Raw genomic sequence first — 41,883 nt, 5'->3', positions numbered from 1 at the left:
CTCCGGCGCACCATCCGCGATGACCCTTCCCCCGGCCAGCACGAAGATCGGGTCGCAGAGGTCGAGCACCATCGGAATGTTGTGCTCCACCACCAGGAACGTGACCCCTTGCCGGTTCACCGCACGGATGATCTCCATCATCCGGTCGACAAGGCCGGGGTTGATGCCCCCGGCCGGCTCGTCGAGCAGGATCATCGTGGGCGACAGCATGAGCACCTGGGCCAGCTCGACGAGCTTCTGCTGGCCGTAGGACAGGGTGCCGGCCCGCTGGTCGGCGAACCGGCCCAACCCGACGAACGACAGCAGCTCGCGGGCGCGGTCGGCCTCGGCGCCGTTGATCGCCCCGGCTGCCAGCACCCGCGGCGCGAACTCCGGCAGCGGGGCGACCACGTTCTCCAGCACGGTCATGGTCCTGAACAGCCGGGTCACCTGGAAGGTTCGGCCGAGCCCGCGATGCGCCCGATCCCACGGCGCCGACCGGTCGATGCGCTCGCCGCCGAGCCGGATCTGCCCGGAGTCGGCCCGCATGGTGCCGGTGACGAGGTTGAACAGCGTCGTCTTGCCCGACCCGTTGGGACCGATCAGCCCGGTGATCGCCCCCCTTGGCACGACCAGGTCGACCCCGTCGACGGCGCGCAGGCCGCCGAATGCCTTGCGCACGCCGCGAATCTCGAGCAGCGGCCCCGGCGCCGGGTCCGGCCGGGCGGTGACCGTGACCGGCGCGCCGGGCCCAACGGCGGTGTGGTCGATGTACTCCACGGCGGTGGCCCGGCGGCGGGCCAGCAGCCGGCCGAGCGTCGGCAGCAGACCGTCCGGCAGGAACAGCACGATGATCACCAGGGCCGGGCCGAACAGCAGCAGCCGGCTGCTCGATCCGCCGCCGTACACGGTCGCGGCCTCGCCGGCGAACGACACGATGAACGCGCCGATGACCGGACCCCACAGCGTGCCGCGGCCGCCGACCAGCGCGGCCAGCACCACCATGACGCTGGTGAGGATGTTGAACGCGCCCACCGGGTTCAGGAACGTCAGGAAGTAGGCGTACACGCCGCCCGCGACGCCGATGAAGAACGCGCTGGCCGCGTAGGCGAGCACCTTGTACAGCGTGGTGGGCACGCCGATCGCGGCCGCCTTTCCCTCGTCCTCACGGATCGCGACCAGCCCGGTGCCGAACTTGGTGCGGCGGATCCACGCGCTGAACCCGAACGTCAGCACCAGCAGGGCGAGGAAGATGAAGTAGAACGGGATGTTGCCGATGTCCGGGTCCCAGAACGGAAGCTCGAGCGTGATGCCGTCCGAGCCGTTGGTCACCCCCGGCAGGTTGACGGTGAGCACCTGGAAGATCAGCAGCAGCGCGATCGTGATGATGACGAACGCCGGGCCCTTGGCGCGCAGCACCACGCTGCCGACCAGCGCCGCGACCGCGACCGCGACGACCCCGCCGAGCGGCGCCAGCAGCAGTGGGTTGACCTCCCATCTGGTGGACAGGATCCCGGCGGTGTACGCGCCGATCCCGAGGAACACGCTGTGCCCCAAGGAGATGTAGCCGGCGAACCCGGAGATGATGTTCCAGCTGATCGCCTGGATGGCGAGTAGGAACGCCAGCAGCAGGACGGTCTGCTCGTAGGTCGCGCTCGGGTCGACCACGGGGAAGGCGATCAGGGCCAGGAAAACGGCCCCGATCAGTCCGAACAGGACGCGACGGTTCATGTCACCACCGCGTCCTCGCGCAGCTTGGTGCCGAACAGGCCGTGCGGGCGGACCAGCAGGACCAGCAGGATCACCGCGTAGAACACCAGCGTGGACCAGCGCAGCGACCCGTAGGTCGCGGTGATCGTCTCGGCGAGCCCGAGGACCACCGCGCCGACCGCCGCGCCCCGCAGCGATCCCATGCCGCCGAGCACGATGATGCCGAGCAGCCGGGCGATCCACTCGTAGTGCGACGCCGGGAAGAACGGGTAGAGCACGGACAGGATCGAACCGCCGGTGCCTGCGGTCGCCGTGCCGATCGCGAACGACAGCGCGGCGACCGAGCCCGAGCCGATGCCGACCAGCGCCGCCCCGGACGGGTTCTGCGCGCACGCCCGGATCGCCCGCCCGGTCCAGGTCTGGTTGAGCACCAGGTAGAGCAGGCCGAGCACGAGCACGGCGGCGAGGCAGCCGTAGACCTGCGCCTTCGGCAGCACCAACGGTCCGATGTGGAACGACTGGTTGAAGTAGACCGGGGTCGCGGACCGGAAGTAGTTCCCGGCAGTGATGTTGAGCAGCCCTTCGACGGTCAGCGCGACGCCGAACATCAGCAGCAGCGACATCGCCGGCGACGCGCCGCGCACCCGCACGATCACGAGCTTGTAGAGCAGCCAGCCGAGCCCGAACATCGCCGGCGTGGTCGCCACGGACAGCAGGATCGGGTCGAACCCGCTGAGCTGCCATGCCTTCCAGGTCACCATGGCGACCAGCACCAGCAGCGCGCCCTGGGCCACGTTGACGATGCCCATGATCCCGAACACCAGCGTCAGCCCGGACGCCATCAGCGCGTAGACCCCGCCGATCAGCAGGCCGAGGATGATCGTCTGGAGCAGCTGGATCATGGCTAGCGCCAGGCGGGTTTCGGGAAGACGATCTTGTCGGTGGTCGCTGCCTCCTTGGGGGCGACGATCTCGACCTTGCCGTTCTGCCACTGGCCGAGCATGAACGCGCTCTGCGGCTCCCCGGTCTCGGCCCAGCGCAGCGTGCCGAGGATCGTCTGCACCTGGTTGCCCCGCAACCAGTCCGCGAGCGCGACCTGATCGATCTTGCCCACCGCGCTGACCGCGGCCTGCAGCACCTGCGCGGCGGCGAACCCGTCGGCGGCGTCCTCGGTCGGCTCGGAGCCGTGGCGCTTGCGGTACTCCGCGGAGAACTCGGCGTTCAGCGGCGTCGAGGCGTTCTCGCTCCAGCTCGTGCTGTAGAAGACGCCCTCGGTGTTGCTCGCCCCGATGCCGTCGGTGTACTGCTTGCCGAAACCCGGCGCGTTGGTCTGGAAGAACACCTTCGGGGAGAAGCCGACCTGCTGGAGCGCGCGCGCCGCGCCGATGCCGTCCTCGAACTGCGCGCCGTGGCCGACGAGATCCGGCTTGGCCGCGGCCACCGCGCTGGCCACCGGCTGGAAGTTCGCCGTGTTCGCCGGATAGATCGTCGTGTACACGGTGCGCACGCCGGCCTGCTCGAGCTGTTGCTGCAGCGACTCGATGGCCGGGCGGGTGAACGGGTCGTCCTGGGTGAGGTACGCCGCGGTGGCCGGCTTGTCGGCCGCCGGCAGGCTCTTGATCCACTCGACGATCCCGTCGGCGTGGTGCGGCGCGGTCGCCGGCTGGGCGAAGAAGAGCATCTTGAAGCCGCGGCTGAACATGTTCGGCGCGCCGCCGGCCGGCTCCACGAACAGCATCCGGTTCTTTTCCGCAACGGCCGACGCGGCGAAGTTGAGCAGCGAGGAGAAGCTGCCCAGCAGCAGGTCCACCTTCTCCTGTGTGATCAGCTTGGTGTAGTCGGCGACGATCGTGTCCTGGTTGCTCGCGTCGTCGGTGATCCTGAGCTCGACCTGCCGGCCGAGCAGGCCGCCCTGCCCGTTGACCATGTCGCGCCAGATCTCGTACCCGCGCTTGGCTTCCTCGCCGGGTTGGGAGAACTGTCCGGTCAGCGGCAGCGAGGTGCCGATTACGATCGGGCCGGAGCCGTCGCCGCCTTCCGCGCCCCCGCCGCAGGCGGCCACCGCGGCGGTGAGGCAGGCGACCACCAGGATGGCCAACCGCGATCGGACCGGATTCGCTCGCATGCGCGTCCTCCTCACCGCCGGGCCGGCACTGGCCGCAAACGATTGCAAGAGGACTATCCTGGCGCCGCGCCGCTCGGTCTGTCAATGCCGCCACCCTGGCTTGACCGCACATGTGCGCTGGTCAAGGATGGTCAACAAACGATTGCAGGAAGTTGACCACATGCGGATCAGGGTGAACGGGCAGGAGGTCGACGTCGACGCCGACCGGGACACTGCCCTGCTCTACGTCCTGCGCAACGATCTCGGCCTCAAGGCCAGCCGGTTCGGCTGCGGCGTCGGGCTCTGCGGCGCCTGCTTCGTCCTGCTCGACGGCCAGCCGGTGGCCTCGTGCGACACCCCGCTGTGGGCCGTGGCGGGCAAGGACGTGACCACCGTCGAAGGACTGCGGGCGCACCCGCTGCTCGAGGCGTTGACCGAGGAGCAGGCCGCGCAGTGCGGCTACTGCATCTCCGGCATGATCATCAGCGCGGCGGCGCTGCTGGCACGCTCCCCCCGGCCGGAAGAACGGGAGGTGCGCGTGGCCCTCGAGCGCAACCTGTGCCGGTGCGGGGTGCACAACCGGATCGTGCGCGCGGTGCGGCGGGTGGGCGCATGAGCGAAGCTTGCGGAGCGAACCATTCGATACTCCTGCGTCTTCGAGGAACGAGAAGACGCAGGCTTGGCGGAGCTTGCGGAGCGAATCATCGAACGCTGCCCCATCGCCGAGGGACGAGGCGATGGGGTCACCATCACCGAGCTTGCGAGGTGATGGAATGACGGAACTGCCCCGCACGCTCGCGGCCAACCCCCGGCTGTCCACCTGGGTGAGCCTGGACGTGCCGGGCGTCGTGACGGTCCGGGTCGGCAAGGTCGAGCTGGGCCAGGGCATCCTCACCGCGCTGGCGCAGCTCGCGGCGGCCGAGCTGGACGTCGGGCCGGGCCGGGTGCTGATGGCCGCAGCCGACACCTCGAGCGGTCCCGACGAGGGCGCCACGACCGGCAGCCTGTCCGTCTCGGTCTCCGGGGCGGCGTTGCGGCAGGTGTGCGCCGAGGTCCGGGCCGTGCTGCTGAACGCGGCGGCGGCCAAGAGCGGCGTGGACCGCGACCGGCTGCGGGTCGCGGACGGGACGATCCACGACGAGACCGGCACGGTCGCCCTGACGTACTGGCAGCTCGCGGAGCCGGGGCTGCTCGAGCGCGACGCGGACGGCTCGGCGACGCCGAGGAGCCTCGGCCCGTTCCCCGTGCTCGGGATCAGCCCGCCGCGGCTCGACCTGCCGGACAAGATCGCCGGCCGGCCCCGGTTCATCCACGACCTCGTGCTTCCCGGTCAGCTGTTCGGCCGCGTGGTCCGCCCACCGTCGCCCGGCGCCAGGCTCGCCGATCTGTCCACTGTAGACCTCCCCGGCGTGGTGGTGGTTCGCGACGGCAGCTTCCTCGGCGCCGTGGCGCAGCGTGAGGAGGACGCGGTGCGCGCAGCGGCGGCACTGGCCGAGGCCGCCAGCTGGGTCGAGCGCGACTGCCTGCCGGACCTCGACGACCTGCCGGCCTGGCTGCGCACGGCCGATGCGGAGCCGATCGAGGTGGTCGCCGACCCGCCGGCCGAAGGCGTGGTGCGCGAGGTGTCCGCCAGCTACCACCGCCCCTACCTCGCGCACGCCTCGATCGCGCCGAGCTGCGGCGTGGCCGTCTGGCACGGCGACGAGCTCAGCGTGTGGAGCCACAGCCAGCACGTGCACGGCCTGCGCCGGGCCATCGCCGCGGCCATGGCCATCCCCGCCGAGCGCATCGTGGTGCGGCACGTCGAGGGGGCCGGCTGCTACGGGCACAACGCCGCCGACGACGCCGCCTTCGACGCGGTCCTGCTCGCCCGGTCGGTGCCCGGCCGCCCGGTGCAGGTGGTGTGGAGCCGGGCCGACGAGCTGGCCTGGGCGCCCCTCGGCCCGGCCATGGCCGTCGACGTCACCGCCGGCCTCGACGCCGCCGGCCGCATCGTCTCCTGGCGGCACGACGTGTTCAGCCCCGGCCACACCAGCCGGCCCGGCTACGGCGGCGGAAACCTCGGCCTGCTGGCCGCCACGCACCGGGCCGGCGGCCAACCGCTTGCCCCCGCCGTGGATCCGCCTCCGCCGGTCGGCGGCTCGACCCGCAACGCCGTGCCGTACTACGACATCCCGAGCCGCCGGGTTACCGGGCACCGCGTGCTCGACATGCCGATCCGGACGTCGGCCCTGCGCTCCCTCGGCGCCTACCTCAACGTGTTCGCCATCGAGTGCCTCGTCGACGAGCTCGCCGAGCTGGCCGGCCGCGACCCCGTCGAGTACCGCCTCGCCCACCTGACCGACGAGCGCGCCCGCGCCGTCATCGCGCGCGCCGCCGCGGCGTCCGGTTGGGACGGTCGGCGGCCCGGCGATTCCGTGGGGCACGGCATCGCCTTCGCCCGGTACAAGAACGCCGGCGGTTACTGCGCGGTGGTCGCCGAGGTGGAGGCCGTGCACTCGGTTCGGGTCCGCCGCCTCACGCTCGCCGTCGACGTCGGCCAGGTGATCACGCCGGACGGCGTGCGCAACCAGATCGAGGGCGGCGCGATCCAGTCGACCAGCTGGACCCTGTTCGAGCGGGTCGGGTTCGACCGCCGCGCGATCACCAGCACCGACTGGGAGAGCTACCCGATCCTGCGCTTCCCCGACGCCCCTACCGTCCACATCGAACTCATCGACCGCCCGGCCGAGCCCTCGCTCGGCGCGGGCGAGGCCGCCCAGGGGCCCACCGCCGCCGCCATCGCCAACGCCGTGCGCGACGCCCTCGGCGTCGGAGTCCGCACCCTTCCCCTCACGCCGGACAACATCGTCGCCGCGCTCAACGCGTGACCCTGGCCGGCGGGATGTGCGAGGTGAACGAGGTGCACAGGATGCCACGGCGCGGGCCGGCGGGGAACCAGGCGGCGAGCGAGGAGTCGGCCTCGACGTGGACGTCGACGCGGGCCGGGCGGAAGCGGGCCAGCCCGCGGGCCCGGACCGACCAGCGGTCGCCGTCGGGCCCGATCTGGACGACGGGCGTGATCGGCAGCAGCGGCCCCGGCAGCGCCGGTCCGTAGCCGCGCGGGGTGGCCCGGATCCGCCAGCCCAGCGCGTGCGCGGTCACCTCGGCGCCCTCGGCGGGTGCGCCGTCGAACTCGGCGAGGGTCTTGGGCAGCGCCCAGTTGGCCCGCCCGCCGACCACGCTGGCCGGGGAGTCGACGGCGATGAACGGCACGTGACCGAGGACCGTGGCCCCGTGACGCAGCACGACCATGGCCAGGATCTCGGAGTACGGCCCGACCGGGGTGTCGGTGTAGCCGACAAGCGCGCCGATCACCAGCAGCGGCCGGGCGCCGGCGCCCACGGCGGCGGGCAGCACGTCCCGCAGCGCGGCGCGGGCCCGCTGGTCAGGGCGGGCCCACCAGAAGACGGCCCCGGCCCGGACCCGCCACGGCGCGGCCGGCGCCTCGTCGGGCAGCAGGGCCAGCTGCTCGGCCGTCAACGTGGTCTCGGCAACCCCGGGAATGCGGGCGAGAGCGGTGTCCATGGACCTCCACCCTAGCGCCCCCGAAGCCGACCTCCCCTGGCCAAGCCGCGCAGCCCAGTACGGTGAATCGGCACGCCGCCGCCGGTGGGAGGACGACAGATGAGCAGCACGCCCGAGCTGGCCATACCGGAGTGTGTGGACAGTCCGGTGCGGCCGGCGGCGCCGTCGGGGCCGGTGGCGAGATGGCTGCTGCAGCACCGGGTGGCGCCGGTCGGGCCGGAGGCCGCGGAGGCGCACGCCGAGCCGCACGCCTGGTGGAAGATCATGTGCCTGACCGGGGTCGACTACTACTCCACGCTGTCGTACCTGCCGGGGATCGCCGCGCTGGCCGCGGGGGCGCTGTCCCCGCTGGCGACGCTGCTGATCGTGGCGCTGACGTTGCTCGGGATGCTGCCGATGTACCGGCGGGTGGCGGCCGAGAGCCCGCACGGGCAGGGCTCGGTGGCCATGCTGGAGACCCTGCTGCCGTTCTGGCGCGGGAAGATCTTCGTGTTGGTGCTGCTGGGTTTCGTGGCCACCTCATGGATCATCACGATCACGCTGTCGTCGGCGGACGCGTCGGTGCACCTGGTGGAGAACCCGGCGTTTCCCGGTTTCCTGCACGGTCAACAGGTCGCGATCACGGTCGTGCTGCTGCTGATCCTCGGCGGGGTGTTCCTGCTCGGGTTCAGCGAGGCGGTGGGGGTGGCGATCCCGCTGGTGGCCGCGTTCCTGCTGCTCAACGCGATCATCGTGGGCGCGGGCGTGGTGGAGGTGATCGGCGAGCCGGACGCGGTGTCCCGGTGGGTCGACCGGCTGACCGCGGGCGGCGGTGGGGTGCTCGACATCCTGGGGCCGGCCGTGATCGCGTTCCCGCTGCTGGTGCTCGGCCTTTCCGGCTTCGAGACCGGCGTGAGCATGATGCCGCTGGTGGCCGCGGACGGCGAGACCGCCGAGCGGCGGCTGGCCGACCGCATCCGCAACACCCGCACGATGCTGACCACCGCCGCGCTGATCATGTCGGTGTACCTGATCGCGACCAGCTTCGTCACCACCGTGCTCATCCCGGCCGAGCAGTTCGAGGAGGGCGGCGGCGCGAACGGCCGGGCCCTTGCCTACCTGGCCCACGAGCACCTCGGCAACGCCTTCGGCACGGTCTACGACATCAGCAGCATCCTGATCCTCTGGTTCGCCGGTGCCTCGGCGATGGCCGGGCTGATCAACATCGTGCCGCGGTACCTGCCCGGGTACGGCATGGCGCCGGAATGGGGCCGCGCGGTCCGCCCGGTCGTGCTGGTCTACACGCTGATCAGCGTCGGCATCACGATCGCGTTCGGCGCCGACGTCAACGCCCAGGCCGGCGCGTACGCCACCGGGATCCTGGCGATGATGACCTCGGCGGCGGTCGCGGTGACGATCTCGGCCGTGCGGCGCCGGTCCCGCGGTCAGGCGATCGGCTTCGCCGTCGTGACGCTGGTCTTCCTGTACGCGCTCGGCGCCAACGTCGTCGAGAAGCCGGACGGGATCGCGATCTCCGCGGCGTTCATCGCCGGGATCGTCCTGGTGTCGCTGATCTCCCGGGTGTCCCGCACCACCGAGCTGCGCGCCGACCGGATCGAGTTCGACGAGGCCGCCCGCCGGTTCGTCACCGACTCGCTGGCCCACGACGGGCGCCTGCACATCATCGCCAACAAGCGACAGGCCGGCGACGACGCCGAGTATCGGTCCAAAGAGGACGAACAGCGCGGGATGAACCCGGTGCCCGGTCCCGCCGACATCCTGTTCCTCGAGATCGACGTCGTCGACCCGTCGGAGTTCAGCAACGCGCTGCGGGTCCGAGGTGTCGAGATCGGCGGCCACCGCATCCTGCGCGCGCAGAGCCCGGCCGTTCCGAACGCGATCGCCGCCATCCTGCTGGCGCTGCGCGACAGCACCGGCGTGCGACCGCACTGCCACTTCGAATGGTCCGAGGGAAACCCGCTCGGCCACCTGCTCCGCTACCTCATCCTCGGCCAGGGCGACACGCCGCCCGTCGTCCGCGAGATCCTGCGCAAGGCCGAGGACGACCCCGCCCGGCGCCCCGGCATCCACGTCGGCGGCTGAGCCCGTGCGGCCGGGCGTGATCAGGTTGTGCCACCTATAGTCGTGGTGTGCTCAGGCGTCGCCGGGCGACCGAGGTACCCGACGTTGTCGGATTCGGCGCAAGTGAGGCGTGTGCGATGGTGCAGGCCGCCGGGCTGGTCCCGTCCGGCCCGGACCACACCCCCGCACCGGACACGGGCGTGATCACCGCGCAGCAACCGCCCTCCGGTGAGCGGACCGAACCGGGAACCCCCGTGTTCCTGTGGACCAGGGGCGGCCCCGGCTCGGCCGTGGAAGCCGGCCCGCCCCCGCTCGAACCGGCCGTCCCGGAGCCGGTCTAGCCGTACGGGGTTACCGCGCCGGACGGCGGGTACGTCCGGGGTGTGACGCGAACGGACCCCGAGGGACCCACCGACCTGTCGAAACGGTCGTGGTGGGAGGTGCTCAAGCGGACGGTCACCGAGTTCCGGCGGGACAACCTGACCGACTGGGCGGCGGCGCTGACCTACTACAGCGTGCTGTCCATCTTTCCGGCCGTGGTCGTCGTGACCGCGGTGCTCGGGATGCTCGGCCCGGCCGCGACCCAGACGCTGATCGACAACATCAACCAGGTGGTTCCCGGCCAGGGCAAGGAGATCCTGAGCAACGCGATCCGCGAGCTGCACCGCTCCCAGAGCCTCGCCGGTCCCCTGGCGATCGTCGGCCTGGCCGCCGCGCTGTGGTCCGCGTCGGCCTACGTGGCCGCGTTCATGCGCGCCGCCAACGCGATCTACGAGATGCCCGAAGGGCGGCCGGTGTGGAAGACCTGGCCGCTGCGGGTCCTGCTCACCCTCGCGGTAGTGATCATGCTGGCGCTGTGCGCGGTGGGCGTGGTCGCCACCGGCGGCCTCGCCGACCGCCTCGGTCACCTCCTCGGCATCGGCGGCACCGGCGTGCAGATCTGGGACATCGCCAAGTGGCCGGTGATCGCGTTGCTGGTCAGCCTCGCGTTCGCCCTGCTGTACTGGGCCGCGCCCAACGTCCGGCACCCCGGCTTCCGCTGGCTGAGCCCCGGCGGCATCCTCGCGGTGCTTCTCTGGGTGATCGCCTCCGCCGGTTTCGCCGTCTACGTGGCCAACTTCGGCTCCTACAACAAGACCTACGGCTCCCTCGCCGGCGTCATCGTGTTCCTGGTCTGGTTGTGGATCTCCAACATCGCCATCCTGCTCGGCGCCGAGCTGGACGCCGAGCTGGCCCGCGGCCAACGCATCGAAGCCGGCCACCCACCCGACCGCGAGCCCTTCCTTCCACCCCGCGACACCCGGTCCCTCGACGAGGACGACATCGAGCCGTGAATCGTCCTATGGCGAGGCATGCTCCACCGCCGAGTCATAGACCGGCTTCATCGTGTCCCACCTGTCGAGCCGGCGCCGAGGAGACCCATGGCGGGAGCGGCCACGGCGGTCAGCCGGTCGCGGGCGGCTTGTGCGCTGGTGCGGGGCTGGATGGACAGCAGGGCCATCGCGTAGGTGTGGCCGGTTCGGGTGTCGTGCACGACGCCGGCGCTGTGCAACAGGTGGCCGGCCGGGGCCCAGGGCACCCAGGCCTGCTTGGCGTAGCGCTGCGCGGACGGTCCCGGCCCGAGCAGGCCGTAGTACTGCGCGAACCCGTCGGTGGCGACGGGTTGGGCGGCGGCGAGCGCGGCGACGACGGCGTCGCGGTCCGCGGCGGCCATGTCGCGCAGGATGTGTTGGTAGATCCGGACGATGTCGCCGGCCGTGGTCGTGGTGTCGCCCCACTCACCGTGGTCGTCGGGTGGCCTGGTCGCGGTGAGCCCGAGCTGGCCGGCGACCCGCCGGACGGCGCCGAGGCCGTCGTACCTGCCCCACAGCGCGCTCATCGCGCCGTCGTCGCTGCTGCTCAGCGCGCGGTCGACGAGCTTGAGGTCGGCCTCGGCGATCTCACGTCCCTCGCTACGGCGGCGGTCGAACATGTCCACCACCACGATCAGCTTGCTCAGCGACGCCGCCATGAACTGCCGCCCGCCGAGCCGGCCCTCCACCAGTTCCCCGGTGTCCACGTCGAGCACCGCCACCCCAAGGGTCATCCCCGGCGGCATCGCCCCCTCGGCCGCGTCGACGACGTCCCGGACGGCCACCACGGGTGCGGGCTCCGACGTCGCCGAGACCGACGGAGCCGTGCTGTCCACTGTGGACTCACTGGTGGGCGCGGGTAACGGTGGGGGTCCGGGCGCCGGGGAGCCGCAGGCACTCACCACGACGAGCGCGCCGAACAGCAGCGGCCCCGGTCTTCGCGCAGGCACGCCTGATCGTATGACCGGTGCCGTGAACGCCGGGTGTGCTCGGTCCGTATACCTAGACGTGAGGCTTCCACCCGCATCGATCCTGGCCGCCCTGCTGGTGGTCGGTGGGTGCGCCGGGGACCCCGCGGCCGGGCACGACGGGCACGGTGCGCAGCCGCAGGGCGCCGCCGCGCCCGCCAAGGTGATGACCGTGCAGGAGCTGGCGGACACGGTGGGTTGCCGGGCGAAGGTCACCGTCAAGGGGGCCGACTTCCGGCAGGCGACCTGCAGCGCGCCCGGCGCCGACGTCGTCCTCCTCGACTTCGACACCGCCGAGGGTCAGCGGGCGTGGGTGGACGGCGCGAAGTCGTACGGCGGCGTCTACCTGGTCGGCAACCGGTGGGCGCTGTCCGGGATGTCCGCCGACTTCATGAGGTCCATGCAGGGCCTGCTCGGCGGCGCGATCGAGTTCGGCGAGGAGCACTAGCGGGCCCTGCCGGCACGTCGGCCGGCAGGGCCCATCGGCTCAACCTCGGTACGGCGACAGCCGGTCGCGCGGATCAAGGCCGGGCAGCGCGGGCCGCCCCGGCGGGCCGGCCTGCTGTTGCGCGGCCACGTCACCCGGTTCGACCGCCGGGCAGTGCGTGCCCCGCGCCGGGAGGGTCAGCGAGATCAGGTAACGGTCGACGGCACCGGTGGTGCAGTCGCTGCGCCCGTAGACCCCGTGGCCCCAGCCGTCGTAGGTGAGCAGCACCGCCTCCCGGCCGAGCTGCCTGGCCGCGTTGGTCGCCCAGTTGTACCCGGTCGCCGGGTCGTGCAGGGCGTTGAGCAGCAGCAACGGTGTGGCTGCGTCCCGGACCCGCAGCTTGTGCTGCGGGTTGGCGATCCGCTCAGGGGAACCGAGGCAGCCGACGGTGATCGGGGTCGCGGCCGACGAGAACCGCATATCCGGCGCGATCCGCTCCATCCGGCGCAGGTGCGCGGCGAACTCCCGGTAGTCGCGGATCGGCAGGCTCCAGTCGTTGCAGAAGATGGCCAGCGGCGGGAAGTTGACCAGCTCCGGCTCCTCGCCGGGCGGCGGAGGCGGTGGGAACGGCAACGGGTCGCCGGCGTGCAGCGCGGCGAGCACCTCGGCGAGCTGAGCCCACGCCGGGTCGTAGAACGCGCCGAAGACGAAGCCGATCAGCTCCTCGGGCCGCAGTGTCCGGTCGGGGTCGAACGGATCGGGAAGCTGGCCCCGCTCGGCCCGGTCGAGCAGGTCGTGCCACACCGCCCGCACGTCCCGGCCGTGCAGCGCACAGCTTTCGGTGCGGTCGCACCAGGCGACGAACTCGCGCCAGGCGTCCTCGGTGGTGGCCGCCTCGGTGTCGAGGAACGCGCGGGTGCCGAGGCTGTGATCCATGTTGGAGTCGGCGACGATCGCGCGTATCCGGTCCGGGAACAGCTCGGCGTACTGCTGGCCGTCGAGGCTGCCGTAGGAGATCCCGTAGTAGGTGAGCTTCCGGTCGCCGAGCGCGGCACGCAGCGCGTCCATGTCCCGCACCACGCTGATCATGTCCAGGTGATCGATCACCGGGCCGGTGTGCCGCCGGCAGTCCTCCCGCAACCGCCGGTTGTAGTCCAGCCGCTGATCGAACTCCCGCTGGCTCGTCATCAGGAACGACGGCTCGGCGAGGATGAGATCGAGCGTGCACATGACGGGTGCGCTGCGGCCGATGCCCCGCGGGTCGAAGCCGACCAGGTCGAAGTGCCGGCGCAGCTCGGGGCTGAAGTACTCGGCGCCGAAGATGGCGAAGGCCCGGCCGGAGCCGCCCGGACCGCCCGGGTTGATCAGCAGCGAGCCGATGCGTGCCGCCGGGTCGGTCGCCAGCCTCCTGGCCACCCCAAGGTCGATCTTCGGACCGCGCGGGTGGGCCCAGTCGAGCGGGACCCGCAGCGTGGCGCACTGCAGCGTCGGGTCGTCCGGAATCTCCTCGCACGGCCCCCAGCTCATCGCCTGCGCGGGTTCCGCGGCGGCCGGCAGACCGGCCATTGTGGACAGTGTGACCGCGGCGACGGCGGCGAAAACCGCGAGCGTTCTTCGCATGGTTCCTCCCAGTCCCTCCAGCCCGTCCAGATTGACGGTGGCGACAGGCTACGGACGGGGACCTATGCACCGTGTAAAGACGGTGTGAGAACGGCTACTGCGCCTTGAGCTCCCTGGTGATCTCCGCGACCGAGGACTTGGCGTCGCCGAACAGCATGGCGGTCTTCGGGTCGTAGTAGAGGTCGTTGTCCACGCCGGCGAAACCGGGGCTCATCGAGCGTTTCAGCACGATCACCGAGCGGCTCTGGTCGACGTCGAGGATGGGCATCCCGTAGATCGGCGAGTTGGGGTCGGAGCGCGCCGCCGGGTTGGTCACGTCGTTCGCGCCGATCACCAGCGACACGTCGGTGCGGGCGAACTCCCCGTTGATCGTGTCCATCTCCTTGAGCTGCTCGTACGGCACGTCGGCCTCGGCCAGCAGCACGTTCATGTGGCCCGGCATGCGGCCGGCCACCGGGTGGATGGCGTAGTAGACCGTGACGCCCTTGGCCTCAAGCAGGTTTGCCATCTCGCGCACCGAGTGCTGCGCCTGGGCCACCGCCATCCCGTAGCCCGGCACGATGATCACCTGCTTGGCGAAGGCCATCTGGATGGCCGCGTCCGCCGCGCTGGCCCGGCGAACCGGGCGGTCCCCGCCGGCGTGCGCCTTGGCCGCCGAGCCGTTGCCGCCGAACCCGCCCGCGACGATCGCCGGGATGGACCGGTTCATCGCCTTGGCCATCAGGTTGGTCAGGATCGAGCCGGACGCGCCGACGATCATGCCGGCCACGATCAGCGCGGTGTTGTCCAGCGCCAGCCCCATGGCCGCGGCACTCAGCCCGGTCGCCGCGTTCAGCAGGGAGATCACCACCGGCATGTCCGCCCCACCGATGGGCAGCACGACGAGCAGGCCGAGCACGGCCGAGGCCACCAGCAGGCCGATCATCAGCAGCTCGGACTCGCCGCCCAGGATGATCGTCAGCGCGCAGGCCAGCGCGAGCAGCAGCACCAGCAGGTTCAGCGGCTGCTGCAGCCGGCCGACGCTGATCGGCCGGCCGGGGATGATCTCCTGCAGCTTGCCGAACGCCACGTTGGAGCCCCAGAACGACACCGAACCGATCAGCGCGGCGAACAGCGACGCGATCGACACGTACGCCGGCTCGTGCTCGAAACCGTTGCTGTGCCGGAACTCCACCCACGCGATCAGTGCGATCGCGCCGCCGCCGACCCCGTTGAACAGCGCCACCATCTGCGGCATCGCGGTCATCCGGACCTTGCGCGCCGCGGGGATCCCGATCGCCGTGCCGATCGCCACGCCGAGCAGGATCAGCCACCAGTTGCCCAGCCCCGGCCGCAGCAGCGTCGCCCCGATCGCGACCGCCATGCCGACCGCGGCGATCAGGTTCCCGCGCACCGCGGTCTTCGGCCCGGTCAGCCCCATCAGCCCGTAGATGAACAGCGCGAAGGCCACGATGTACATCGACTGGATGAAGGTCTCGCCGTGCACCCAGCTCATGGCTTCTCCACCCGCTCGGAGCCGTTGGCACGCTTGGTCTTGAACATGCCCAGCATCCGGTCGGTCACCAGGAACCCGCCCACCACGTTGATCGTGCCGAACGCGATGGCCACCACCAGGAGGACCTTGTTCAGCACGCCCTCGGCGCCCGCACCGAGCACGATGAACCCGCCGAGCACCACGATCCCGTGGATGGCGTTCGTGCCGGACATCAGCGGCGTGTGCAAGGTGTTGGGCACCTTGGAGATCACCGCGAAACCGACGAAGCCGGCGAGCACCAGCACCGCCAGGTTCTCCACCAGCATTGACGTCTCCTCCCCGTCGAGGCACCCAGGGCGGAGATTACGGCATGGCCCGCGCCCGCGATCGCCAGAGGAGCCAGACGAAGCACGGCGTGCCGATCAGCGCGGCGAGCAGCCCGGCCGGCACCTGGACCGGCGCGATCACCGTGCGCCCGACCGTGTCGGCCGGCGACACCAGCAGCGCCCCGAGCGGTGCGGTCACCGGGAGCACCCGGGCGTGCCGGCCACCGGCGAGGCACGCGCCACGTGCGGGGCGGCCGGGCCAACGAACCCGATCACCCCGACGGCGCTGACCGCGTGGCGGTGAGGATTCCCGCCCCACCCGGCACGACCACCCGCGGGCGGTCGAGGGCCATCCCGAGCACCCGAGGCGTGTCGTCGTGGCTCAACACGGGCTGAGGTTGGCTACCCCATTCCTTGTCGTGGGAACGTGAGCCACGCCTCAGCCGACCGTCTCCTTGAGAAAGTCGATGATCAGCGGGTTCACCGCCGCCGGACGCTCCACACTGGGCAGATGCCCGGCCCACGGCAGCTCGACCCGCCGCGCCGGCAGCCCCGCCGGAACCCTCCGAAAGTCCGGCAGATCATGCGCCCCCGTGATCACCAGGCACGGCGCCCGAACCTCCGCCACGTCGAACTCGACCGCGACCCTCGCCACCTCCCCGGCGGCCAACTGCACCTCGAACGCGTGCCGCTGCATGCCCCGCACCCGCTCGCGAGCATCCTCGTCGGCCTCCGGTCCGAGAAAGGTGTCCACACTCAACTCCACGGCGCCCGCGACGTCGCCCGCCTCGAGCAGCTCGGCCTCCCGCTCATTGAACGCCACCAACTCCGCGGACCGCTCGCCTCCGCGCAAAGCCGGACACAGCAGCACGACCGTCGTGACCCGGTCCGGCCAGCGCGCGGCCACCTCCACGGCGACCCGCCCGCCGAACGAGGAACCCACGAGGGCGGCACGCCGATGTCGAGGGCGTCCAGAAGGTCGACCACGTCCTGGGCGTCGTTGTTCGGTTCGCTCGGGGCGGGGTCTGGCCGAACCCTCGGAAGTCGGCGCGGAGAGCTTGGAATCCGGAGGTGTGAAGGGGTGGGAGTTGGGGGTCCCACATGCGGCGATCGCAGATGGCGGAGTGGAGGAGGAAGGTGGTGGGACCCCCTCCGGAGAGGTCATGGGCGAGGGTCATCGGGGGACGGTAGCGGGTTCAGCCCGCGGGGGTCCTGCCCGGTTTGTTTCGGGAACGCGTGGGGGTCGGGGTTGGTGGGGCTGATCTTGGCGTTCCGTGGCTTCCAGCCTTACCCGGCTGCGTCGGAACGCCGGGTGGGGTCGCCTTGTGCTTGCTGGTCTTGGCGTTCCGCGGCACGGCTGTGGACAGGTGCCCCGTGTGCTGATTGCGGGGCAGCCCTGTCCACAGCCGTGCACCGGAGTCGGTTCCCTCAGCTAGTTGGGCCGGTCACTTAGCCATGACCGGGCAGGTGTTGGTGCGCCTTGGGTGGGCTGGTCGCGATCGTGGGTCGCGCGCCTGTGGACGGGGCACCTGTCCACACTCGCGGGGCCCGCCCTGCCCACAGGCGCGCTGACCTTTTAAAGACTTTCAATATCAAATATTTAGGGATCGAGGAGTGATTCAGGGGTGACCTCGTGGCGTTGGCCGACCGGGCTGATCCAGACGTAGCGGCCGGGTTCGGGTTGCTGTAGCGACCACTGGCAGAGGTGCTTCAATCGGTGATCGCGCCAGCACAGGGGGCCGAGGTTGTCGTCGACGGTGCAGCCGCCGTTGGCCCAGTTGATCGTGTGGTCGGTCTGGCAGTACTGGGCGGGGCGGGTACAGCCGGGGCCGACACAGGTGTGGTCGCGTACCTGCACGAACTCGGCCAATCCGTCGGGTGGGCGATAGGTGCGTCGATCCACCTCTTTGACCGTGCCGGTGACCGGATCGGTGAACACCCGCCGCCACAAGGCGTTGCCTGAGGCCAGCTCCTGGCAGGCTTGGGCGGTTACCGGGCCGTAGCCGGCGAGGATGCCGGGGTCGTTGCCGATGCCGGCCAGGGTGGTGGCCGGGACGTGCAGGTAGGCGTGCACCTGCACCCGCTCATTCAGCTTGCCCAGGATCAGGTCGAGGTGGATGTCGTGGCGCAACTGAGCCAGCGTGCGGTCGTCGCCGGCGGCTTTGATCCGCCGGGCCAGGGTGTCCAGCACCAGCCAGGCCAAGTAGATCTGGTCGCCGGGGCCGGTCAGGGTGAGTTCGGCGGCGCCGTCGTCGAGGGGTTCGTAGGTGCTGGTGCGGTCGACCGTGGCGCGCTGGCGGCGGCGTTCGGCGGCCTGGGGGTCGATGCGATCCCGGTGATACCGCGCGGCGGCGCGTACCTGGGCCAACGTGCGGGTCTGGGCCTTGGGCAACACCTTGGCCTCCACCGCCCGCGTATCCTCGATCGACATCAGGGCGGTCAACTCCACCAATGCCCGTGCCTTGGCCAGATCGACTTGGCCAGCGTGCAGGGCGTCCCATGTGGCGGGCAGGCGCTCGGTCAGGTCGGTGGCCAGGTGGAGTTGAGCGGCGGCGTAGTCACGGCTGATGTGCAGGGCCAGGCCGATTTCGTCGGCAGTGGAGCGTTCGGCGATGTCGCCTTCCTGGGCACGCAATTTCTGGTACTCGGCCAACAAGCGCAGACGTTCCGCCTCGATCGCCGAGCGTTGCCGGTCGAGGGCTTGCAATTGGTGGAGGAGTTGCTGTTCTTTGGACAGAATCCCCAGTGTTGTGCTCACATGTTCGACACTACCAGCGGGGCGGAAATGGCGGCATCACTCGTTGGTGTCGTCTTAGGACGTACACGCATTGTGCTCACCGGGCATGACTGAGCTTCCCCCCGGATCGTGGAGGACTTCGAGCGACAAAGGACAGTCTCACAGTCGAAACACGACCCGGTCCGACCCATCGACTGCACAATGCCAAGCCGGTCACAGAGGCTGGTGAAGTCGTAGGCGGTGTAGGTCGAGCCACGGTCGGAATGGAAGATCACCCCGGCCACCCGATCCTTCCCGCCACGAGCCGTGACGGCCATCGTGATGGTCTGACCAGCCAGTTCCGCGTCCGAGTGGGCGCTAGTGGCGTAGCCGAGCAACCGACGTGAGAACAGATCGATCGCCGTTGACAAGTACAGCTTGCCCTCGTCGGTCGGGATTTCAGTCATATCACCGACCCACTTCACATTCGGTGCCGGCGCGGTGAACTCGCGTTTCACCAGATCCGGGAACGGCACCGCTCGCTTGTCCGGTCTCGTGAGATTCTTCCGCCGTTTCTTCGGTCGCGCCACCAAACCCTGCCGGGCCATCGACTTCGCCACTGTTTTCTCACTCACCACCCAACCGGCAGCGCGTAAATCGATGAGAATCCACGGCGAACCGTGCAGACCGTGCGCAGCCGCGAACGCCTCGGCCACCGCCGCGTCGAACTCGGCACGACGCTGCGCGCTCGGTGCCGGCTGGTGCTGGCGATGGTTCCACTTGTAGAACCACGACTGCGACACACCCAGCGCCCGGCACGCCACCGTGTGCGGCACACGGTGGCAGGTCCTCTGGTCGGCGATGAACACGGCCAGGCTCACCGCATCGCCTCCTTCACCCACAGGACCACCGAGCGCTTGAGCACATCACGCTCCATCCGCAACTCGGTCACTTCCTGACGCAGCCGGGCCAACTCGGCCCGCTCGTCGCTGCCCAGGCGCTCGACCTCACCACGGCTGATCTTGTCCTGGTCGACCCAGTCCCCCAACGTGCCCGAGTTGATCCCCAGGTCAGCAGCGACCTGGGCGATCGACTTGTCCGTCTCACGAACGATCCGCACCAATCCCTCACGAAACTCCCGGTCAAACCGCCGCCGCTTCTCCGGCATGACACATCATCCTCATAGTCCATGCCTCCACGGTCCGGGAGGAACCTCAGACCATGAGAGATCGGTGCCAGCCGGACACATCCCGGCTGGCACCGACTTGAGAAATCGGGGTTAGACGGTTGGGCGGACGAGGATCAGGCCTTGTTCTATTCCGCTGATGGCTATTGTGCCGCTGGCGAAGAAGGGGTAGGTGTTCCAGGCGCCGTTGAAGCCGTTGTTGTTGTTGGCGGGGTAGATGTCGAAGAAGGCGATTTCGCGGAGCGTGTTCGACGCGATTTGGGACGCGTCGAGGATGCGGAGGCCGGCGCGGTAGTTGGCTTGGTAGACGCGGGTGCCGACGATGTACTGGTTGTGGTCGATGGCGCTGCCGAAGGTCGGATTGTAGGTGCCGGTGTGGACGGGGCGGTCGAGGTCCGACACGTTCCAGATGAGGGTGCGCGGGTTGTTGTCGAGCTCGTCGTCCATGACCAGGCGGGCGTGGTCGGGGGTGAGCCAGCCCTGGTGGGTGTAGCGGGCGTTCGTGTACGTGGTGCGGGAAAGCTGGCGGGGGGACGACTTGGTGGTGACGTCGACGATGGTGAGGGTGTCGACGTTGTAGTTGAAGCAGATCTCGCGGCCGCGGTAGGTGGTGTCGGGGCCACGGTAGATCACGCACTGGTTCTCGTGGACGTAGCCGTCGTTGGAGACGCAGCCGGCGTTGCGCGGGGCGGTCGGGGTTTGGACGTTCACCATGTGGACACCGCCGTTGCACGTGTTGGTGCCGACCGCGTAGATGAAGCCGGTTTCCTCGTTCACCGCGAGCGTGTGGGAGTTGCCGAAGCCGGTGTAGCGGGCGTTGGGGGTGAACGTCTGCGGGGTGGTGACGTTGCGCAGGCGGGTGAGGTCGAACACCTGCATGCCGTGGCCCGATATCCCGTCGGCGCCGATGAAGGCGTGGTTGCGGTAGACCTTGATGTCGCGCCAGCTGCTGCTGGTTCCGTTGTGGGACGGGAGGTTGCCGAGGTAGCGCGGGGCGGTGGGAGTGCTCACGTCGACGAAGGCGGCGCCGTTGGTGCGGCCGAAGATGATGTATTCCTTGCCGGTGGCGGTGTCGGTCCAGCCCCACATGCTGTTTCCGTTGCCGCCGCCGATGCTCGACAGGGGCAGCACGGCCAGCAGGTCGATGTTGCGGCACGGGTACTGGGCGGCCATGCCGTTCTGGCACGGGGTCAGGGCCTGGCCGACGATGGGCGCCTGCCGGACGGCGGGCTCGTGGTCGCGGTTGAACGCCGCGGCCTCGGCCTTGCCCTCCGGGGTGTCCGGATCATGGGCGGACGCCGGGGCGGCCACGATGGCCAGTGCGGTGAGCGCGAGCGCGGTCACGCCGATCCATCGTTTCGGGATGCGCATGGGTCTACCACTCCCCTTCCGTGGGCAGGCGAAAGCAGGGGTTCGCCCTTCGACCACGTTAAGCGGCCGGCCCGGCCGCGCGCCCATCCCAAGCGGTGATGTCACGGGTTGATGGGTGTTGTGCCGGGCCGGGGCGGTCGGTAAAGGTTGAGGTGGCGTAAGGGAGTTTGTCATGGCGCAGCCCGAGTTTCCCGTTTTCCCGTTCGACACCCCACCCCAGCTCGACCATGACCCCAAGCAGGCGTGGCTGCGCCGCTGGGATCCGGTGCCCAGGGTGCGGCTGGCGCCCGGCGGTGAGGCGTTTCTGGTCACCCGCTACGAGGACGTCAAGCGGGTCTATGCCGATCCGGTGTTCAGCCGGGCGGAGGCCAGCAAGCCGGGAACGCCGGCATTGCGCCCGCAGCGGCACAACCCGCACCTGCTGATCAGCATGGACCCGCCGGAGCACACCCGGGTCCGGCGGCTGGTCGCGCGCGCGTTCACCAAGCGCGGGGTCGAGCGGATGCGGCCGCGGATCCGGCACATCGCCGACGAGCTGATCGACGCGATGATGTCGCACGGGGCGCCGGTGGACTTCGTCAACGCGTTCGCCGCGCCGCTGCCGGCGATCGTGATCTCCGAGCTGGTGGGGGCGCCGAGCCGGGACCACGCGCGGCTGCGCGAGTGGATGGACACCGTGCTGTCCATCACCTCGCACACGCAGGAGCAGATCCGCTCGGCTGGCGAGCACATGGTGGCCTACCTGGGAAAGCTGATCGCCGCCAAGCGGGCCCAGCCGGCCGACGACCTGCTGACCGAGCTGATCCAGACCCGGGACGGCGGCGACTCGCTGTCCGAGCCGGAGCTGCTGTTCACCACCTACATCATGCTGATCGGCGGGTACGAGACCACGGCCGGGCTGCTGGCCAACTCGATCCTCACGCTGCACCGGCATCCCGACCAGTACGCGCTGCTGCGCGACAAACCCGAGCTGATCGCAACCGCCGTGGAGGAGATCCTGCGCTACGTGCCGATCGCCAAGGCCAGCATGGAGCGGGTGGCCACGGCCGACGTGGAGCTGTCCGGCGTGCACGTGCCGGCCGGCTCGGTGCTGATCCCGTTGCAGTACTCGGGAAATCGCGACGAGGCGCTGACCGCGGACCCCGACCGGTTCGACGTGACCCGCACGCCGGCGCCGCATCTGGCCTTCGGGCACGGGATCCACCACTGCCTCGGCGCCCAGCTCGCCCGGCTCGAGCTGGAGGTGGCCTACACCACCCTGTTCGATCGCCTGCCCGAGCTGCGGCCCGCCGAGCCGCGGTCGATCGTGTGGAAGCGCGGCATGATCACCCGCGGCCCGGTCGCATTGCCGGTGACCTGGTGAGCCTGTAACGAAACCCGGACACCCGGCGACCACCGATCGGTACAGTGAGCATCTGGTGACGACGATGCGACGGGGGTGTGGGTGAACCTGGGGCACGCCGGGCGTATGGCTGCCGTCATCTGTACTGCATTTGTCGCCCTGACCAGCACCGCGTTTCCGGCCGCCGCCGATACGGAGGACGACGCATTGCTGGTGTACTGCCTGTCCGGCGAGCAGCGCGCCGCCTTGACGGATGCCGCGGTCGCGCTCGGCCTGGCGGAAACCGATTCCGGCGGCGCATTCCTCGCGTTCAGCGGCGGGCAGACCGAACCGTTGGAGTGGCACCGCAACCGTCCCGATGATTTCAACCGCACCTGCGCGGCATTGTCGGAGGCGCAGCGGCCGATGCCGGACCGGACGTTGCCCACCCTGGTGCCGTTCCTCACCGGTGTGGTGGGCGCGCTCCTGGCGTTCGCGGCCGCGTCGGTGCGCGACCGGGTCACCCGCGGGCGGACCCTCGCCGACGAGCTGCGCGCGGCGTTCCGCGGGTTCGAGCACGCGGCCCGGACCTACCTCGACAGCTGGACACCCACCCGCCCGCAGGAGCGCGTGCTCGAGCTCGCCGAGCACCGGGTGGCGCTGCAGAACCAGTTGGCGCGCACCAAGGCCGCGCACCGGCGGTGGACGACCGTGGACGCGCTCGAGACCGAGGTGCTCACCGGCGAGCTGGGCCAGGCGATGACCCTCGACTGGAAGGGCAAGGACGAGGACAGGGAGCGCCGGGACCGGCTCAGGGAGCGGCTGGCCGCCGCGCGCGACACGGTGTTCCGGGTGGCCCGCGCGCTCGAGCAACCGCTGTGGCCGCATCCGTCCCAGCGCGGAGGCCGGCAATGACCGAGGCGTTACCCAAGATCAACCCGTTCCTGCCGCCGGACTGGGCGCCGATGCGGCCGCTGTGCCCGTGGAAGCAGTCCTATCAGCGGGACTACTACGTCTCGGTGGACGACACCGACCAGGCATTCAAGGACTTCACCCAGGAGATGGACGACCCGACCACCCTGCTGCATGAGGGACGGCTGGCGCTGGTGACCGGGGACTCCGGCTGCGGCAAGACCGCGCTGGTGCACCGGTGCGCCGACGACGTGGCTCGCCGGCTCGACGGGATCGGCCGGACCACCGAGATCATCGACCTCACCGATGTGCTCAACGGCCGGCGGCAGCAGCCGACCATCGACGCCCGGATGGCGATCGTGTGCGACCGCCTGTTCGGCGCTCTGAAAAGCCGGGGCGCGCTGCGGTCCGACGCCGTCGAGGAGCTCGCCTCCGACCGCGACCTGCCGGACCGGGTCTACCCCTACCTGCCGGACGCGTTGGTCGACGGCATCGTGCTGGTCGTCCTGCTCCCCATGGTGGAGCTGGCCGACGAGGTGATGCGGTACGCCGCATACGCCACCGAGCGAATGCTGTTTCTGGTGGAGTCGTCGTTGCTGACCAAGGACGAGGTGAGCGGCGTCATCCGCGCGCAGGAGGCCTGGGGGCGGTTGATCGGGCTGCATGTCGGCCCGCTCAAGCGTGGCGACGTCGCCCGATATGTCAATGATCGACTGGACCGTCACTCCACGGACGGCGACTACCCTCTGATGAGCGAGGAAACCATGAGCCGGGTGGAGCCGCGGTTGCAGTCCGTAGCCCAGCTGCAGCGCGCGTTGTACGGAACGTACAAGGAACGGCTCCGCAAGGCCGTAAGGTACGACCGGAGCTCGTCGGTGACCGAACAGGACATCGTCGACTTCCTGAAGAGTCAGTATCGCGACGGCCCGGGGAGGCTGCCATGAGCACCGGCACACCACCACCGCGGCCGAACCCGTTCTCGCCGACGGCCGTCGCCAGGGTCACCGGATTCGAGCACTCCGACGCCTCCGAGCTGACCATCGAGACCGACGCCGTCCGCGAGGCCACCTCGTACCTGTCGGCCTACCTGCACGCGCCCCCGCCCGGCGCCGGGCAGGACCCGGCCGGTGAGGTCATCGCCATCCTCGGTGAGTACGGCACCGGCAAGACCCACCTCGCCGTCCGGCTGGTCCGCCACGCCCGGCGGGTGCTGCACGATCCCGAGCGGGCGATATACCTCGACGCCACCGCGGACAGCTTCGTCGCGCTCTACCGCCGGTTCATCGACCGGCTCGGGCTGGCCCGGATCAAGCGGCAGGTCGAGAACTACTACGCCGACATCGTCGCCGAGGCGCTCGAGGGCGTCGGGCTGACCAGCGGCGTGGTCGAGAAGCCCGGCGAGCGCGAGCCGATGCCGCACGAGGTCGTCGAGCGGCTGGGCCTGATGGAAAGCGCGCTGCTGCGCAAGGTTCAGGAGACCCTGCGCCGGGTGACCGACAACCAGCACTTCGGCACCGCGCTGACCCTGCTGCTGCGCTCGGGCTTCGACGAGATCGTGTGGGCCTGGCTGCAGGGCGGCGAGCCGCACCAGGTGCTCAAGGAGCGCGGCATCGACAAGCCGATCAACAACGAGGTCGACGCACTCGAGGCGATGGGCGTCCTTGCGCTGCTCTACGGCGGCCGGCAAGCGCGGTTCGTCCTGGTGCTCGACGAGTTGGACAAGATCTTCTCCAGCGCCCAGCAGCCGCAGGCGGACACCGTGCACGCCTTCCAGAAGCTGCTGCAGGTGTTCGCCAGCGCGGGCGCCTGCCTGGTGCTGTGCGCCCTGCCCGACCTGCGCAGCGTGCTGTACACCAGCACCCGGCAGCGCATCTCGCACATGGTCGACATGAAAGGTCTGACCGTCGACGAGATCCACACGTTCATCAAGCTGTCCCAGCAGGCCGAGTTCGGCCGGGCGGAGCTCGCGCCCTTTACTCACGATTCAATTCGATATTTGCGCGACACGACCGGTGGTAACGCCCGTTATGTCATCAAGCTCTGCCATGATGCCTTTCGCGTGGTCGACGACCTGATCCGAAATACCCGCAACCCGAAAATCGTCGTCACGCCCGAGATCGTCCGCGAGGTCGCCCGCAAGCAGCTCGGTTTCCTGTCCGCCAACGACATCCACAACATCGTGCGGGTGATCCTGGACGCCAACGGCTGGAGCTACATCCGGGACCACCTGCTCGCCGACGACCCGGAATCGCGGACCGACTTCTGGGTCACCTTCCAGGACCGCGCAGGCGGCTGCGCCATCATGGTCACCGGTCCCGTGCGGGACGACGCCGACATGGCCCCGCTGACGCGGCGGATCGTCACCGTGCGGATGGCCGAGCCGGAGGGCCGGCTGATCCTGATCGTCAACGGGATCCTGGCCGAGGAGCACGCGGCCGAGCTGCGCGAGCGGCTGGGCGTCGAGCCGCTGGTGTACGTCGAGCCGGGCTTCGCCGAGGACTTCAAGGCCAGGGTGCGGGCCACGAGCGACCGGCTGCCCCGCATCGTCGGCAGCACCCCGCTGACCGAGGTGCAGCAGCGGATCGACCAGATCAACCGCCAGCACTCCAAGATCTACGACTCGATCGGGCACCTGGCCACCCACATCGACGGCGTGCGCAGCTCATCGGATCAACGGCTCGCCGCGATCGAGCGCACCCTCAACGCGTTGATGCTGGCCTCGCAGGGCGGCGCCGCGACCGGCCCGGCCCGGCTGCCCGCCGCCCCCGCCCTGCCGAGGGAGATCGACCAGCTGTTCCTCGACGCGATCAACGTGCTCGACGAGCTGACCCAGCTCGACCTGATGATGGACGAGGCGTACGGCCAGACCGACGGCAGCGCCATGGAGGACGTCCAGGCCCGGCTCAGCGCGGCCGACTTCTTCGAGGCGGTCGGGGTCGCGCACCTGATGCGGACGAACGTCCTGTCCTTCCGCACCGCCGTCACCGACTGGTACCGCGCGGAGATCGTCGAATCGGCGGGGCATCCGTCCCCGCGGGCCGAGGAGCGGCTCGAGGCGCTCTGCCGGGCATACGACGACGTCGCCGAGTTCCTCCCGACGTTCACCCTGCGGCCGCTGACCGACATGGCCCCGTGGACCGCCCGCGGCGGCGCCGACGTCGCCGAGCTGAGCCAGCGTCAGCGGCGGATCCGGGTGCAGACGGCGCTGGACAACCTCAGTCCACGCGTTCAACGCGTGCTGCTGCGTTCGGCGCTTGCCAGCGGGGGATGAGCCGGTCCAGCCGGTTGCTCTGATCCTGGACCTGCGGCACCGGCACGGGCGGCCAGTACCGGTCGAAGACCCCGTTGCACACGGCGTGCAGGACGTTCACCACGAAGATCGCCGGCGCCACGATCCCAATCGTGCCGGGGAAGTTGGGTTCCAGCAGGAGCGCGAGGATGATCGCGGTCATCCCGTTCTGCTGACCGAGGGCCAGCCGCCACCGATCACCCCGCCACTGCCGCGGGGTCGTCATGACGAAGCCCACCAGGATTTGCGACAGATATGCGGCGCCCCCCAGAACGAGGCCGGCGAAGGGATCGATGCGGAATGCAAGCACGAGCCCCACGGCGAACGTGGCCACGAGCACGGCCGCCTCGGCGAGCTTGTCGAGGGCGTCGCCGACGTTCGGGCGGAAGAAAAGGCCGATGACGGCCAGGGCGAGCAGCAGGGAGAAATGCACGGCCACGGCGGCGATGACCAGAATGACGAGCGTCGACGCCGTCCGGATGCCGAACCGCTCGAAGCGGCTGAGCGGCACGTCTCGCCGGACACGCCGGAATCGTTTCGCCGCCAGCCAGATCAGGTAGGCGCCGCCGGCGAGCACCAGGTTCCACAGCAGGCTCTCGGCGAACGATCCCAGTCCGGCGCCGATGACGCCGGCGCCGTCCGCCCGCAACGCGAACGCGGTGACGTAGACGGTCAGCAGGACGGTGATCGGGTCGTCGAAGGACGCCCAGGCGGCCAGCAGAACCTTTCCCTGTTCGGACAGTTTGGACTTGCGCCGCAGCGCGGCCACGGACAGCGGGTCGATCTGGGCCACCGCGACTCCGAGGACCAGGTAGCTCGGGTCCCGGAAGACCAGGTACACGATTCCGAAGATGATCGCGGCCTTGGCCAACACTCCCAGGGTCACCGCCAGCACGACGATCCGGACGTGGCGGCGGAACAGGGCCAGATCGATTCCGCAGGTGCTGGCGTAGAGGCCGAATCCCAGCAATGCGGTGACGAACAACTCGTAGCTCGGTTGCCGGTGGACGGCCGTGATATCGAACATCCTGGCGACGCCGACCCCGGCCAGCACCGCGACAAGCAATGCCGCGGAGCGCCGAGCCACGGTCATGTCCTCACCCCGGTATTCCCATTTCACCCCGGCAACAGTGTGGCGGCGTTTGCCGTCAGCCGCGACATCCGTTCGTCGGCATCGGCCACCTTGGCTTGGGTGAGCGTCACGCCGATCATGTACTCGCCGGCGCCGAGGCGGTAGTAGTAGATCGCGCCCTGCTCGACGTCGAGCACCATGCGCAGGAGCAGGCCGCCGAGCGCGCCGCTGGTCAGCCGGCTGAGCCTGGCCGCGAGCGAGCACAGCTCCGGGGCGAACGAGTGGTAGAACCGGCGCCGGGCGGCCACGGTGATCTGGGTGAAGAACGGCGCGAGGGAGTCGTCGTCGAAGTGGTCGACGGTGAACACGACCTGGTTGCCCCGGCAGTACCCGGCAAGCTGCAGGTCGACCGGCCGGGTCCAGCGCCGGCACTCGTCCATCACCAACCCGGCCTTGGTGTCCAGGTCGACGAGCTCGGCGACGAACGGCTTGGCGTCCGGCTCGTCGGAGGGAAGCGGGGTGACGATGCTGGCCGACTTCCACCCGCCCGGGTTCAGCGACGGCAGGTTCACCAGCTCCCGCAGCCGGTCGGCCAGCCGCGCGAGGGCCCGGTCGGCGGAGTTGACGTCCGCGCCGAGCGACAGGCCGACCACGTGCTCCCGCGGCACCACCGCGTCGCAGAACACGGCGCCGTTCTCGGTGTGCAGCACGGTGCGGATCAGCCCGCCGGTCCGGACCTCCTGCAGGATCCCGTCCAGGCTCTGCACCGTGAAGCTGAGCTGGCGGCCCAGCCGCTGCAGCTCGTCGCGCCGGCCGCTGCCGGGCAGGGCGTCGGGCGGCCGGGGCGGCTCGGCCAGCGTGTCGACGCTGAAGTCGAACACCCCGCTGCTGTAGTGCGCCAGGTAGTGCAGCGCCTCGGTGTCCACCAGGGTGGCCCGGCTGGCCTCCCGGGTCTCGCGGAACTCGCCGCCGAGGTGGTCGGCCAGCTCCTCGTGCGGCTCAAGGGCTCCGGGTCCGGAGTCGTCAGGTCTGAGGGATATCGACATCGATCTCGCTCCAGCGTTGGTCGGTCGGCGCCACAGCCTGACGAAGATTGTGCTCGGCGATCGTGGTGTACGGGTGCGCGGCGCCGAGGAACTCCAGACAGTTGTCGCGGGCCGCTCGGATCAGCTCCTCGGCCTGCCCGGCCGACCCGGACGCCGCACACAGCCGGGCGTGGTCGACCGCGGCCGCCAGCGTCCACGGGTGACCCTCGCCGAGCCGGGACCGCAGCGTCTCCAGCGCGGCGCCGGTGTGCGGCGAGCCGTCCCGGCCGGCGGCGCACTCGGCGAGCCCGAGACCGAGCTGGCACAGCGCGATGAACGGATGCCGCGCGTCCAGCCGCACCACGCTCAGGAAGCGGTCGAGGGCGTGCCGGGCGTTCTCGACGGCGAAACCGGGTTCGGCGCCAACGGCCCGGATGGCGGCGGCGAAGCTCAGCGTGCAGGCCAGCGTGTCGGGGTGGTCCTCGCCGAGCAGCTCGCGGTAACCGCTGAGCACCTTGCCGTTGCGGTCCATGGCCGGCTTGCCATAGCCCATGCAACGCAAGGTGATGGCCTGCTGCCAGCGCACGTCCAGCCCGAGCGTGGTCACTCCCGGGTCCTGGCGGAACAGCCGGCCCCAGGCGGTGCGCAGATCGGCCTGCGCCCCTTGGAGATCACCCAGCTCGCGCCGGTACACCGCGACCCTCGTCAAGGAGTACAACGTCCGCTCGTGGTCCTCGCCGAGCAGCCGCTTGCGCCTGCGGTAGGCGTCGAGGGCGACGGTGAGCGCCTGGCGCACGTCGCCGGACAGGTACAGCGACAAGGCCAGGTTGAGCGCGGCCATCCGGGTCTGCGGGTGGTCGTCCCCGAACTCCTCCCGCAGGCCGCTCCACACCGCCTGGTCCTCGTCCAGCGCATCGGCGAACAGGCCGAGGCCACGCAGGTCTCCGGCCCGGCCCCGGGCGCTGACCAGCGCCTGCGGATGGTTCAGCGGCAGCGACCGCCGCCGCCACGCCAGCACGTCGTCGTCGAGCCGCAGGGCCTGATGGCGGTTGCCGAGCGCGCGGTGCAGGTTGGCCAGCTGGCTGGCCAGGCGCAGCCGCAGCGGATCGCCGGCGCCGTGCCGGGAGGTCCAGTCGTCCAGCAGCTTCTCGATCGGCCCGACCGACGCCTGGTGCACGCCGGGCCCACCGCGGTCGTACAGGAACCGCACCTGGTTGACCTGCCAGCGCCGCACCGAGTCGTCCTGGCTGTCGAGCGCGCCCGACGGGTAGATGTGCTTCTGCAGCTCGACGCATCGGGCCACGTAGTACGGCGCGGTGCGCTCCACCTCGGTCGGCGCGAACTTCGCAAGGGCGGCAAGGACGTTGTCCCGGCGCTCGGCCGACTCCGCCGGTGTCATGGCGGTCCGCAGCGCGGCCTGGACGATCCGGTGGAGCCGCAGCGAGCTCTGCGTGCCCCAGTCGACCCGGAACAGGCCGTACCGCGCGCCGACCCACAGGATCCGGTCGATCTCCCCGGCGTGCACGGCAAGCGGCTGTGCGTCCTGGCCACCGAGGGCGACCAGCTGGTCGAGCATCGCCGTCGAGCGCACCAGGTCCAGGCTCACGCCCTCCTCCGACAGGAACGCCGCCAGCTGGGCAAGCAGCACGGTCATCCGGCCGGACGGGGTCTCCCGCATGGTCTGGACCACCACGGAGACCACCCGGTTGATCGTCTTCGGGTCCGACTCACCCTCCAGCCGGTTGAGGAACGCGCGCACGGCCCAGGTCGCGGCGTCGGCCACGGAGCTGCCCGCGCGCCGGTCGGTCGCCGCCGTCTCGGCCAGCCACGCCGCGGTCAGCTCCAGCGCGATCGGCAGGTGGTCGACGGCCGCGGCGATCCGCAGCGCGTCCTCGCGGGTCAGGCCCGGCACCCGCGCGCTGAGCAGCCGGCGGCTGTCCAACGGGGTCATCGGCTCGAGCAGGAACGCGTCCGGCCGCGCCTCGTTCGAGGTGATGATGAGATGGCCCCGGTCCCCGCCGGGCAGCAACTCGGCAAGCGCCGCCGGGTCCTCGACGTTGTCGTAGATCAGCAGGAACCGGCGCAGCTTCTGGTCGGTGGCAAGGCGTTCCAGGCCGGCCGTCGTGCCGAACCCGTGCGGGCCGGACGGCTGCAGGCGGGCGGTCAGGCGCGCCAGGCTGACCATCGCGGACTGCTCGTCGCCGGCCGGCACCCACCACACCAGGTCGTAGTCGCCTGCGAACCGGTAGGCGTACTCCAGAGCCAGCTCGCTCTTGCCGACGCCCTGGACTCCGTTCACCGTCACGGTCACCCGGCGGTCGGCGGTGTGGGACAGCTGGTCGCGCAGCTCCTCCAGCTCGCGGTCCCGGCCGACGAACCGCGGGTGCCGGGGCGGCACGCCGAAGATCGGCGGATGGCCACCCGGCAGGCGCAGCGGTCGCGCCGGCTCGGTCATCGGCCGGTCGACCAGCCCGAAGTGGCTGAGCACCTGGGCGGCGAGCTGCTGCTCTCCGGCGGCGAGATCCTCCTCGGCGATCTCGCCGACGGCGATCGTCGGATACTGCTGCGCCGTGGCCGTCTCGGCGTCCACGGCGAGGCCGAGCACGCTGAGCGGGCGGCCCGCCGCGGACGCCCGGTGGACGGCGTCGACCACATCGGCCCGCTCGGGCGAGTCCTCGAACTGCGCCGAGGAGACGATCACCAGGCCGGGCGGGCGGGCCGCGCCGAGCCACGGACTGTCCACTGTGAACGGACGGGTCAGCGCGCCGGACCGTTCGAGCCGGCCGCGAACCCAGTCGGCCCACGGCCGGTCGTGTGGCGTGTAGGCAACCAGGATCCGGTCCGGATCGGCCTTCGCCTCCAGGTCGAAGGCCCGGCGGTAGCGGGACCGCAGCTCGTCGGACACCGGCGCCGGCTTGGTGATCGCGCCGTGCGTGACCGCGGCGGCCAGCCGCCCGTACCCGATCTGCAGCTGGTCGTCGTCCCGCGGCTCCTCGACCACCAGCGGCAGCAACGGGTCGAACGTGTCGTACGGCCGGTTCGGGATCTCGATCGCGCCGCCGGGCACCCGGAGCGCCTGGCCGGCCAGCGGGTCGGCGAACGCGGTGTGGATCGCGTCCCGGATGCGCTCCGCCCTGGCCCGGATCCCGTCGTCGAAGAACGTCGCGACCGGCACCAGGTCGATGCGCACCGGCGCCGCCCTGCGCAGCTGCGCGGCGATCTCGGCGGCGTCGGCGATGGCCCGCGGGCGCGGCCGGAAGCACACCAGCGCGGTGTCGCACAACGCCGCGATCAGCGCGATGAACTGCTCGTCCGGGCCGGTCGGGACGTCGATGAGCACGTGGTCGTACGCCGCGCCGACCAGCTGCGCGCGCAGGTCGGCGATCCCCCCGGCGTAGCTCAGGCCGCGCAGCGGCGGCGCAAGGCCGTCCTCGTCGGCCTCGGCCGCCACGTCGATGTAACCGTCCGCCTCGGGCGGGGCGAACCGATCCGCCGAAGGGGCCCGGTCGTCAGCGGGGGTCGCCGGCAGGCCGTGGGCGGCGAGCAGGCTGCCCGCCAGGTCGGCCGGCAGGGTCTGCCGACCCGTGAAGAACGGCTCCAGGTACTCCCGGACCCGCGGGACGTCCGACCCCCAGTCGACGACCAGGATCCGCCGGCCGGCGCCGGACAGCAGCCAGGCGAGGTTGGCGACGGTGCTGGTGCAGCCCGTTCCGCCGGTCGCGGACAGGCACGCCACCACCCGCCCCTTGGCCGGATCGCCGAGGGCTCTCGTTGTGCTCATCACTACTCCAGGTCGCCGGCGGGCCGCCGGGAATTACGGCGTCATAAGGAATTCTCGAATGACGCATACAGGTGTGGCGAGTCGCCGCTCTCGGTGAGGACCCGGTGTAGTGCCGCTCGGAGCACCGAGTCGGGCAGCGCGTCGAGCTGGTCGAACTCGACGCCGGTGACGTCCAGCAGCTCCGACTCCAGGACGATGTCGTCGGCCTCCACGGCACCCCCTCGTGACTATGAAGTCAACTCGCCCTCATCGTACTGCCCGTAACGGCGCCGCGACGCCACGCTCACCGGTTGGCAAGGACTGGACCATTCGGTCGAGGCGCTCGCGTTCACCGGTTCGGTGTGGTTCATTGGGGTTAGGGAGGGTGCATGCCGAACGTCCCGGTCGGCCGACCGCTGCCGTTTCGCCAGTTCATCGTCAAGCTGCACAGCAGGTGCAACCTGGCCTGCGATTACTGCTACCTCTACACCAAGGCGGATCAACGCTGGCGGACCCGGCCCCGGGTGATGTCGCGCGAGCTGGCCGGCCGCACGGCCGAGCGGGTGGCCGAGCACGTCCGGGCGCACCGGCTCGACGAGATCGAGGTGATCCTGCACGGCGGCGAGCCGCTGCTCGCCGGCGCCGAGCTTATTGACCACATTGTGTCCACAATGCGCGCACACGTGCCGGCGCGCGTGCGGACGACCATCCAGACCAACGCGACCCTGCTCGACCGGGACTACCTGAACCTGTTGCGGCGGTTGGACATCCGGGTCGGCGTCAGCCTCGACGGCGACGCGGCCGGGCACGACCGGCACCGGATCGGTCCGGACGGAACCGGCTCCTACCACCGGGTTCGCGCGGCGCTGCGGCTGCTCGGCGCGCCCGAGTACCGCGGGCTGTTCCGCGGCCTGCTGTGCACCGTCGACCTGGCCAACGACCCGGTCGACACCTACCGCGCGCTGCTGGAGTTCACCCCGCCGGCGGTGGACTTCCTGCTACCGCACGGGAACTGGACGAGCCCCCCGCCGGGCCGGGTGCCCGGTTCGGCGGAAACCCCGTACGCCGACTGGCTGATCACCGTGTTCGACCGGTGGTACGACGCGCCCCTGCGGGAAACCCGGGTCCGGCTCTTCGAAGAGATCATCAACGTGCTGCTCGGCGGCCGGTCCCGAGTGGAGGGAATCGGCCTGAGCCCGGCGTTGATGGTGGTGATCGAGACCGACGGCACGATCGAGCAGTCCGACATCCTCGCGTCGGCCTTCGAGGGCGCGGCCGCCACCGGCCTGCACGTCGCGCGGGACTCCTTCGACGCCGCCCTGACCCTGCCGGACGTGCTGGCCAGGCAGACCGGTTCGGCCGGGCTTCCGGCGACCTGCCGGGCCTGCCGGCTGCGCACGGTGTGCGGCGGAGGCCTGCGGGCGCACCGGTTCCGCGCCGGCGCCGGCTTCGACAACCCGTCGGTCTACTGCCCCGACCTGTTCCGGCTGATCACCCACGTGCGGGCGCGGCTGGCCGACGACCTGGCCGCCGTGCGGCGGGGAACCGGATGACCCCGCCGCCGCACCGGTTGCCCGAACGCGACCTCGTCGCCCTCGCCCGCGGCGGCGCGGGCACGCCGACCGTGCGCCGGCTGGTCGCGGCCCGGCGCAGCCGAACCCTGCTGCTGATCCGGCTGATCGCGCACCTGGCCGCCGACCCGTACACCGAGCCCGCGTACCGGCTGCTGAGCCGGATCCACCGGGTCGCCCCGGCGGCCTGCGCCCGGGTGCTCGACCACCCGCCGGTGGGCGCATGGGCCACCCGCACCGCGCAGCGTCTCGGGCAGGGCCTGCCCGCCGATCCCGCCGAGCTCGCGTTCGTCGCCGCCGCGGCGGCCGTGCGGGCCCGGCTCACCACGACCGTCCCCTGCCCCCCGCGCGCGGCGATCTCGTTGCCCTCACTGGGAGTCGTGCCCCGCCCGGCATCGGGCGAGGTCCCCGTGCGGTGCACGCCCGACGCGGTGGAGGTGGCCGGCGCCGCCCTGCACCGCGACTGGGCGCCCCTCCCGTCGATCGCGGTGGAATCGGGCGGGCTGCGTGCCGAGTTTCTCCTCGAGCACTGGGAACCGGACGTCCCCGAGCGCGAGGCGCCGGTCCTGGACGGCGTCGGGCTGCCCGCCTGGCGCACGCTGATCGCCGCGGGATGGGAGATTCTTGCGCGCGCCCACCGCGAGGCGGCTCAGGAGCTGGCCGCCACCGTCACCGTCCTGACCCCCCTGCGCCCACCCGCCAGCGGAATGAGCAGCGCCACCGCCGCCGACGCCTTCGGCTGCGTCTTCCTGTCCCTGGCCCCCGACCCCGAATCCGTCGCCGTCACCCTCGCCCACGAGCTCCAGCACAACAAGCTGGTTGCGCTCATGGATCTGTTCCCGCTGCTCGAACCCGCCCCCGGCAAGACCTTCTACGCCCCCTGGCGCGACGACCCCCGTCCACTCCCCGGACTGCTCCACGGCACCTACGCCTTCACCGGCGTCACCGCGTTCTGGCGCCGCCAACGGCACGCGACCCCCTCGAGCCGCGCGACCATGGAGTTCGCCCGGTGGCGCGCCGGCGCCCGCGAGGCCGCCGGCACCCTGCTGGACAGCGGCCACCTGACCCCCATCGGCCGGACGTTCGTCTCCGCAATGGCCGAGGCTCTCACCGAATGGTGCGCCGAGCCGATCCCACCCCGCATCGCCGCCGAGGCCTCCCGCCTCGCCAACGAGCACCGCGCCGAATGGGTGGCCCGCTCGAGGCCGTGACAGCAAGACAAAGGCAACAAAGCAAGCTCGCCGACGCCGTGGTCGAGCGGTGGTGCCGGCGTGATCAGCTCAGCCCGGCCATCAGGTCGGTCTCGGTGATGCCGGGGCCCTGGCCGTCGCGGATGAACCATTCGGTGCCGAAGGCGTACGCGAAGGTCTCGTCGGGCATGGCGAGGAAGAACGACTGCTCGCTGATCTGGCTGGCGTGGGCGCGCATGGCGCGGCGCTTGTGGTCGAGGTAGGGCGTGACGTCGACGGCGGTGGTGATCATCGACTCGGGCTTGCCGAACTCGGCGGTGTCGAAGTCGGGGGCCTCGACGCCGGCCGCGGTCAGCGCCGCCATGCCGCGCTGCATGTGCTCGCGGTTGACGGTGTTCTGGTAGACGCGCGGGGTGCCGGCCAGCTCGGCGGCGCGCGTACCGACCCGGTGCACCTGGATGTGGTCCGGGTGGCCGTAGTGGCCGTTGTCGTCGTAGACGGTGAGCACGTCGGCGCGTTCGGCACGCAGGATCGCCGCGAGCTTCTCGGCCGCGTCCGCCACCGGCGCGGTCCAGAACGATCCGGGCGCCTGGTTGGCCGGCTCGCCCATCATCCCGGAGTCCAGGTAGCCCAGGAACTCCACCCGGTGCACCCCGAGGATCTCCGCCGACGCGTGCGTCTCGGCCACCCGCCGCTGCCACAGCTGCTCGCCGTCGGACAGGAATCCCTCGGGCACCTCCCCCTGCTCACCCCGGGTCGCCACCACCAGCACCACCCGGTGGCCCTCCTCGGACGCCTTGCGCATGACACCGCCGCACCCGATGCACTCGTCGTCGGGGTGCGCGTGAAAGGACACCAATGTAGCCACGACCCCGACGCTACCCGCCGGCCGGCTAGAACTCCTTGGCTATGTCTCGAGCGCGGGTGTCGGCCAGCGCGCGCTCGGCCGCCCGGTCTCCGGTTACCGTGGGGTGGAACCGAATCTCGGCGATGTCGGTCAGCCCGGTCCACTGTAGCCAGTCGGTGAAGTAGGGCGACTGGAAGTTGCCGCCGAACTCGGGGCCGAGCCCCGGCGCCCACACCGCGCTGGTGTACACCACCGCGACCTTCTTGCCCCGCCCGGCAAGCAGGTGCGTGTACCCGGTCACCGCGTCGAACCCGAAGATCCATCCTGGCTGGCTGACCACGTCGATCAGCTGCTTGAGGACGTACGGAATGGACGCGTTCCACATCGGAACGCTGAACAGCAGCCGGTCCGCCGAGTCGAACCGCTCGAACGTCCGCCGGGCCGCCGCCCACGCCTCCCCCTCCGCGCCACGGGGCTCGCCACCGGCGAACACCGTCATCTTCGCCTTGGCGCCGACGGCGAAGTTCGGCAGGGAGCCGTCCCACAGGTCCCAGTGCTCGATCTCGTCATCGGGATGCGCCTGCCGGTACGCGTCGACGAACACCTCGGCGATCCGCAACGACTCCGAGTCCGACCCGCGCGGCGACGCCGAGATGTGCAGCAGCTTGCTCATGTCTCCCCTTAACTGGACTACGGTCCGATTCGACCGCGATGTTACGGACCGCGGTCCGATTAAGTCAAGCCCGCTGCTACCTACTCGCGGTAACACAAAACCGACCCTCCGCGATACGCCTGGTGCCGCCCGGAAGGGTCCCCCATGCTCCGTCGCCGACCACGCCGTTCCATGCTCTACTGGGTAAGGCAGCCGGTCGTCGTCTGGCTGCTCCTTGCCGTTCTCTACCTCACCTCGGCCATCCTGAGCATCCTGCTGGCCGTGGCCATGACCGAGTGGTGGCCGCTGCTGATCACCCTGGCGTCGATGATCGCCGCCGGCACGTGCGCCATGACGGCCCTGGACAGCCGGCCCTGACGCGCCCTTGGATGATCGGCGTGACCATCGCCGTCGGCATCTTCGACCTGTTCGGGTACACCATCCCGGGGTCGCTCTACCTCGCCCTGCTCAGTTATGCCGCGATCCGCCTGGATTGGCTCGCGCCAAGCACGATCACCCAGACCCCGGCGCTGGTCGCGGCGATCATCGTGCTGCTCCTCAGCTACCTGCTCGGCTACCTCACCTATCCCCTCGGCCGCCTCGCCAACCGCGTCGTGCCCAGCCGCCTGGACCGGCGTCCGCGGGAGGAGTTCGTGCGACGCAACCCGGCCGCCCGGGACCGGGATTTTGTTCAGGCTGATCCGTTCCTGCTGCTTTCCGGGGTGCAGCTGCATGACAAGGACGTGGCGACGGAGGTCATTCGCCTTCGGGCGGCAGGGCTGATGCTGCGCAATGCGGCTCCCCCGTTGGGGTTGGGGTTTCTCGCCGCGGTCCTGGAAATCGTCCTCGGCGGGCGGCCGGTCCTCGCGGCGACCTGCGCAACACTGCTCGCGCTGGGGTTTTTCTCGTTGGTCATTCAGGGCCGGCGATTTGGTTACTGGGCGAGCCTGAAGACGCTTGAGCTGAGCTTCTGGTTGCCAGATGTGGACGATAAGTTCCATGCATAACCTGCGCATAACTCCCCCAGGTAAGCGCTGATCTTCCTAGGGGAACTCCACTATTCCACTCGCCTCCGGCCGGTGGGATCCTCGCTTCACATCATACTCGGTAGCCTGCTGACGGCCGGTGAAGACCGAAGGATTTCCTGTGCGCGCTATTTCCAAGCATGCCGCGATCGTCCTTTCGCTCGCCACGGCTCTTACGGTCCCGGCGGCGAGCCAATCCGCTGCCGAGGAGGGCCTTACCCGGCCGCTGCTGGTCGCGCATCGCCAGTCTGCCACGGTGTCCACCTTCGCGGTGACCCGGGACGGGCGGTTGACGCTGCTGGCAACGGGTGTGCCGACGGGGACCGGCACGCGGCCCATTGTGGTGTCGCCGGACGGGCGGTTCGCGTTCTCCGCGGGGCGGGAGTCGAACGAGATCTTCAGTTATGCCGTTGCCCGGGACGGAACTCTCACGCCGATTTTCGTCATTCCGGGGCAGGACAATTTTCCGTACAACATAATTATCTCGCCCGATGGGCGGACGCTCTACGTGGGCAACCAGTTCAGTGACGTGATCTCGACCTATGCGATCGCCGCCAACGGCTCGCTGAGCCCGCGCGGTCCGGCGATCAAGAGCGGGGCGCTGCACACCAGGGTGATGTCGATGACTCCCGACGGGCGGTTCCTCTACGTCGGGCACGGCGACGCGGCGCCGCGCCACCCCGGGGTGCTCACCGGGTTCGCCGTCCAGCCCGATGGCACGCTCACCCCGCGCGTGGGTCCGCTCTCCGTCGGGATCGCCGCCGGGTCAACGGTGATCACGCCGGACGGGCGGTTCCTCTACGTGCCGGGCGAGGAGTCCAACCAGCTCTTCGGTTTCCGCATCGCTTCGGACGGCGCGCTCACCCCGGTGCCGGGCTCCCCGTACGAGGTCATCGGCGAGCACCAGGCGATGGCGGTGACCCCGGACGGCCGCCACCTCTACATGGGCGACAACAGCGGCGACCGCATCCGCGCCTACACCATCGCCGGCGACGGCGCGCTCACCGAGGTGCCCGGCTCCCCGTTCGCCGCGGGCGATCTTCCCATCGGCGTCACCACCAGCCCGGACGGCCGCTTCCTGTTCATGACCAACTTCAACTCCCACGACATCCACGTGTTCGCCATCGAGGCGTCCGGCGCCCTGACCCTGACCGGCCCGCCGCAGGCCACCGGCGGCATGGCCCCGGCCACCCGATCGACCGTCTTCATTCCCAACAAGGGGCCGCGCGCCAGGTTCATTCCGTCCCCGCGGCCGGCTGGACAGCCAACCCTGTTCAACGCCACCGGATCGTCGGATCGCGACGGGCGGATTGCCCGCTATGACTGGAACTTCGGGGACGGCACCACCGGACCGGACGCCGGACCGACGCCCAGCCACCGGTACCGCCAGCCGGGTGTCTACACGGTGACCCTGACCGTCACCGACGACGAGGGCTGCTCGACCCGGCTCGTCTACACCGGACACGTCGCCCTGTGCACCGGATCCTCCGACGCCGTCGCCACGCAACGGATCATCGTCCGCTAGGGCGGAGAGCCGCGCGTTCCGGTCACCTTCCACACGCGACCGTTGGCCTTGGCCATGACGTACAGCTCGCCCGACCGGTCGATGCCCAACCGCATGTCCACCCGGCTGTCCCCGGCCAGGCTCGGCATGGACGTGAGCGTGCCGGCGGAGTTGAAGATCCGGAGCTGGTACAGCGGCGCCAGCCGGTTCCCGCGCACCATCTCGCTGGCGTTGGTGTAGAGCACCCGGCCGTCGACCAGATCGCCGAACACGTACTTTCCGCGCAGCACGGGCAACGCCGAGCCGCGGTAGACGAAGCCGCCGACGATCGCGTGGCCGGCGTCCGCCCCGCATGGCAGCTGGGCGGCATTGTGGTCGAAGGCGGCAACGGGGTAGTCGTAGCCGAGCTGCGCGTCGTCGGCGGGCAGCGGGTAGAGGTTGCAGCGTTCCCGCCGGTCGAACACGAACGCGCCCTCGCGCTCGCTCCAGCCGAAGTTGTCGCCGGCGCGCAGGTCGTAGACGCCCTCGATGTCGTGCTCGCCGATGTGCCCGACGAACACGCGACCGTCGGCCGGGTCCCAGCTGAACCGGTGCGGGTCGCGCATGCCGAGCGCGTAGATCTCGCCGAGACCGGGCTGGCCGACGAACGGATTCGTCGGAGGTATGCCGTACCGGCCGTTGATGCCGTCGGTGCCGCGCGGGTCGATGCGGAGGATCTTGCCGAAGGGTTGGGTGCGGGTCTGCGGGATGGATCCGTCGACGCCGATGCCGCCGTCGCCGACCGCGACGTAGAGCAGGCCGTAGTCGGCGCTTCCCGGTGTCGCCGTGGGGTTGAAGTCGATCTGCTGGATGGCGTGGATGTAGGTGGCGAAGCCAAGGCGCAGCAGGGTTCGGCGGGTGCCGCTGAACGTCGGCGCGGCCGGGTTGGCCGTGGTCCACTCGGTCAGCACGCTGTGCACGACGGCGCCCGGCTCCGTCCAATCCGGACGTTGGGCCGTCAGCGCGCCGAAGGCCTCGCTGTGCACGGTGTAGAGCCGGCCGTTGGCGGCGAACTCGGGGTGGAAGGCCACGAAGCCGAACCCGCTGCCCAGCCCGCGGCCGGAGAAGAAGTCGGCGCCCACCGCGGCCCGCACGTCGAGGTAGACGCTCGGCGAGCCGCCGCCGGGCGGCAGGGTGTACAGCCGCCCGTTGAGGTCGGGCACGAACAGCCGGGAGGATCCCGGGATCTGGCCGAGGTAGTTGATCCTGGCGTGCCGCCGCAGCCGATCGTCTGTCGGCGCGGGAACCGGGCTGGACTGGGGGAACTGCGCGAACTGGGTCAGCGTCAGGCCGAGGCCGGACTGGATCGGGTCCTCCGGGATCGGGTCGGAGATCGGTCCCCCGGCCCGGCCGTCGTCGACGGTGAGCGAGTCGAGGTTGGGCAGGCCGGCCGACCCCGTCGCGGTGACCCGGACCGCGCTCGAACCGGCGTCGAGCGTCGTGGTCACGCTCTGCGTGCGCCAGGTCGACCACGCGCCGGTCGGCGGGAACGACAGGGTGGTCAGCGGGGTTCCGCCGACCGTCACCGAGCCCGGCCGGTTGGCCGAGGTTCCGTTGGCGTAGCGGAAGATCAGGGTCCGGCTGCCGGCGCTGGCCAGGCCCACGGCGAACTCGACCGCGACCCCGGCGGCGTTGGCGGTGTTGACGAACCCGGTCCCGGTGAAGCCCGCGTGGTTGCTGTCCACCGTGCCGTTGACGATCGTGGCCTGCTCCGCCTCGTAGAGCACGGAAGCGGCCGCGGCCGGCGACGCCCCGGTGAGCCCTCCGGTGATCATCAGCACGGCGGCCAGCCCCGCCACGGCCGTCCTGCGCATGCGGCTCCCCTTCTCCGAAACATCGGATCTATTCCTGAGCAGCATCCCACGGCTGTGCGCCGGCGTCCATGATCTGTTCGACTGGAGGCATGCGTCTTCGAGTCGTCACGTTGAACATCTGGAACGACGAGGGGGACCCCCGGCGGATCGAGCTGATCAACCGCGAGCTGCGCCGGCTCGACCCGGATCTGGTGTCGTTGCAGGAAGTCCTGCGGACGGCCGACAAGGATCAGCTCGCCGCGCTGCTCGACGGGACCGGGCTGCACGGCACCCACCAGGGCGAGGTCGTGACCCTCGAGCCGCGGTTCGCCGACCGCTTCGGCGGCAACGCGGTCGCCAGCCGCTGGCCGCACCGAATCGTCGACGCCGTCGACCTCGGCGGCGCCGACGTCCCGGACGTCCCCTGGCGCGCGCTAGCCGCCCTGGTGCCGCTGCCCGACCTGGGCGACATGCTGCTCATCGTGCCGACGATCTCCTACCAGCTGGAGGCCGAAGCCGCGCGCGAGCGGCAGGTGATGGTGCTGGCCGACCTCGACGCCCGGCTGCGCACCGAGGTTCCCACGATCATCGCCGGCGACTTCAACGCCACGCCCGACTCGGCCGGCATCCGCTTCCTGACCGGCCTGCAGTCGATCGACGGGCGCAGCACGTACTACCACGACGCCTGGGCGATCGCCGGGGACGGCCCGGGCCACACCTGGACCGTCGACAATCCCAACGCGCACAAGGACATCGGATACCTGGTCGGCCAGTCCGGGCACCGCAGGCGGATCGACTACATCTTCGTCGGCGCCGGGCACGCCCACCCGAAGGTGCGCGCCCGGATCCACGCGGCCGCCGTGGCGTTCAACGAGCCGGTCGACGGTGTCTGGCCGAGCGACCACTTCGGCCTCGTCGCCGACCTCGTTTTCTAGCTCGGGCAAGGCTGTGCTTGTTAGCTCGGGCAAGGCCGCCGGGCGCCTTCGGCGCCGGCCTGGGGGTTGGATTGGTTGGGTGGTTGC

At 70.6% G+C, this 41,883-nt stretch carries 37 protein-coding genes; 16 read left to right on the top strand and 21 right to left on the bottom strand.

Translation table 11 applies throughout. The features are described 5' to 3' along the window. The 3 genes from VGX25_RS30365 to VGX25_RS30355 all read right to left on the bottom strand — a co-directional run. A partial coding sequence (locus VGX25_RS30365; protein WP_326921376.1) for a branched-chain amino acid ABC transporter ATP-binding protein/permease occupies positions 1-1,710 on the bottom strand: 1,710 nt, incomplete at its 3' end. Continuing rightward, positions 1,707-2,591 (bottom strand): branched-chain amino acid ABC transporter permease, encoded by an 885-nt coding sequence (locus VGX25_RS30360; RefSeq protein ID WP_326921375.1) that lies wholly within the window; start codon positions 2,589-2,591, stop codon positions 1,707-1,709. The genes VGX25_RS30360 and VGX25_RS30365, both read right to left, overlap by 4 nt. A 2-nt stretch (positions 2,592-2,593) precedes the next feature. Next, entirely contained in the window at positions 2,594-3,814 is a 1,221-nt protein-coding gene (locus VGX25_RS30355; RefSeq protein WP_326921374.1) for an amino acid ABC transporter substrate-binding protein, read from the bottom strand. 160 nt (positions 3,815-3,974) lie between these two features. Here VGX25_RS30355 and VGX25_RS30350 point away from each other — a divergent pair, with 160 nt between their 5' ends. Together VGX25_RS30350 and VGX25_RS30345 are read left to right on the top strand one after the other, a co-directional pair. Beyond that, a complete protein-coding gene (locus VGX25_RS30350; RefSeq protein ID WP_326921373.1) occupies positions 3,975-4,409 on the top strand; it encodes a (2Fe-2S)-binding protein in 435 nt (144 codons plus the stop codon). Between the two features lie 157 nt (positions 4,410-4,566). Continuing rightward, positions 4,567-6,663 (top strand): xanthine dehydrogenase family protein molybdopterin-binding subunit, encoded by a 2,097-nt coding sequence (locus VGX25_RS30345; RefSeq protein WP_326921372.1) that lies wholly within the window; start codon positions 4,567-4,569, stop codon positions 6,661-6,663. Here the strand turns inward: VGX25_RS30345 and VGX25_RS30340 are convergent. Continuing rightward, on the bottom strand, positions 6,653-7,360 hold the full coding sequence (locus VGX25_RS30340) for an acetoacetate decarboxylase family protein (RefSeq protein ID WP_326921371.1): 708 nt from the start codon (positions 7,358-7,360) through the stop codon (positions 6,653-6,655). The genes VGX25_RS30345 and VGX25_RS30340 overlap by 11 nt on opposite strands. A gap of 99 nt (positions 7,361-7,459) precedes the next feature. On the opposite strand from VGX25_RS30340, the gene VGX25_RS30335 reads away from it, so the two are divergent. Genes VGX25_RS30335 through VGX25_RS30325 form a run of 3 tightly spaced genes read left to right on the top strand, consistent with a single transcriptional unit; the run spans position 7,460 to position 10,755 of the window. After that, the gene (locus VGX25_RS30335; RefSeq protein ID WP_326921370.1) at positions 7,460-9,442 is read left to right on the top strand and encodes an amino acid transporter; all 1,983 of its coding nucleotides are present in this window, start codon (positions 7,460-7,462) and stop codon (positions 9,440-9,442) included. 47 nt (positions 9,443-9,489) lie between these two features. Further along, the gene (locus VGX25_RS30330) at positions 9,490-9,762 is read left to right on the top strand and encodes a PASTA domain-containing protein (protein ID WP_326921369.1); all 273 of its coding nucleotides are present in this window, start codon (positions 9,490-9,492) and stop codon (positions 9,760-9,762) included. A 42-nt stretch (positions 9,763-9,804) separates the two neighbouring features. Then, positions 9,805-10,755 carry a YihY/virulence factor BrkB family protein gene (locus tag VGX25_RS30325; RefSeq protein ID WP_326921368.1) on the top strand — a complete coding sequence of 317 codons (951 nt, stop codon included), beginning with the start codon at positions 9,805-9,807 and terminating at the stop codon, positions 10,753-10,755. 47 nt (positions 10,756-10,802) lie between these two features. On the opposite strand, the gene VGX25_RS30320 is transcribed toward VGX25_RS30325, so the two are convergent. Next, the gene (locus VGX25_RS30320; protein ID WP_326921367.1) at positions 10,803-11,723 is read right to left on the bottom strand and encodes a serine hydrolase; all 921 of its coding nucleotides are present in this window, start codon (positions 11,721-11,723) and stop codon (positions 10,803-10,805) included. Between the two features lie 58 nt (positions 11,724-11,781). Between VGX25_RS30320 and VGX25_RS30315 the strand changes: the two genes are divergently transcribed. Continuing rightward, the gene (locus VGX25_RS30315; RefSeq protein WP_326921366.1) at positions 11,782-12,189 is read left to right on the top strand and encodes a hypothetical protein; all 408 of its coding nucleotides are present in this window, start codon (positions 11,782-11,784) and stop codon (positions 12,187-12,189) included. Positions 12,190-12,228: 39 nt separating this feature from the next. Here the strand turns inward: VGX25_RS30315 and VGX25_RS30310 are convergent, their stop codons facing one another. From VGX25_RS30310 to VGX25_RS30270, 9 genes are all read right to left on the bottom strand, one after another. Further along, positions 12,229-13,788, bottom strand: coding sequence for an alpha/beta hydrolase (locus VGX25_RS30310; RefSeq protein WP_326921365.1), 1,560 nt, complete (start codon positions 13,786-13,788; stop codon positions 12,229-12,231). A gap of 94 nt (positions 13,789-13,882) precedes the next feature. Then, entirely contained in the window at positions 13,883-15,283 is a 1,401-nt protein-coding gene (locus VGX25_RS30305) for an NAD(P)(+) transhydrogenase (Re/Si-specific) subunit beta (protein ID WP_326921364.1), read from the bottom strand. Further along, complete coding sequence (locus VGX25_RS30300) at positions 15,280-15,588, bottom strand: NAD(P) transhydrogenase subunit alpha (protein ID WP_326921363.1); 309 nt, start codon at positions 15,586-15,588, stop codon at positions 15,280-15,282. The genes VGX25_RS30305 and VGX25_RS30300 overlap by 4 nt, the downstream gene beginning before the upstream one ends. A 37-nt stretch (positions 15,589-15,625) precedes the next feature. Continuing rightward, a complete protein-coding gene (locus VGX25_RS30295) occupies positions 15,626-15,787 on the bottom strand; it encodes an iron chelate uptake ABC transporter family permease subunit (RefSeq protein WP_326921362.1) in 162 nt (53 codons plus the stop codon). A gap of 240 nt (positions 15,788-16,027) precedes the next feature. Continuing rightward, entirely contained in the window at positions 16,028-16,753 is a 726-nt protein-coding gene (locus VGX25_RS30290) for an alpha/beta hydrolase (protein WP_326921361.1), read from the bottom strand. Positions 16,754-17,188: 435 nt separating this feature from the next. Further along, on the bottom strand, positions 17,189-18,346 hold the full coding sequence (locus VGX25_RS30285; RefSeq protein ID WP_326921360.1) for an HNH endonuclease signature motif containing protein: 1,158 nt from the start codon (positions 18,344-18,346) through the stop codon (positions 17,189-17,191). Further along, a complete protein-coding gene (locus VGX25_RS30280) occupies positions 18,343-19,185 on the bottom strand; it encodes an IS3 family transposase (RefSeq protein WP_326921359.1) in 843 nt (280 codons plus the stop codon). The genes VGX25_RS30285 and VGX25_RS30280 overlap by 4 nt, the downstream gene beginning before the upstream one ends. Next, positions 19,182-19,472 carry a transposase gene (locus VGX25_RS30275; RefSeq protein WP_326921358.1) on the bottom strand — a complete coding sequence of 97 codons (291 nt, stop codon included), beginning with the start codon at positions 19,470-19,472 and terminating at the stop codon, positions 19,182-19,184. Before VGX25_RS30275 ends, VGX25_RS30280 begins: the two co-directional genes overlap by 4 nt. Before the next feature lie 111 nt (positions 19,473-19,583). Continuing rightward, positions 19,584-20,861, bottom strand: coding sequence for a choice-of-anchor B family protein (locus VGX25_RS30270; RefSeq protein ID WP_326921357.1), 1,278 nt, complete (start codon positions 20,859-20,861; stop codon positions 19,584-19,586). 172 nt (positions 20,862-21,033) lie between these two features. Between VGX25_RS30270 and VGX25_RS30265 the strand changes: the two genes are divergently transcribed. The 4 genes from VGX25_RS30265 (at position 21,034) to VGX25_RS30250 (ending at position 26,365) form a co-directional block, all read left to right on the top strand. Continuing rightward, the gene (locus tag VGX25_RS30265; protein WP_326921356.1) at positions 21,034-22,224 is read left to right on the top strand and encodes a cytochrome P450; all 1,191 of its coding nucleotides are present in this window, start codon (positions 21,034-21,036) and stop codon (positions 22,222-22,224) included. Positions 22,225-22,329: 105 nt separating this feature from the next. Beyond that, entirely contained in the window at positions 22,330-23,097 is a 768-nt protein-coding gene (locus tag VGX25_RS30260; protein ID WP_326921355.1) for a hypothetical protein, read from the top strand. Then, positions 23,094-24,038 (top strand): hypothetical protein, encoded by a 945-nt coding sequence (locus tag VGX25_RS30255; protein ID WP_326921354.1) that lies wholly within the window; start codon positions 23,094-23,096, stop codon positions 24,036-24,038. Before VGX25_RS30260 ends, VGX25_RS30255 begins: the two co-directional genes overlap by 4 nt. Beyond that, positions 24,035-26,365: a hypothetical protein gene (locus VGX25_RS30250; protein WP_326921353.1), complete on the top strand. Its 2,331-nt coding sequence runs from the start codon at positions 24,035-24,037 to the stop codon at positions 26,363-26,365. The genes VGX25_RS30255 and VGX25_RS30250 overlap by 4 nt, the downstream gene beginning before the upstream one ends. On the opposite strand, the gene VGX25_RS30245 is transcribed toward VGX25_RS30250, so the two are convergent. From VGX25_RS30245 to fxsA, 4 genes are read right to left on the bottom strand one after another with little or no spacing between them, the layout of a single operon-like run. After that, a complete protein-coding gene (locus VGX25_RS30245) occupies positions 26,310-27,476 on the bottom strand; it encodes a cation:proton antiporter (protein ID WP_326921352.1) in 1,167 nt (388 codons plus the stop codon). The two genes, VGX25_RS30250 and VGX25_RS30245, sit on opposite strands and share 56 nt — an antisense overlap. A 23-nt stretch (positions 27,477-27,499) precedes the next feature. Beyond that, a complete protein-coding gene (locus VGX25_RS30240; RefSeq protein ID WP_326921351.1) occupies positions 27,500-28,501 on the bottom strand; it encodes a hypothetical protein in 1,002 nt (333 codons plus the stop codon). After that, positions 28,479-32,261, bottom strand: coding sequence for an FxSxx-COOH system tetratricopeptide repeat protein (gene fxsT / locus VGX25_RS30235; RefSeq protein WP_326921350.1), 3,783 nt, complete (start codon positions 32,259-32,261; stop codon positions 28,479-28,481). Before fxsT ends, VGX25_RS30240 begins: the two co-directional genes overlap by 23 nt. A gap of 41 nt (positions 32,262-32,302) precedes the next feature. Further along, positions 32,303-32,473, bottom strand: a complete 171-nt coding sequence (gene fxsA / locus VGX25_RS30230) for an FxSxx-COOH cyclophane-containing RiPP peptide (RefSeq protein ID WP_326921349.1) — start codon at positions 32,471-32,473, stop codon at positions 32,303-32,305. Positions 32,474-32,629: 156 nt separating this feature from the next. On the opposite strand from fxsA, the gene VGX25_RS30225 reads away from it, so the two are divergent. Together VGX25_RS30225 and VGX25_RS30220 are read left to right on the top strand one after the other, a co-directional pair. Then, positions 32,630-33,793 carry an FxsB family cyclophane-forming radical SAM/SPASM peptide maturase gene (locus tag VGX25_RS30225; RefSeq protein WP_326921348.1) on the top strand — a complete coding sequence of 388 codons (1,164 nt, stop codon included), beginning with the start codon at positions 32,630-32,632 and terminating at the stop codon, positions 33,791-33,793. Then, on the top strand, positions 33,790-35,022 hold the full coding sequence (locus VGX25_RS30220; RefSeq protein WP_326921347.1) for an HEXXH motif domain-containing protein: 1,233 nt from the start codon (positions 33,790-33,792) through the stop codon (positions 35,020-35,022). Before VGX25_RS30225 ends, VGX25_RS30220 begins: the two co-directional genes overlap by 4 nt. Positions 35,023-35,086: 64 nt before the next feature. On the opposite strand, the gene VGX25_RS30215 is transcribed toward VGX25_RS30220, so the two are convergent. Then, positions 35,087-35,869, bottom strand: coding sequence for a PIG-L family deacetylase (locus tag VGX25_RS30215; RefSeq protein WP_326921346.1), 783 nt, complete (start codon positions 35,867-35,869; stop codon positions 35,087-35,089). Between the two features lie 25 nt (positions 35,870-35,894). After that, a complete protein-coding gene (locus tag VGX25_RS30210; protein WP_326921345.1) occupies positions 35,895-36,521 on the bottom strand; it encodes an FMN-dependent NADH-azoreductase in 627 nt (208 codons plus the stop codon). A 171-nt stretch (positions 36,522-36,692) separates the two neighbouring features. Between VGX25_RS30210 and VGX25_RS30205 the strand changes: the two genes are divergently transcribed. The 3 genes from VGX25_RS30205 (at position 36,693) to VGX25_RS30195 (ending at position 39,050) form a co-directional block, all read left to right on the top strand. Next, entirely contained in the window at positions 36,693-36,878 is a 186-nt protein-coding gene (locus tag VGX25_RS30205; RefSeq protein ID WP_326921344.1) for a hypothetical protein, read from the top strand. An 11-nt stretch (positions 36,879-36,889) separates the two neighbouring features. Then, complete coding sequence (locus VGX25_RS30200; protein ID WP_414636036.1) at positions 36,890-37,507, top strand: hypothetical protein; 618 nt, start codon at positions 36,890-36,892, stop codon at positions 37,505-37,507. Positions 37,508-37,646: 139 nt separating this feature from the next. Continuing rightward, entirely contained in the window at positions 37,647-39,050 is a 1,404-nt protein-coding gene (locus tag VGX25_RS30195; protein ID WP_326921342.1) for a beta-propeller fold lactonase family protein, read from the top strand. Here VGX25_RS30195 and VGX25_RS30190 read toward each other — a convergent pair. After that, a complete protein-coding gene (locus VGX25_RS30190) occupies positions 39,047-40,882 on the bottom strand; it encodes a PQQ-dependent sugar dehydrogenase (RefSeq protein ID WP_326921341.1) in 1,836 nt (611 codons plus the stop codon). The genes VGX25_RS30195 and VGX25_RS30190 overlap by 4 nt on opposite strands. 89 nt (positions 40,883-40,971) lie before the next feature. On the opposite strand from VGX25_RS30190, the gene VGX25_RS30185 reads away from it, so the two are divergent. After that, positions 40,972-41,796: an endonuclease/exonuclease/phosphatase family protein gene (locus VGX25_RS30185; RefSeq protein WP_326921340.1), complete on the top strand. Its 825-nt coding sequence runs from the start codon at positions 40,972-40,974 to the stop codon at positions 41,794-41,796. Positions 41,797-41,883: the final 87 nt, after the last annotated feature.

The sequence above is a fragment of the Actinophytocola sp. genome (assembly GCF_035942955.1).
Classification (GTDB): domain Bacteria; phylum Actinomycetota; class Actinomycetes; order Mycobacteriales; family Pseudonocardiaceae; genus DASYTH01.
Note: the sequence above shows the minus strand (reverse complement) of the source record. Positions and strands in the feature narration are given on the sequence as shown.

What these genes read in the sequence shown, in the direction of transcription:
- VGX25_RS30290 (WP_326921361.1), bottom strand. Translation starts at nt 16,753, where the DNA reads ATGACCTCTCCGGAGGGGGTCCCACCACCTTCCTCCTCCACTCCGCCA.
- VGX25_RS30205 (WP_326921344.1), top strand. Translation starts at nt 36,693, where the DNA reads ATGCTCTACTGGGTAAGGCAGCCGGTCGTCGTCTGGCTGCTCCTTGCC.
- VGX25_RS30250 (WP_326921353.1), top strand. Translation starts at nt 24,035, where the DNA reads ATGAGCACCGGCACACCACCACCGCGGCCGAACCCGTTCTCGCCGACG.
- VGX25_RS30245 (WP_326921352.1), bottom strand. Translation starts at nt 27,476, where the DNA reads ATGACCGTGGCTCGGCGCTCCGCGGCATTGCTTGTCGCGGTGCTGGCC.
- VGX25_RS30300 (WP_326921363.1), bottom strand. Translation starts at nt 15,588, where the DNA reads ATGCTGGTGGAGAACCTGGCGGTGCTGGTGCTCGCCGGCTTCGTCGGT.
- VGX25_RS30340 (WP_326921371.1), bottom strand. Translation starts at nt 7,360, where the DNA reads ATGGACACCGCTCTCGCCCGCATTCCCGGGGTTGCCGAGACCACGTTG.
- VGX25_RS30210 (WP_326921345.1), bottom strand. Translation starts at nt 36,521, where the DNA reads ATGAGCAAGCTGCTGCACATCTCGGCGTCGCCGCGCGGGTCGGACTCG.
- fxsT (WP_326921350.1), bottom strand. Translation starts at nt 32,261, where the DNA reads ATGAGCACAACGAGAGCCCTCGGCGATCCGGCCAAGGGGCGGGTGGTG.
- VGX25_RS30305 (WP_326921364.1), bottom strand. Translation starts at nt 15,283, where the DNA reads ATGAGCTGGGTGCACGGCGAGACCTTCATCCAGTCGATGTACATCGTG.
- VGX25_RS30190 (WP_326921341.1), bottom strand. Translation starts at nt 40,882, where the DNA reads ATGCGCAGGACGGCCGTGGCGGGGCTGGCCGCCGTGCTGATGATCACC.
- VGX25_RS30275 (WP_326921358.1), bottom strand. Translation starts at nt 19,472, where the DNA reads ATGCCGGAGAAGCGGCGGCGGTTTGACCGGGAGTTTCGTGAGGGATTG.
- VGX25_RS30355 (WP_326921374.1), bottom strand. Translation starts at nt 3,814, where the DNA reads ATGCGAGCGAATCCGGTCCGATCGCGGTTGGCCATCCTGGTGGTCGCC.
- VGX25_RS30240 (WP_326921351.1), bottom strand. Translation starts at nt 28,501, where the DNA reads ATGTCGATATCCCTCAGACCTGACGACTCCGGACCCGGAGCCCTTGAG.
- VGX25_RS30225 (WP_326921348.1), top strand. Translation starts at nt 32,630, where the DNA reads ATGCCGAACGTCCCGGTCGGCCGACCGCTGCCGTTTCGCCAGTTCATC.
- VGX25_RS30185 (WP_326921340.1), top strand. Translation starts at nt 40,972, where the DNA reads ATGCGTCTTCGAGTCGTCACGTTGAACATCTGGAACGACGAGGGGGAC.
- VGX25_RS30335 (WP_326921370.1), top strand. Translation starts at nt 7,460, where the DNA reads ATGAGCAGCACGCCCGAGCTGGCCATACCGGAGTGTGTGGACAGTCCG.
- VGX25_RS30255 (WP_326921354.1), top strand. Translation starts at nt 23,094, where the DNA reads ATGACCGAGGCGTTACCCAAGATCAACCCGTTCCTGCCGCCGGACTGG.
- VGX25_RS30345 (WP_326921372.1), top strand. Translation starts at nt 4,567, where the DNA reads ATGACGGAACTGCCCCGCACGCTCGCGGCCAACCCCCGGCTGTCCACC.
- VGX25_RS30220 (WP_326921347.1), top strand. Translation starts at nt 33,790, where the DNA reads ATGACCCCGCCGCCGCACCGGTTGCCCGAACGCGACCTCGTCGCCCTC.
- VGX25_RS30200 (WP_414636036.1), top strand. Translation starts at nt 36,890, where the DNA reads ATGATCGGCGTGACCATCGCCGTCGGCATCTTCGACCTGTTCGGGTAC.
- VGX25_RS30270 (WP_326921357.1), bottom strand. Translation starts at nt 20,861, where the DNA reads ATGCGCATCCCGAAACGATGGATCGGCGTGACCGCGCTCGCGCTCACC.
- VGX25_RS30260 (WP_326921355.1), top strand. Translation starts at nt 22,330, where the DNA reads ATGGCTGCCGTCATCTGTACTGCATTTGTCGCCCTGACCAGCACCGCG.
- VGX25_RS30265 (WP_326921356.1), top strand. Translation starts at nt 21,034, where the DNA reads ATGGCGCAGCCCGAGTTTCCCGTTTTCCCGTTCGACACCCCACCCCAG.
- VGX25_RS30350 (WP_326921373.1), top strand. Translation starts at nt 3,975, where the DNA reads ATGCGGATCAGGGTGAACGGGCAGGAGGTCGACGTCGACGCCGACCGG.
- VGX25_RS30360 (WP_326921375.1), bottom strand. Translation starts at nt 2,591, where the DNA reads ATGATCCAGCTGCTCCAGACGATCATCCTCGGCCTGCTGATCGGCGGG.
- VGX25_RS30310 (WP_326921365.1), bottom strand. Translation starts at nt 13,788, where the DNA reads ATGCGAAGAACGCTCGCGGTTTTCGCCGCCGTCGCCGCGGTCACACTG.